58 protein-coding genes (1 of these 58 only partly in view) are annotated in these 55,497 nt (G+C 70.3%); 15 read left to right on the forward strand and 43 right to left on the reverse strand.

What is annotated here, in order from left to right; all coding sequences use genetic code 11:
• The 4 genes from G3I41_RS14755 to G3I41_RS14770 form a co-directional block, all read right to left on the reverse strand.
• Positions 1-1,365 (reverse strand): hypothetical protein (locus tag G3I41_RS14755; RefSeq protein ID WP_164400662.1); only part of this gene is annotated, 1,365 nt, incomplete at its 3' end.
• On the reverse strand, positions 1,362-1,988 hold the full coding sequence (locus G3I41_RS14760) for a WhiB family transcriptional regulator (protein WP_164400663.1): 627 nt from the start codon (positions 1,986-1,988) through the stop codon (positions 1,362-1,364). The genes G3I41_RS14755 and G3I41_RS14760, both read right to left, overlap by 4 nt.
• A 137-nt stretch (positions 1,989-2,125) precedes the next feature.
• Positions 2,126-2,812 carry a hypothetical protein gene (locus G3I41_RS14765; protein ID WP_164400664.1) on the reverse strand — a complete coding sequence of 229 codons (687 nt, stop codon included), beginning with the start codon at positions 2,810-2,812 and terminating at the stop codon, positions 2,126-2,128.
• 5 nt (positions 2,813-2,817) lie between these two features.
• Complete coding sequence (locus G3I41_RS14770; protein ID WP_164400665.1) at positions 2,818-3,741, reverse strand: helix-turn-helix domain-containing protein; 924 nt, start codon at positions 3,739-3,741, stop codon at positions 2,818-2,820.
• 1,006 nt (positions 3,742-4,747) lie between these two features.
• On the opposite strand from G3I41_RS14770, the gene G3I41_RS14775 reads away from it, so the two are divergent.
• The 4 genes from G3I41_RS14775 (at position 4,748) to G3I41_RS14790 (ending at position 8,405) form a co-directional block, all read left to right on the forward strand.
• A complete protein-coding gene (locus G3I41_RS14775; protein ID WP_239081635.1) occupies positions 4,748-5,212 on the forward strand; it encodes an XRE family transcriptional regulator in 465 nt (154 codons plus the stop codon).
• A gap of 222 nt (positions 5,213-5,434) precedes the next feature.
• The gene (locus tag G3I41_RS14780; RefSeq protein WP_040256334.1) at positions 5,435-5,761 is read left to right on the forward strand and encodes a hypothetical protein; all 327 of its coding nucleotides are present in this window, start codon (positions 5,435-5,437) and stop codon (positions 5,759-5,761) included.
• Complete coding sequence (locus tag G3I41_RS14785) at positions 5,758-6,966, forward strand: MAB_1171c family putative transporter (RefSeq protein ID WP_164400666.1); 1,209 nt, start codon at positions 5,758-5,760, stop codon at positions 6,964-6,966. The genes G3I41_RS14780 and G3I41_RS14785 overlap by 4 nt, the downstream gene beginning before the upstream one ends.
• Complete coding sequence (locus tag G3I41_RS14790; protein ID WP_164400667.1) at positions 6,963-8,405, forward strand: amidase family protein; 1,443 nt, start codon at positions 6,963-6,965, stop codon at positions 8,403-8,405. Before G3I41_RS14785 ends, G3I41_RS14790 begins: the two co-directional genes overlap by 4 nt.
• A gap of 131 nt (positions 8,406-8,536) precedes the next feature.
• On the opposite strand, the gene G3I41_RS14795 is transcribed toward G3I41_RS14790, so the two are convergent.
• The 12 genes from G3I41_RS14795 to G3I41_RS14850 all read right to left on the reverse strand — a co-directional run bounded on the left by G3I41_RS14795 (position 8,537) and on the right by G3I41_RS14850 (position 18,437).
• Positions 8,537-9,448, reverse strand: a complete 912-nt coding sequence (locus G3I41_RS14795) for an HEXXH motif-containing putative peptide modification protein (protein WP_164400668.1) — start codon at positions 9,446-9,448, stop codon at positions 8,537-8,539.
• A gap of 96 nt (positions 9,449-9,544) precedes the next feature.
• Positions 9,545-9,715 (reverse strand): hypothetical protein, encoded by a 171-nt coding sequence (locus tag G3I41_RS14800; RefSeq protein ID WP_159392991.1) that lies wholly within the window; start codon positions 9,713-9,715, stop codon positions 9,545-9,547.
• A gap of 80 nt (positions 9,716-9,795) precedes the next feature.
• A complete protein-coding gene (locus tag G3I41_RS14805) occupies positions 9,796-10,509 on the reverse strand; it encodes a 2OG-Fe(II) oxygenase (RefSeq protein WP_164400669.1) in 714 nt (237 codons plus the stop codon).
• On the reverse strand, positions 10,506-12,386 hold the full coding sequence (locus G3I41_RS14810) for a radical SAM protein (RefSeq protein WP_164400670.1): 1,881 nt from the start codon (positions 12,384-12,386) through the stop codon (positions 10,506-10,508). The genes G3I41_RS14805 and G3I41_RS14810 overlap by 4 nt, the downstream gene beginning before the upstream one ends.
• Before the next feature lie 34 nt (positions 12,387-12,420).
• On the reverse strand, positions 12,421-13,326 hold the full coding sequence (locus G3I41_RS14815; protein WP_164400671.1) for a nucleotidyltransferase domain-containing protein: 906 nt from the start codon (positions 13,324-13,326) through the stop codon (positions 12,421-12,423).
• Entirely contained in the window at positions 13,323-14,267 is a 945-nt protein-coding gene (locus tag G3I41_RS14820; RefSeq protein ID WP_203601059.1) for an NAD(P)-dependent oxidoreductase, read from the reverse strand. Before G3I41_RS14820 ends, G3I41_RS14815 begins: the two co-directional genes overlap by 4 nt.
• Positions 14,264-14,953 (reverse strand): TylF/MycF/NovP-related O-methyltransferase, encoded by a 690-nt coding sequence (locus G3I41_RS14825; protein ID WP_164400673.1) that lies wholly within the window; start codon positions 14,951-14,953, stop codon positions 14,264-14,266. Before G3I41_RS14825 ends, G3I41_RS14820 begins: the two co-directional genes overlap by 4 nt.
• 2 nt (positions 14,954-14,955) lie before the next feature.
• Positions 14,956-15,426 carry an NUDIX domain-containing protein gene (locus tag G3I41_RS14830; protein ID WP_164400674.1) on the reverse strand — a complete coding sequence of 157 codons (471 nt, stop codon included), beginning with the start codon at positions 15,424-15,426 and terminating at the stop codon, positions 14,956-14,958.
• Between the two features lie 95 nt (positions 15,427-15,521).
• The gene (locus G3I41_RS14835; RefSeq protein ID WP_343242126.1) at positions 15,522-16,397 is read right to left on the reverse strand and encodes an isocitrate lyase/phosphoenolpyruvate mutase family protein; all 876 of its coding nucleotides are present in this window, start codon (positions 16,395-16,397) and stop codon (positions 15,522-15,524) included.
• Positions 16,394-17,059 carry a dTMP kinase gene (locus G3I41_RS14840; protein WP_164400675.1) on the reverse strand — a complete coding sequence of 222 codons (666 nt, stop codon included), beginning with the start codon at positions 17,057-17,059 and terminating at the stop codon, positions 16,394-16,396. The genes G3I41_RS14835 and G3I41_RS14840 overlap by 4 nt, the downstream gene beginning before the upstream one ends.
• Before the next feature lie 2 nt (positions 17,060-17,061).
• On the reverse strand, positions 17,062-17,799 hold the full coding sequence (locus G3I41_RS36395) for a hypothetical protein (protein ID WP_203601061.1): 738 nt from the start codon (positions 17,797-17,799) through the stop codon (positions 17,062-17,064).
• A gap of 227 nt (positions 17,800-18,026) precedes the next feature.
• Positions 18,027-18,437: an ATP-binding protein gene (locus G3I41_RS14850; protein WP_164400676.1), complete on the reverse strand. Its 411-nt coding sequence runs from the start codon at positions 18,435-18,437 to the stop codon at positions 18,027-18,029.
• A gap of 218 nt (positions 18,438-18,655) precedes the next feature.
• Here G3I41_RS14850 and G3I41_RS14855 point away from each other — a divergent pair, with 218 nt between their 5' ends.
• Both G3I41_RS14855 and G3I41_RS14860 read left to right on the forward strand, forming a co-directional pair.
• Positions 18,656-19,513 carry a helix-turn-helix transcriptional regulator gene (locus G3I41_RS14855; RefSeq protein WP_164400677.1) on the forward strand — a complete coding sequence of 286 codons (858 nt, stop codon included), beginning with the start codon at positions 18,656-18,658 and terminating at the stop codon, positions 19,511-19,513.
• Complete coding sequence (locus G3I41_RS14860; protein ID WP_164400678.1) at positions 19,510-19,746, forward strand: DUF397 domain-containing protein; 237 nt, start codon at positions 19,510-19,512, stop codon at positions 19,744-19,746. The genes G3I41_RS14855 and G3I41_RS14860 overlap by 4 nt, the downstream gene beginning before the upstream one ends.
• Before the next feature lie 221 nt (positions 19,747-19,967).
• On the opposite strand, the gene G3I41_RS14865 is transcribed toward G3I41_RS14860, so the two are convergent.
• The 24 genes from G3I41_RS14865 to G3I41_RS14985 form a co-directional block, all read right to left on the reverse strand.
• Positions 19,968-21,146 (reverse strand): bifunctional class I SAM-dependent methyltransferase/NUDIX hydrolase, encoded by a 1,179-nt coding sequence (locus G3I41_RS14865; RefSeq protein ID WP_164400679.1) that lies wholly within the window; start codon positions 21,144-21,146, stop codon positions 19,968-19,970.
• Positions 21,147-21,175: 29 nt separating this feature from the next.
• Positions 21,176-22,072 carry an NUDIX domain-containing protein gene (locus G3I41_RS14870; protein WP_343242127.1) on the reverse strand — a complete coding sequence of 299 codons (897 nt, stop codon included), beginning with the start codon at positions 22,070-22,072 and terminating at the stop codon, positions 21,176-21,178.
• Positions 22,073-22,199: 127 nt separating this feature from the next.
• Positions 22,200-23,465 (reverse strand): M15 family metallopeptidase, encoded by a 1,266-nt coding sequence (locus G3I41_RS36400; protein ID WP_203601063.1) that lies wholly within the window; start codon positions 23,463-23,465, stop codon positions 22,200-22,202.
• On the reverse strand, positions 23,462-24,937 hold the full coding sequence (locus G3I41_RS14885) for an NUDIX domain-containing protein (RefSeq protein ID WP_164400680.1): 1,476 nt from the start codon (positions 24,935-24,937) through the stop codon (positions 23,462-23,464). The genes G3I41_RS36400 and G3I41_RS14885 overlap by 4 nt, the downstream gene beginning before the upstream one ends.
• Before the next feature lie 57 nt (positions 24,938-24,994).
• Entirely contained in the window at positions 24,995-26,131 is a 1,137-nt protein-coding gene (locus G3I41_RS37665; RefSeq protein WP_343242128.1) for an NUDIX hydrolase, read from the reverse strand.
• Positions 26,132-26,186: 55 nt separating this feature from the next.
• On the reverse strand, positions 26,187-27,482 hold the full coding sequence (gene fxlM, locus G3I41_RS14895; RefSeq protein WP_164400681.1) for a methyltransferase, FxLD system: 1,296 nt from the start codon (positions 27,480-27,482) through the stop codon (positions 26,187-26,189).
• Between the two features lie 106 nt (positions 27,483-27,588).
• A complete protein-coding gene (locus tag G3I41_RS14900) occupies positions 27,589-29,529 on the reverse strand; it encodes an ABC transporter ATP-binding protein (protein ID WP_164400682.1) in 1,941 nt (646 codons plus the stop codon).
• Positions 29,530-29,762: 233 nt separating this feature from the next.
• Positions 29,763-30,875, reverse strand: coding sequence for a hypothetical protein (locus tag G3I41_RS14905; protein WP_164400683.1), 1,113 nt, complete (start codon positions 30,873-30,875; stop codon positions 29,763-29,765).
• A 4-nt stretch (positions 30,876-30,879) separates the two neighbouring features.
• Positions 30,880-32,922, reverse strand: coding sequence for a methyltransferase, FxLD system (fxlM, locus tag G3I41_RS14910; RefSeq protein WP_164400684.1), 2,043 nt, complete (start codon positions 32,920-32,922; stop codon positions 30,880-30,882).
• A 28-nt stretch (positions 32,923-32,950) separates the two neighbouring features.
• Positions 32,951-34,021 carry a lanthionine synthetase C family protein gene (locus tag G3I41_RS14915; protein WP_164400685.1) on the reverse strand — a complete coding sequence of 357 codons (1,071 nt, stop codon included), beginning with the start codon at positions 34,019-34,021 and terminating at the stop codon, positions 32,951-32,953.
• Positions 34,018-36,057 carry a lantibiotic dehydratase family protein gene (locus G3I41_RS14920; protein ID WP_239081631.1) on the reverse strand — a complete coding sequence of 680 codons (2,040 nt, stop codon included), beginning with the start codon at positions 36,055-36,057 and terminating at the stop codon, positions 34,018-34,020. The genes G3I41_RS14915 and G3I41_RS14920 overlap by 4 nt, the downstream gene beginning before the upstream one ends.
• A 90-nt stretch (positions 36,058-36,147) precedes the next feature.
• A complete protein-coding gene (locus G3I41_RS14925; RefSeq protein WP_164247210.1) occupies positions 36,148-36,333 on the reverse strand; it encodes an FxLD family lanthipeptide in 186 nt (61 codons plus the stop codon).
• 151 nt (positions 36,334-36,484) lie between these two features.
• Positions 36,485-36,931 carry a DUF6082 family protein gene (locus G3I41_RS14930; RefSeq protein WP_164400686.1) on the reverse strand — a complete coding sequence of 149 codons (447 nt, stop codon included), beginning with the start codon at positions 36,929-36,931 and terminating at the stop codon, positions 36,485-36,487.
• 74 nt (positions 36,932-37,005) lie between these two features.
• Entirely contained in the window at positions 37,006-37,581 is a 576-nt protein-coding gene (locus tag G3I41_RS14935) for a DUF6624 domain-containing protein (protein WP_164400687.1), read from the reverse strand.
• Entirely contained in the window at positions 37,578-38,141 is a 564-nt protein-coding gene (locus tag G3I41_RS14940; protein WP_203601065.1) for a hypothetical protein, read from the reverse strand. Before G3I41_RS14940 ends, G3I41_RS14935 begins: the two co-directional genes overlap by 4 nt.
• A gap of 83 nt (positions 38,142-38,224) precedes the next feature.
• Positions 38,225-38,707, reverse strand: a complete 483-nt coding sequence (locus G3I41_RS14945) for a DNA-binding protein (RefSeq protein WP_343242129.1) — start codon at positions 38,705-38,707, stop codon at positions 38,225-38,227.
• 128 nt (positions 38,708-38,835) lie between these two features.
• A complete protein-coding gene (locus G3I41_RS14950) occupies positions 38,836-40,089 on the reverse strand; it encodes an acyl-CoA dehydrogenase (protein WP_164400689.1) in 1,254 nt (417 codons plus the stop codon).
• Between the two features lie 54 nt (positions 40,090-40,143).
• Complete coding sequence (locus tag G3I41_RS14955) at positions 40,144-40,776, reverse strand: GAF domain-containing protein (protein ID WP_164400690.1); 633 nt, start codon at positions 40,774-40,776, stop codon at positions 40,144-40,146.
• The gene (locus tag G3I41_RS14960) at positions 40,776-41,360 is read right to left on the reverse strand and encodes an ATP/GTP-binding protein (RefSeq protein ID WP_343242130.1); all 585 of its coding nucleotides are present in this window, start codon (positions 41,358-41,360) and stop codon (positions 40,776-40,778) included. Before G3I41_RS14960 ends, G3I41_RS14955 begins: the two co-directional genes overlap by 1 nt.
• 55 nt (positions 41,361-41,415) lie before the next feature.
• Positions 41,416-41,832: a DUF742 domain-containing protein gene (locus G3I41_RS14965; protein WP_164400691.1), complete on the reverse strand. Its 417-nt coding sequence runs from the start codon at positions 41,830-41,832 to the stop codon at positions 41,416-41,418.
• Positions 41,829-42,341 (reverse strand): roadblock/LC7 domain-containing protein, encoded by a 513-nt coding sequence (locus tag G3I41_RS14970; RefSeq protein ID WP_164400692.1) that lies wholly within the window; start codon positions 42,339-42,341, stop codon positions 41,829-41,831. The genes G3I41_RS14965 and G3I41_RS14970 overlap by 4 nt, the downstream gene beginning before the upstream one ends.
• 73 nt (positions 42,342-42,414) lie before the next feature.
• On the reverse strand, positions 42,415-43,950 hold the full coding sequence (locus G3I41_RS14975; RefSeq protein ID WP_203601067.1) for an ATP-binding protein: 1,536 nt from the start codon (positions 43,948-43,950) through the stop codon (positions 42,415-42,417).
• Between the two features lie 11 nt (positions 43,951-43,961).
• Positions 43,962-45,872: a glycoside hydrolase family 15 protein gene (locus G3I41_RS14980; protein ID WP_164400693.1), complete on the reverse strand. Its 1,911-nt coding sequence runs from the start codon at positions 45,870-45,872 to the stop codon at positions 43,962-43,964.
• A 229-nt stretch (positions 45,873-46,101) separates the two neighbouring features.
• Positions 46,102-46,497 (reverse strand): DUF6415 family natural product biosynthesis protein, encoded by a 396-nt coding sequence (locus tag G3I41_RS14985; protein WP_343242131.1) that lies wholly within the window; start codon positions 46,495-46,497, stop codon positions 46,102-46,104.
• A gap of 378 nt (positions 46,498-46,875) precedes the next feature.
• Between G3I41_RS14985 and G3I41_RS14990 the strand changes: the two genes are divergently transcribed.
• The 3 genes from G3I41_RS14990 to G3I41_RS15000 all read left to right on the forward strand — a co-directional run bounded on the left by G3I41_RS14990 (position 46,876) and on the right by G3I41_RS15000 (position 49,281).
• Positions 46,876-47,658: an aminotransferase class IV family protein gene (locus G3I41_RS14990; RefSeq protein WP_203601069.1), complete on the forward strand. Its 783-nt coding sequence runs from the start codon at positions 46,876-46,878 to the stop codon at positions 47,656-47,658.
• An 18-nt stretch (positions 47,659-47,676) separates the two neighbouring features.
• Positions 47,677-48,585 carry an SUMF1/EgtB/PvdO family nonheme iron enzyme gene (locus G3I41_RS14995; RefSeq protein WP_343242132.1) on the forward strand — a complete coding sequence of 303 codons (909 nt, stop codon included), beginning with the start codon at positions 47,677-47,679 and terminating at the stop codon, positions 48,583-48,585.
• Between the two features lie 207 nt (positions 48,586-48,792).
• Positions 48,793-49,281: an SAM-dependent methyltransferase gene (locus tag G3I41_RS15000; RefSeq protein WP_164400719.1), complete on the forward strand. Its 489-nt coding sequence runs from the start codon at positions 48,793-48,795 to the stop codon at positions 49,279-49,281.
• A 74-nt stretch (positions 49,282-49,355) separates the two neighbouring features.
• Here the strand turns inward: G3I41_RS15000 and G3I41_RS15005 are convergent, their stop codons facing one another.
• The gene (locus tag G3I41_RS15005) at positions 49,356-49,811 is read right to left on the reverse strand and encodes an ATP-binding protein (RefSeq protein WP_164400695.1); all 456 of its coding nucleotides are present in this window, start codon (positions 49,809-49,811) and stop codon (positions 49,356-49,358) included.
• A gap of 255 nt (positions 49,812-50,066) precedes the next feature.
• On the opposite strand from G3I41_RS15005, the gene G3I41_RS15010 reads away from it, so the two are divergent.
• Entirely contained in the window at positions 50,067-51,413 is a 1,347-nt protein-coding gene (locus tag G3I41_RS15010) for a hypothetical protein (RefSeq protein WP_239081633.1), read from the forward strand.
• A gap of 25 nt (positions 51,414-51,438) precedes the next feature.
• Positions 51,439-51,990, forward strand: a complete 552-nt coding sequence (locus G3I41_RS15015; protein WP_164400696.1) for a GNAT family protein — start codon at positions 51,439-51,441, stop codon at positions 51,988-51,990.
• Between the two features lie 196 nt (positions 51,991-52,186).
• Here G3I41_RS15015 and G3I41_RS15020 read toward each other — a convergent pair whose 3' ends face one another.
• Together G3I41_RS15020 and G3I41_RS15025 are read right to left on the reverse strand one after the other, a co-directional pair.
• The gene (locus G3I41_RS15020; RefSeq protein ID WP_164400697.1) at positions 52,187-52,600 is read right to left on the reverse strand and encodes an NUDIX hydrolase; all 414 of its coding nucleotides are present in this window, start codon (positions 52,598-52,600) and stop codon (positions 52,187-52,189) included.
• Positions 52,597-53,256 carry an NUDIX hydrolase gene (locus tag G3I41_RS15025; RefSeq protein WP_164247194.1) on the reverse strand — a complete coding sequence of 220 codons (660 nt, stop codon included), beginning with the start codon at positions 53,254-53,256 and terminating at the stop codon, positions 52,597-52,599. The genes G3I41_RS15020 and G3I41_RS15025 overlap by 4 nt, the downstream gene beginning before the upstream one ends.
• 406 nt (positions 53,257-53,662) lie before the next feature.
• Between G3I41_RS15025 and G3I41_RS15030 the strand changes: the two genes are divergently transcribed.
• From G3I41_RS15030 to G3I41_RS15045, 4 genes are all read left to right on the forward strand, one after another.
• On the forward strand, positions 53,663-54,172 hold the full coding sequence (locus G3I41_RS15030; RefSeq protein ID WP_164400698.1) for a nucleoside-diphosphate kinase: 510 nt from the start codon (positions 53,663-53,665) through the stop codon (positions 54,170-54,172).
• A gap of 80 nt (positions 54,173-54,252) precedes the next feature.
• Positions 54,253-54,552 carry a hypothetical protein gene (locus tag G3I41_RS15035; RefSeq protein ID WP_164247192.1) on the forward strand — a complete coding sequence of 100 codons (300 nt, stop codon included), beginning with the start codon at positions 54,253-54,255 and terminating at the stop codon, positions 54,550-54,552.
• Positions 54,553-54,704: 152 nt separating this feature from the next.
• Complete coding sequence (locus tag G3I41_RS15040; RefSeq protein ID WP_164400699.1) at positions 54,705-55,289, forward strand: CYTH domain-containing protein; 585 nt, start codon at positions 54,705-54,707, stop codon at positions 55,287-55,289.
• A gap of 39 nt (positions 55,290-55,328) precedes the next feature.
• Positions 55,329-55,497: the beginning of a hypothetical protein gene (locus G3I41_RS15045; RefSeq protein ID WP_164400700.1), read on the forward strand. 596 nt of this gene lie beyond the right edge of the window; 169 of the gene's 765 nt are visible here — the first part of the coding sequence; it begins with the start codon at positions 55,329-55,331; its stop codon lies beyond the right edge, outside the window.

The following is a 55,497-nucleotide window of genomic DNA, read 5'->3' on the forward strand; positions in this document are numbered from 1 at the left end:
GGGACGGTCCCCCTCGGTCCCCGTCCCCGTTTCCGGGTGTGCGCGGTCCCCGTTGTCGTTGGGGACGGTGTGGGGACGGTCCCCTTCGGTCCCCGTCCCCGTTTCCGGGTGTGCGCGGTCCCCGTTGTCGTCGGGGACGGCTGCCGGGGACGGTCCCATGGCGCCCTGAGCAGCAGCTTCGCGAGCGTCCGTGGCGGAGCCCTCGATGTCGACGTCGGCTGCTGCGTCCATGGCCGACACGTCGCCTCGGTCCCCTAGCGGCGTCCCCGTTCCCTCGATCGGCAGGCTCGAGACGGACTCGGTGACGCCGTCCCCGTTGTCGTCGGGGACGGTGGGGGGACGGCCCCCTTCGGCTGCCGTCCCCGTCCCCGACTCCGCACGGTCCCCGTCCCCACCGCCTCGGGGACCGTCACTGGGGATCGCACTCGCCCGTCGCCCCATTGGCTTCTCGGCAGCCGACAGCATCGACGGGGATGGGGCGAGCGGGTAGCCGTTCTGGAGACGGGCGTCATTGGGATCCGGAGCCTTCACCCACGGAGAGGGCAGATCGATGGTCGCGAGAGTGGCCGCGTGCCGACGGGCGGCCAGCTCCTCCAAGAACGCCTGGCGCTGGCGAGAATCCGTGCCGACTTCGGCCCGAGTGAGCGCGGCCTGAAGTCGACGGGTAACCCGGGTGTCCTTCTCGCGATCCGCCACCGACATGCCGGCCAGCTGGGAGGCGAGAGCGACCGCCCGCCGGGACGCACGGTCTTTGGTGATCTGTGCGGCATCGCGGTTGCGGGTGGCAATGCCGAGGCGGGAGAGAAACCGCTCTCGTGCTTCGCGTCCGAGCGTGGCCAGAAGCCCCTGCGAGGCGGCGTCCGGCTTGTGCAGCCGAAGCTCGATGCCCATGGCCAGGTGCCACAACACCGCGGCCATCACCGGTCCGACGAAGGCGCGTACGGTGCCGCCAACCGCGGCCGACTCGGCGTAGGCCGGGATGACCTGCACCCCGGTGATCACCCAGACCAGGGCGCCGGGCAGTCCGGGCGCCCCCTGGGTCTTCAGGTTCTGCCGGGCCATCAGCGCGGTCGCGAACAGCGCGGCCTCGCCCGCGCTGAACATCATGGCGCGCTCCACCGTCCCGGCCATGTCGAGGTAGTCGGCCGCGAACCGCCAGCTGGTGTCGGCGGAGTAGACGGTGCAGTTGAGGGCGGCGAGTGCTGAGACCCAGACCGCAGGGGTGCCGACGCGCCTGCCGTCCGCGCGGTTCCGGTATCGCAGGAACGACCAGCCGGCCAGCGCGAGGGCGAGCAGCCCGAGGGCCGCGACCATGTAGACGGGATCGATGCCGTAGGGCAAGGACATGGCGATGGGGTGAGTCATGCGGCCTTTCGGAGGGCGGCGATCAGGGAGTCGGTCTGCACCTGGCGGGGCACCTGTACCGACGAGGCGTCGTCGTCGTCCTCGGCGGTCTCGTCGTCGGTCGACTCGGCGTCGTCGGCTTGGTCCCAGTAGCGGTCGCGGTCGGCGACGGCGTGGGCGGCGTTGCGCATTAGGTCGCGCGCCCAGTCGAGGTCGAGGCGCAGCGTGTACGCGAGGCGCTCGGGGCTCCAGCCCCGGACGTAGGCGTGGCGGGTGACGGCGTCTCGCTCGGCGTCGCTGAGGTGGACGTCGCGCCCTTCGAAGGCGGCCTTCACCCGGCTGTAGTCCAGGCGCTTGTTGACCTTGGCGTGCCAGGGGCGACGCTCGGCCTCGGTGAGCCCGCCCCACACGCCCTGGCGGATCTCGTTGTCCAAGGCGTAGTCGAAGCACGCCTTCTTCACCGGGCACCGGCCGCAGATCGACTTGGCCTCGTCGATGGCCGAGCGGGCGCGGGCGCCGGGGAAGAACAGCTCGTCGATGTCGTTGGGCGCCAGGCCGTTGCACAGGCCGCGGGCCTGCCAGCTGTGGTCGGCGATGCCCCGCAGGATTGGAGCCGGGGTGTCGTTGGTAGTGATGTGGCGCAAGGCAGTCTCCGGAAGTCGCCTCGGTCGGCGAGGTCGCTCGGCACCTGGGTCGGCTGGGGTGCGGCGGCGCGGGCTCGGGGTACGGCGGCGTGCCATACCGCGTGGCGGAACGTTTCTGTGGAGCAGTGGCAGCCAGGTCAGGCAGGGAGGGCCTGAGCTTGAGCGGCCAGGGCGTCCTCGACGCGGACCGGATGCGGCTCGACGCGTGGTTTGGTGTTCCGGTTGCGGACACCTCCGCCGCTCCGTTCGCGGCAGGGCTCGCCCTGCGGGGCGCTGCACCGCCCGCACGGGACGCTGAAGATGTCGGGCCCGCCGGCGGCGATGGCGGCTTCGCGGGCGGCGCGGGCGGGCCGGAACGGTGCCAGTTCGGCTCGTACGGCGTCCGGGACGTAGGTGCCGACGGCCTTGAGCATCTTCTTCAGGCCGGGCTGGGGTTCCCCGGCCGTCACCCCGCGGTGCGGTGTCGGCGCGATCCGCCCGGCCACAACGGCATCGCGGGTCGCGACGAGTTCTGCCCGCCAGGCGTGCGGGTCATCGGGGTCGGCCATCGGCGTCGGATCGGTGTGCCGGCCCAGGCGGTCCCGGTAGTGGGCGTTCCACTCGCGGGCCACGTCGGCGGGCAGGATCGGATAAGGGGAGGCGACGACGCGCTTGCGCACCACGTCGCGCACATCCCAGCCTTGGCCGGTGGTCATGGGCACGTCGGCGAGCAGCTCGTGCCACATGGCGAGCTGGTCGCGGGCTTCGCCCGCGTCGGTGCGGATAGTGCGGGGGTCCAAGCGGCCGACGTATGTGAGTACGGCAGCAACTTCGCGACGTTCCATGGTAGTTACTCCGTTCCAGTCGGTTCGTCGACGGCGGCGAGCAGGGCGGCCATGTGCGCTTCGGAGCGGGTCATGCCGGCCTGCGGGGCGGGGGTGCCGCCGGGCAGGGCGTAGAGGTTCGGGCGCTGCGGTGTGGGCGTGTGCTCGCGGTCGATCCAGGACCGCCAGTCGGCAGCCCAGGCGGCGGCGGAGCGAGGGCTCCAGGCGGCGCGGTAGTGGCGCCACTTCGCGTCGGCGGCCTGCAGGCCCAGCTCACCGAGGCGTTCCAAGTGTCCCTGCTGCTGGGCCCAGGACAGGCTCGCGTCGTCGACCTGCCAGTCGATGGCCGTGGTGAGGTCGGCAGCACTGCTGCTGTACCTACGGTTCACCTTCGGTTCACTACTACAGTTCTGGGGGTCAGATTTTGACCCGGAGGGGGGTCGGTTTCTGACCTGGGGAGGGGTCAGATTCTGACGAGGGGGAGCAGATTTTGACCCGGCCAGATTCGGACGACGGGGGCCGGTCTCTGACCCTGCGGTGAACCAGATGCGGTGCTTGCGCAGCAGCTCCTTGTCCAGGTCCTTCAGGTCAGGGGCGGGGTCGGCATCCGTCAGGGGTTCGATGTCCTCGACACGTAGGTCGGGGTTGGCCTCCTGCGTAGCCGCGACCTTCGCGAGCCAGGCGGCTGGGCGCGGCATGCGGTAGACCGTGCTGTGCTGCGGGCCCTCGTACCCCTTGAGGATCTCCAGCTCGCCGGCGTCCGACAGCAGGGCCAGGGAGGTGCGCACGGCGTTGCGACTCGCGTTTGTCCGCTCCATCAGCTCGGTCACGGAGGCGTACGCGACGCACTGGGCATCGGGGATCCGGTCGGCGATCGACAGCAGGACCAGGCGTGCGGTACCGCGGCTGGTGCTGCTCTCCCACACCCACTTGCGTGCCTGCCCGCTCATCGGGACACCTCATGCATGAGGCGCGCGAGGATGGATGTCGACGAGCCGGGAGGCATGTGAGCGGGGGTGGCTGCCGCGCAGGCCAGGAGCGCCGGCCTTTTGCGCAGGGCAGGCGGCATGAAAGACTCTCCTTCGTAGTGAAAGCCGCGCCGGGGTGCCCGTAGGAAAGGTCCGGTGCGGTGAAGGTGGGTGATCTCCGCCCTTGCCGGGGCGGGGTGCCATCAAGGCGGTCGGCGTCCGGGAGTTAACGGCTCCGTGGGCGCCGCCGCTGTCTTCGGGGCTATGCGGCCCTGATCGATCGCGCGGTGTTCATGCGGCTCCTTATGGCGTCTGCCACTGGGCGGGGTGCCCGGCGGGGGACGACGAACATATGCAGGCCGTGGCGCAAGATCCAGACCTTGCTAAAGGACTCTCTACAAGTCGCGTAGGAGCACGTCGGCACCTGTGCCTGTGGCGGAGGCAGCGGACCGAGACACGGACAGCGCCATGATCGCCCCAATGGAATCGAAGATGATCTTCACGGTGACCCCTTTCGCCCCAGGCGGACATGGATCGCTGAACCAGCCGACTGCCGCGATTCAGGTGATTACAGAGGGTCACGAGGTTGGGCACCGCAGATGCGGGGCCTAGCCCAGAGCCCCCGACATTGAGGCGCACCGTTGCCGCGGTTGTCTCAAACGTCGGGAGCGTGCCAGAGTGTCTGAATTGGGGGCGGCTGTCTGGTATTGCCGCTGCGGAATCGCGACGCGGATGGGGTGTTTCCACGGTCGCCTCCGCTTTTCCCGCTCGAAGGTCAATATATGGCTTACCAGACGTGACGTATGTCGCGGAGCAAATGTGGCTTGCGCCACGTTGCCCGGCATGCCGCTGCCGGTAGAAACGGACAGGCCGACCTGAAACTGGCGGTGCGCGCCACATGGAAACGTGCTGGCGAGGAAGAACTTTCCATACGCGGGATCAAGCCGTCAACTGGTGTTTATGGCGGGGTAGGGTGGTTGAAGTGACGATGAAGCCCACCCAGAAAAGGATCATGCAAGAACCAGCCGAAGGTCATGTGGCCCCCAAAGGGCTCATGGATCGCCTCAACCGCTTGTTCGACACGGTGCACCCGCCTGACCGCGGCCCCTTCAGCAACGCTGAAGTGGCCGAACTCATGGAGAAGCGCGGGCTGGGCAAGCTGTCTGCGCAGTACCTGTGGTTGCTGCGGACGGGTCAGCGCGACAATCCGACGAAGCGTCACCTTGAAGCGCTCGCAGGGTTTTTCGGGGTGGATCCCGCGTATTGGTTCGATGACGCAGTCGCCGAAAAGACGGTGCAGGAGCTTGAGTTGCTCGTACTGCTTAGGGACGCGAAGATCAAAAACGTTCTTCTTCGCCTATCCGACGTCTCGGCGGACGGAAAGGATGCCGTCCTGGGGATCGTCGAAAGCGTAAGAAAATCAGAGGGGTTGCCGCCCTCAACTGGCGCGTAAAACGGCAGTAGTTCAGTTAATGATCAAGGAAACGCAATGTGGTCTGCACGTAGGCTGCGTCGGCCTGACCTCTTGGCCGAGCTGAAGCTCCCGCACGTCACCAACATCCGCGATCTCAGCGACGAGATCTCACGTCGCATGGGGAGGCGGGTGATCCTAGAACCGCGCGAGTTGGCTCCCTCCATATGCGGAGCCTGTGCCGTCACAGAGAGTGCGTTTCACGTGGGCTACGACCCGCGGACCAGCATCCTGCACCAGGACCACACCATCGCCCACGAGTTCTGCCATCTGCTGCTCGGCCACCACGAAAGCCGTCCAGCATCGGCGCTCTCTGAGACGATCTTCACCAACGTTGGCTCGGGCACCGTGCAGATGATGCTGGGCCGCACCAAGTACGACGAGGACGAGGAACGGGACACCGAACAGCTCGCCTCGCTTCTCCAGCGCCAGATCATCGACCGGTGGCTGCGCAGCGACGAGTCTTCCGGGGACGACGTACAGGACCGCGTTACGCACACGCTGCTGCGCCGACGGGAGGCCCGGCCGTGAAGGATCTGCTCCACCCGATCAGCCTCGTCGTCGCGACGCTCGGCTTCCTCTGCCTCCTGCGGGACGTGACCACACGACGCCGCGACCCCGCCTCGGCTGCGCTCGCCGCCGTCTTCCTGCTCTCAGGGCTGTCGTTCCTGTTCTCCATCACGCTGATATGGAACTACCTCGACCGGGCGCTGGGCACCGTCAATCTATCCGTGCCGCTTGCGCAAGGATGCGTGGTCGCACTCCTGGCCTGCCAGCAGGTGGTCCTCACCTACTGGGGTTCGCCGCCCGAGGTCGCCCGCCGCAGGAGTCGCCGATGGCTCGGCGCCGGCCTGTCGGTGATCGCTGCGCTGCTTGTGCTGTTCGCCCTGCTCACGCCCAGCGCCCCGCGTCCGATCGACTTCACGCTCTACTACGCGCACGACGGCTGGTACGCCGCGTACCTCACCCTGTACGTCACGGCCTACACCATCGGGGAGATCTTCCTCGCACGCGCCTGCTTGCGCCTGGCCCGCCGCAGCGCCCGCGGGTCGGTCAGTGTCGGCCTGCGCATCGTTGCCCTCGGCGCGACCGTCACCCTCGGATACAGCGCTGTCCGCATCGGCAATGTCATCGCCGGAGTCTTCAACACCTCCCTCGCGGATTGGGAGGGCTTCGCCTGGAGCTGCGGCGATGTCGGCGCCATGCTAACGCTGATCGGCTGGCTCATACCCACGATCAGTGACCAGGCCCAGAGCGCCCTGTACCGGATCAAGCAGTACCGCAGCTACTACGGCCTGCGCCCCCTGTGGCTCGCCTTCTACAGCCAGGCCCCGGAAATCGAGCTGCCAATCCACAGGGTCGATCCGGCCCAGCGACGTCGCTTCCGCCGCATCTCGATCCGGCTCTACCGCCGAGCCGTCGAGATCCGAGACGGCCGCTTCATGATCCGCCAGTACCTCGACGCCTCCACCCGCGAGGCCAGCGAAGCCCGGCACAGGGCCCGGGGACTCCACGGACACGAACTGGCCGCAGCCGTCACGGCGGACCAGATCCTCGCCGGGATCGCCGCCCGAGCCGCCGGCACCCGCCCGAATCCCGACCAGCTCACTGAGTTCGCCGACGCCGGACGCCAGACCATCCGGCCCATGGAAGACATCGACGCCCTCCTCGACGTTGCCCGCAACCTGCCCCGTCAGCCCGCACGAGCCCCCCACCTTGAGCGAGTCTCCGCATGACGAACGACCTCACCCACCAGCCCGCCCACGTGCAGCTCCAGGCCCTGGACCGAGGCGAAGTCTCCAGCCGCGAGCTGCTTGACCTCCACCTTGCCCAGATGGACGCCAGCCTGATCAACGCCGTCGTGACCCGCGACGACGGGGCAGCCCGTGCCGCCGCACACGCGGCCGACGAACGCCGCGCCCACAACGAGAGCACCGGCACCCTCGACGGCCTCCCCCTCACGATCAAGGACAGCTTCGAGACCGCCGGCCTGCGTACCACGAGTGGTACCGAAGACCTCGCTGGTCATGTCCCCGCACGCGACGCTCACGCGGTCGCCCGGCTCCGTCACCAAGGCGCCGTCATCATGGGCAAGACCAACCTTTCGGCGTACTGCCAGGACCTACACACCGACAACGCCCTGTTCGGAGCCACCCTCAACCCGTACAACCCCAAACGCACCACCGGCGGCTCCTCCGGAGGCCCCGCCGCCGCGGTGGCTGCCCATCTGACTCCCGCCGATCTCGGCAGTGACCTCGCTGGCTCCCTGCGGCTCCCCGCTCACTACTGCGGCGTCTACGGCCTGCGCCCCACCCACGGGCTCGTCCCGGCTCGCGGCCACATTCCCCGGCCGCCGGGATGGATGACCAGCAGCGACATGGTGACCCCCGGACCCCTCGCCCGCCATCCCCGCGACCTCGACCTCCTCCTCGCCGCACTGACGACACCGTCGCCCGACGAGAACAATCCCTGGGGCGTCACGCTCCCCGTGGAGCAACGCCCGCTCGGCCAACTCCGCGTGGCGGTGTGGGCAGGAGATCCGAGCTGTCCCGTCGATCGGGAGACAGCTGGGGCTCTCGCCGCGCTGGAAGGGACACTTGCTTCTGCGGGCACCACTGTCCACCGCACCGAGGGGCCGGTTCTCTTCGGCGACTCCCTCCGCCTCTTCGAGCAGCTCCTCCACGCCACTGCGACGGCCACCACCGACGACCACGCAGGCGCGGCCGAACTCGCCGCCGCCCGCGATCTGGCCCCGGATGACACGAGCCCACGAGCCGCCATCCTGCGCCACCGGACGCAGACCCACCGCTCCTGGCTCCGCGCCAACGAGGAGCGCCTCCGGCTGCGGCAGTCGTGGCATCGGTTCTTCACCGACGGCCCATACGACGTCCTCGTCACGCCTGCTGCTCCCACTGCGGCGATCCCGGCCGGCAGCCGTTCCCTCACTGTCGACGGCGCCGATCGGAGCTTCTTCGACCAGACCGGCTGGGCCAACCTCACCAGCCATGTCGGGCTGCCCAGCCTGGTCGTGCCGATTGGCCGCAACGTCGATGGCCTCCCGATCGGTGCTCAGCTTGTGGGACCTGCCTACGCAGACCGGACCCTGCTCGTGATGGCCGAGCACCTTGTGTCCCTGCTCGGAGCCGAGGGCGTCACCCCGTCATGGAGCGGATGACCTCCACGTCAAGATGAGCATGGCCTGCACCACGGCCGAGGCCGTTCTGCGCTCCCCAGGATTGCCCTGCTCCTGTACGCGAGCCCGCTCAGGCCGAGAGAGCTTAAAATCCTGCGCGGTCTGCGAGTGATTCAGAGTGCGCGGGCGCGCTGGAAGACGGTGTCGAGCCGTTCGCGCAGCCCAGGGTCGGGAATCAACTCCATGGCGCGGATGAAGTCGTCCTGGGCGGCGGCCAGCTGGGGCCGCTGTTGGTATTCGTGGTCGGCGAGGACGGAGGCTGCAGCCCCCGTGGCGCCGGGTCTGGCCCGTACGGCGTAGATCATCGTGAGGGAGAAGGCGAAACAGGCGTGGAGGAACCCGTACGCGGGCCGCTGGGTGCCGCGCCATGGGGAGAAGTACGTCTCGTTGTCGGGGAACGTGATGTGGAGCGCGGCGAGGGCGTCGTTGAGCCAGTTGTGGGCGGCTTCGTGGACGAGGTCGCGACCCAGCACGGCAGCGTTACCGGTGTGGTCGGTGAAGACGGTCGCCGGCAGACGGGTGATGGCGAAGCTGCGCAGGGTCTGGTCGGGACGGCGCCGGCCGGTCAGGCAGATCACGGCGGCGTGCGCTGCGACGAGAGCGTCGAGGCGGGTGGCGGTGATGTGGCCGAAGGCATCGTCGGCCAGTACGGCCAGGGACTCGGCGGCGCAGGTCGTGTCGGGTCCGAGGACGTGGTACGGGGTGTCGGAGTGCGGGCCCCAAGTCATCTCGTCCTCGTTCGGGGCGATCACGATGCGCGGGCCGAGGCGGGAGGAGTGGGCCAGACGGGATAGAGCGGGCCCGGCGGTGTCGCGGTACCAGTCGAGTGTGGTCGTGTCGCGGCGGCGTGCGGCGTTCTCGGCGCCTTCGAGCCGGTGGTGCGCCAGGGCGTAGGCCAGGGGCAGCGCCTCGTCGTCCGGCGGCGAGTCGGAACCGGGGTGGAGCAGGGCCAGGGTGGCGGCGGTGCGTTCGCGGCGGTGGGTGGTGATGGCGTCCAGGTCGAGGGCGGCGTCGATGTCGTTCATGTCGGGAGGCTCCTAGGCGGCGGGCCCCGATGCCGGGCCCTGGGGGCGCCGGCACCGGGGTCTGAGAGGAGGGGCAGGCCGGTTGGCCCAGCCCGATCAGTTGGCGCTGTCCGCCTCCGGGGTGGCCGGCGCCGATTCGGCGTCGGCGGGGGCGCTCCAGGCGTCAGCGGAGACGCTGGAGGTGTGGGCGGTCAGGCGCACGGTGCCGCCGTCGTCCCGCAGCTGGTCCACCGCGGCGAGAAACTCGCCGCACACATCGGTCGTCATCTCTTCCTCCGTAGGTTGCAGGGTCTGGTCCGGGTGCAGCCCGCCAGGGGCGGGCTGCGTATGGGCGGGTGCATAGCCGGTCAGGCTTCGCTAATCAGCCAGCTGATGAACTTGCGTTCGCGCCCCGAGTGGACCGGCTCGGTGCCGTGGGTTACCTGGGATCCGTAGAGCAGCGCAGTGCCGGGGGCGGGGTGCACGCTCCAGCGGGTGCGCGGCATGGTGCGGAACCAGTCAGCGGAGTGGTCGGCGCCGTCGTGCGTGAACGCCATGGCGGGGTGGTAGCCGTCGTCGCCGTGCTGGTCGCTCCACAGGGCGGGGTGGGAGGTGGTTTCGACGAAGAACTCCCCGCCGTCGTCGGCGTGGTCGAGGACCACGCTGATCCCGGCGAGCTGACGGACGGGGTCGGTGGGGGCGGGGGCGATGCCGTCGACGTGCGGGGTGATGTGTTGTCCGGGCGCGTACTCGACGTACATCCATTCGCGGCAGGAGGTCAAGGCGGGCAGGGCTCGGCGCAGTGCGGGCATCGACCGTTCGACGGCGTGGGCGAGGATCTTGGCCGCGGTCTCGGGGGGCGGATGGATTTCGAGGCGGCCGGCGGGCTCGTAGACGGCCATGGCCTGCTCGCTGCTGTGTCCGGGGATGGAGTGCAGGGTGGTGGTGCGCTCGGTGTCGAATCGGCGCGGGCCGTCCTCGCCGAGGGCGTCATCCACGACGGTGATCAGGGTGGTGATCTCGTCGGGGGTGAGGAAGTTCTCGATGCTGGAGACCGTGAGTGTCTCCGCTATGTGGATCATCGTGCCTCCCGGGTGGGTCGGGGCGGGCGGAGGGCGCAGGCGCATCCGGTGGCCGTCGGGGTGTGGCGGGCCACGTGCGTGAGCGTGTGCACGGCCTGGTCGAGGCCGGTGAAGTAGTCGGCCCATGTGCTGCCGGGGGCCGGGGTGAGGGTCAGGTTGAGGACCGGGTGTCGGCGACCGGTCTCGGCGCTGGTGAGGTCGCTGCGGACGGCGTCCGCGGTGACGGTGGCGGGCAGGTAGCCATCGGCAGCGGCGAGGGTGTGGCACAGGCGGGCGGCGAGCGTGGCGTACTCGGCGCGGGTACGCGGCAGCAGGCCGACGCGGAACGGGGACGGTGCCAGGCCGGTGCCGGTGTGGGCGTGCCCCTGGCAGGAGTCGTACGTGACGGCCTTCCAGCTGCGGGTGATCGTGTCGACCAGCGGCCACACCCGGTCCTCGACGCCCTCGCGCCACTGGGGGTGGCGCGGGTCGAGGTCGTCGGCCGCGTGCTCGCCGGGCAGGCCGGCCGTGTTGATGTTGCCGTGGTCGCTGGCCAGGAGCCGGGCCGGGGTACGAGGGGCTGCCGGGTCGTCCCAGCGAGCGAGGAAGGCGTCGACGTCGTCCATGACGTTCGGGTCGACGGGCCGCCAGTGGGCTCTGCGACAGTGGGCGCCGGCCGGGTGGTCGGGGGCGGCGAGCAGGTGAGCCATGCCGTCGGTGAGGCGGCCTCGGTGGTCGCAATACGCGTCATCGCTGCCGGTCGCCTTCAGCATGCGCCAGCGGGTCGCCGTGCATCCGCCGCCGCAGACCGTCCGGTACGGGCAGGAGACGCACTTGGTCATGAGCTCCCGGCCGGCGGTGAGCTGCGGGTTGGCGTGCTGGGCCTCGGTGATGTCCGCCTCGCTGCGGGCGGCGGCGAGCGGCAGCAGGTGAGCCTGGGGCCAGGGCAGTTCGTCGCAGGAGCCGAGGCGGCCGTCGGGGTAGGCGGTGAAGACGTGGGAGCACTTGTGGGCGGCGAAGTGGCAGTGGGCGGTGTCCAGGCCCTTGAGGCGGCGGATCGTGGCGACGGCCGGGTCGAGTTTGATCCGGCGGAAGTGGCCGGCGTCGATCCAGCGGGCCGTGGCGTCGAGGACGAAGGCGGCGTACTGCGCGGGAGTGATCGCCCAGGCCGGGCCGTCAGCCCCGACCGCACGGGCCTGGAGGCGGCGGCTGGGGCTGGTACGGCGGCCGGTGGCCTGGAGTCGCGTGGTGACGGTGGTGTCGAAGGCGGGCAGGAGGTGCACGGCGCGGACCGCGTCGAAGTCGGCGATGTGGTCGATGACTTCCGCAGCGCGGCCCAGGACGGCGGGGGTGACCACGGTGACGATGCCGCACGTGCGGTTGCGCTCGGCGAGCAGGTTCAGCGCGCTCACGATGTGGGGGTAGATCGCGGTGCCGTCGTAGCCGACGCGCCAGGAGTTGCCCTGCTCGTCGCCGTCCATGGAGATGCCGATGTGCAGGCCCGGGTAGTGGGCGTCGAACAGGTCGAGCCACTCGCCGTCCAGCCGCACGCCGTTGGTCTGCAGGTGAACGCGGTGGACCGTGGGCTGGGCGGCGAGTTCGTCGAGGAGCGCGGCCATGGCGTCCTTGCCGACGGTCAGGGGCTCCCCGCCGTGCAGTTCGATCGCGAGAGGCCGCTCACCGAAGATCTGGCCCAGGCGGCGTATGTGTGCGGGCGTGATCTGGGCGCCGCCGGGGGCGAGCTTGCGTTTCTCGAAGCAGTACAGACAGTCGACGTCGCAGGTCTCGCCGCGCAGTTTGAGTACGACGGAGACCGCCGCGGTGTGGTCGGTGTCCTCCAGGGGCCGCCACACGTCGGTGCCGACGGTCGTCGTGGGGGTGGTGAGCGTGCTGGGCATCGGGTCCTCCCCTTTTGCGGGTGGAGTGAGTGGGTCAGCTGTGGGCACGGCGTGCGGCGGCCTGCTGCCAGGCGCGCATCCGGCCGTCGGAGAGCGGGACGCGGTCGTCGCCGCGGCGTAGGAACCAGCCGTCGCTGTAGCGCTGCGGCAGCCAGCCGAAGCCGTTGAGCCCCGCCTCGTCGACCGGTTCGGGCGCGGCGTCGGTGGGCCAGAGCTCCAGCAGGGCGTCGGCGAGTCGAGCCTGGACGGAGGCGAAGAAGGGACTGTGCGCGGCGGCGCTCACCCAGCGAGGCTCAGGCAGCGCCGGCACCGGCGTGAACGGGGCTTCGTTGCTGCTGAGCAGGCTGGGCAGCCACTTCTCTCCGAGCAGTGCGGCGTCGGCGGCGACGGTCTCGGCCTGCGCGACAACGCGGGCGAGCTGGTCCCAGACCAGGTCGGCGTGCGGATACAGGCCCGCCTGCGCCAGACCGAGCAGGTCCTCGGCCAGGCTCGCCGCCGCCTCGCACCGGTCCGCGAGCGCCCACCGCTGGTAGGCGGCCCGCTGCTCGGGCTCCAAGACTGCGGCTCGGTCCGGTGCTTGGGCGAGCGGACGGGCCGTACGCAGCAGCGTGAGGTCGCTCAGCCGGGACCGGACCGCGCGGAACATCTGGATGTCGTCGCGGGTGACGGTGAACTCGTCAAGGAGGGTGCGCCAGTCGTGCACGGTGCTCCTGCTCACCGCCCGTACGTCGACGCGGATGCCGTGGATGAGGCGGGAGCCCGGCTCGGCGACGGGTTCCGGGGTGATCAGGAGCAGGTCCACATCGCTGCGCTGGTGGACCAGGCCCTCGGCGAGCGCGCCCACCAGCCACACGTCGGCGTCGGCGTACTCGTCGGCCAGGCATGTGGAAGCCTGTTCGGCGACCTCGAGTCGAGTCTTCAGCCACGGCGTGTCCGTCATGAGGCGCTCCTTGCTGCACCGGCCAGGACACCGGCGGCGGTGGTGGCGACCCAGCGGTCGAGGAGGTCTCGGACATCGTGCCGCTGGGCACCGATGTGCGGGGTGGCGATCAGGTTCAGCGGACCGGGCATGTTCTCCCCGGGCCACAACGGCAGATCGGCTTCCTCCACGGGGTCGAGGGCGAGGCCACCAAGGCCGCCGTCGGCGAGCGCGCGCAGGCAGGCGGGGAGGTCGAGCGTGCCGAGGCGACCGACACAGAGCAGCAGCGGATGCCGCTCTCGTGCCGCGTCGAGGAACGCGGCCCCGAACGCACCCCTGTTCTCTTCGGTGAGCGGGAGCGCCACGACGTGGACGTCTGCCCACGCGGGCAGTTCGCTGGCGGGCCGTGAGGGCAGGGTGTCCGGTAAGCCGCGGCGGGCCGCGAAGGCGATCTCGGCGACGTGTGGGGCGAGGGCCTTCGCGCCGGCCCGGCCGACCGGGCCGGCGCCCCAAATCGCCGCCCTCGTCCGGGAGAGAGGCGGAGCGAGGCAGTGCTGCTTCGCGTGCTGGCCCTGGAGCAGGGCGGCGTGCCCGTACGGGATCCGGCGGGCGAGTGCGAGGAGAGCGGCCAGGGCCCATTCGGCGACGGCGTCGGCAGCCGGCTCCGGGTTGCGGTGCACGGTGACGCCGCGTGCGGCCAGGGCGGCAACGTCGATGCCGTCCAGGCCCGACCCGGCCCGGATCACATGCCGAAGCCTCGGCCACTCGGCCAGCCGTGTGGCGTCCAGCTGGTGCCCCGACCGCAGAACCAGCACCTCGGCTCGGGAGGCGAGTTCCGGGTCCGCCGGGGCGAGTGCGGTGATCTCCCTGATCAGGCAGCCGGGCAGATGCCGCTGCAGCAGGACGGTGTCGGCCGCGCCGCGCACGCTCACGAGCAGCGGGGCCTCGCGCACCGCGCTCACTGATCCGCCCCCGCGGCAGGAGCGGTGTAGCGGCCGAAGGCCAGGTCGCCGGCACCGGTGATGACTTCCAGCGGGGCAGGAGCGCGGAAGTAGTCCTCGCAGGCTGCCTTGACGCCGGGCAGCCCGTTCCATGCCGCCGGGTTCGCCTCCAGGTCGGCGTAGTCGTCGACGATCAGCGTGCCGCCGGGGGCCATGCGCGGCACGCACGCGGTCAGGCAGGTGTGGATGGAGTCGTAGTAGTCGCCGTCCAGGTAGGCGAAGGCGATCTGGGCGGGGAGCTGGTCGGGGAGGGTATCGGCGAACCAGCCGGGGTGGATCACGGGCGGGGTGCGGCCCCAGCGGTCGTGGAGGGCGAGAACCTGGTCCGGCTCGGCGTGCAGGTAGCCGGCCTCGAACAGGTCGGGGTCCTGCGCTCCGCGTTCGGGCAGGCCCTGGAAGGAGTCGTAGACGTGGACCGGGCGCCGGCGCTGTCCGGTGGCGTCCAGCACGGCGCGCATCCACAACGCCATGGCGCCCCTGTAGCAGCCGAGTTCGATCACGGCGCCGGGCACGTCGCGGGCGCCGATCTGTTCGAGTTCGGTGCGGATGGCGGGCAGGCGGTCGGCATCCACGGTGTCGTCGTGGTGTTCGAGGAGCCAGTCGTGCAGTTCGGCGAGGCTCAGCAGGGCGGGAGGACGGGGGCCCATGGTCACCACCGGTCCACGAGGACGTCGCGGTCGGCCGGGGCCCCGGCGAGCGCGTCGAGCACTTGCTGGTTGACCCGCGGCAACAGGTACTTGTCGCTCAGCTCCTCCAACGGCACCCACTCGAAGCCGACCTGGATCGGGTCGGGCGGGTCGGACTTGCGCGGGGTGGTGTCCTCGTCGAGGAGCTCGGCGAGGAAGTTGTGCTGGGTCTTGTGGACGGTGCCGAACTCGTCGTTGTACTGCTCGGGGACGTACTCGACGACGAACAGCAGCCGCGAGGCGCGGACCCGCAGACCGGTCTCCTCCTTGACCTTGCGTACAACCGCGTCGCGCAGCGGCTCGCCTTCTATCGCCTTGCCGCCGGGCAGGTTGTAGTGGAATCCGGAGTGGTCGTCGTACGACATGAGCAGAATGCGGCCCTGGTGGACGATCGCAGCCTTGACCGACACGCTGATGCGGGGCAGAGATGTCATGGCTCGGAGTGTTCCTTCCCTCGTCGAGCCCGCCGCGGCCGACTGCCCGGCGGATGCTGGTGGAGCGGGGTTGGAGCAGCGGAGTCGAGCGTGTTCTACAGGCAGGCGCGGGCGGTCGGGTCGGCGATCTGGAGGAGGTCGGCTACGTCGGACAGTGGCGTCCCGCCGGCGGTGAAGGAGCCGGTGGTCTGGAAGGAGGCTGCGACGCTGCGCATCGCGGCGAGCGCGGCGCGCGAGAGCTGGTTGGCGTAGATGGCCAGGGCGAATCCGGCGGTGCCGAGTTCGCCCGGAGACAGGTGCGCGAACGCGGTGGGTACGGTCACCAGCGGCACCGCGCCCGGCCAGGCGGCGGCCGTGGCCAGGGCCTGCTGCCCGGTGGGGTCCTTGGAGTGGATGAGCACCGCGTCCGCGCCACACGCCGCGTACGCTTCGGCCCGCCGCACTGCCTCGGTCACGCTTGCTCCGCAGATCAGGGCCTCGGTCCGCGCGATCAGGGCGACCCCGGTTCCGACGGCGTCGCGCATCGCGGCGATCTGTTCGGTGACCGTCTCGATGTCAGCGAGCGCCTGGCTGCGGTGCAGAGCAAAGGAGTTGACCTTGGGGTAGGCGCTGTCCTCCAGGCAGAGGGCCGCGGCCCCGGCGCTGGTGAGGTCGCCGGCGAACCGGCGGGCCGCGGCCGGGGTGCCGCCGGCGTTGTCGATGTCGACGATCACCGGCAGCGCCGCTGTCCGAGTGAGGGCGAGGACGGTGTCGGCCAGGTCGCGCGGCCCCAGCACGTTCTCGTCCGGCAGCCCAAGGGCCGTGGAGACCTCCAGGCCGGACACCCACAGGGCGTCGAAGCCGGTCTCCACGGCGACCTTGGCGGCCACCGCGTTCGCGGCGCCGATCGCCCGCAGCGGGCGGCGGGCGCCCACTGCGGTAGCCAGCCGCGTCACGAGCGAGGCTATGCCGGCCTCGGTGGAAGTGGTCACGACGCGGCTCCTTCACGGTCGGGCAGCAGGCCGTACTGGGCCAGGGCCTGCCAGGCGGTGTGCAGAACGGTGGCGCGGTCCTGCGCGGCGTCGATCCGGACGACCTTTCCCAGAGCGGGAAACGCAGCCGGCACACCGGCCACGGACTGGTAGACCTCCCGGACCCTGGACTGGATATCCATGACATCCCAGTCGGGCCGAGTGGCGTCCCCGGATCGGTGGGCAGCACGTTCCATCGCGGTCTCAGGCGTGATGTCCAGGACGAACGTGAGATCGGGGACCAGGTGGAGCCGCTCGGTGAGTTGCGCGTACGTCTCCTTCGGGGCGCGGTCGTGCTTGACCATGAAGAAGGCCAGCTCGGACAGCAGCCACCGGTCGGCGATGACCGGGCGGGCCGGCAGGCTGGGGGCGATCAGCCGGTCGGCGGTGGCTTGCTTGTCCGCGGCGAGCGCGGCCAGGTAGCAGTCCCGATTCTCCCCAGTGGGCTGGTACTTGCCCTCCACCAGGTCCAGCGCGACGTCCGGGTCGAGGAAGTTGGTGGTCAGCACGGCGAGCGGAGTGACGCGGAACAGGCCCTCGAAGAGGCGGAACAGGCCCTTGCGCAGCGTTGTCTTGCCCGTGCCGTCCAGGCCCTCGACGACGATGAACGGATAGCGGTCCACGCCTACTCCACCTGCCCGGCGCCGGTGCCCCCGGCGTACTTCGTGAACCGGCCACGCCACGGGATCGACGTCGACACGAGGTCGACCAGCCGCAGCTCGCCCAGCTCCTCCAGCAGCTCGGGAAGCCGGCTCTCGATGACGATGCTCTCGGTGATCGCACGGCAATAGGCCATGCGCACGGCTTCGTCGGCCGCCGCGGTGCGCAGCTGCTCGGCGAGAATCCGCTGGGCAGTGCCGAGCGCCACGATGCTCGTCGCGCTCTGCAGCGTCTCCAGGGCGATCTCGGAATCGACGGGCTGGAGGGTGGTGTGGTGGACGCCGAGGTGGCGGATGACAGCGAACGCGCCCACCCACCAGGCCGACGCAGCGCACACAGCGGCCACCGCAGCACGGACTGCCGGATCGGTGACGCCCTCGAGCAGGGTGTCCGCGATTTCGTCAGCGCTCGCGGCCAAGGGGTTCGTTCCGGCGTTGGCCGTGCCGTGTGCGGCCGGCAGGCGCAGCCAGTGCTGAAGGCCGGCCTGGTCGACCACGGCCTCGGCCGCCGGTTCGGCGAGCGCGGCGGGACGCGCGGTCAGCACGCTCGGCTGGGTCTGCGCGAACAAGGTGACGTCAGGGGGCGGGGTGAGAAGCTGTTCGCGCAGCTGCGGCAGGTGCAGGGCCAGGCGCTGGACCTGTAGTCCGTCGGCGAGGGCTTCCCAGGACCCGTACAGGTTCGGGCTGGGTGGGGAGAGGGGCACACGGGCTCCTTCGTCGGGCGGGGGCGGAAGGTCACCGAGAGATGGTGCGGGCGGCATGCTGACTGCCCGTGATCACGGCGCACGGACGCGTGCAGCCCGGGCGGCTGGCCGTCGAAACCGAACAAACGCCCCTGGGGTGAGTTCTCGCAGGAGACCGCCTCCGAGGCACGAAGGCGCTCGAACTGCTGTGTTGAACAGCGGAGATGGGCTGGTCGCGTCGGCGGTCGTCATCGCACCTCCTCCCGGTCGGCAGCATGGCTGGTCCGGAACCAGACCTGCTTCCCGTGCAGCAGGGGTTGAGTCTGCAGCTCGTCGGCTAGGCAGGACAGGAGGAACAGGCCCCGGCCGCCCTCGGCATCCGCGTCGGATTCCTTCACCGTCGGCAGTGCGTCCTCGAAGTCGGTGACGCTGACCAGGATGCCGTCCGGCGTCTCGCGAACCACCAGCTCGCAGTCGCCCGGAGTGTGCTTCAAGACGTTCGTCAGCAGCTCGGTGACGCCGAGCTGGGTGACGAACTCCAGGTCACTCTTGCGCCACATCCGCAGGAGGGTCCGCACGATCTCCCGGACACACTCCATGCTCTCGGGGCCGATCGCGGGCAGCACCATGTGGTGCTGTCGTACGGGGCTGACCGCCATCACAGGCACTAACCCTCCAGGTGGCACGCGAGCGTCCACGGCAGGGGTGACGTACCGCAACCGGGGCGCCACCGTCCGCTGGGTGAGCTTCGATAATGACGGCCAACTACCCTTTCGACAAGCAGTCCTTGAGGAAAGTCATTCCTCTCGGGGACTTGGCATATTCACGAACTGGCCCAGGCGCTACTCTGGCGTCGATATTGACGAGGAGGTGGGGTATGCCGGTCGAGCCGACGCCGCGGCGCCGGCGCCTGGGCGCTGAGCTCCGGCGCATCCGTGAAGCCCTGGGCTGGACGCAGGAGGAGGCGGCTGCCCGTCTCGGTTACCGGTCCTTCTCCACGGTAAGCAAGATCGAGAAGGGGGTGCAGGGCCTCAAGATTCAGCAACTCCCGCACTTTTTCGAGGTATACGAGATCACCGACCCCGCACTGCGCGAGGAACTACGCGACCTGGCCCGCCGGGCCGGCGAAGCCGACTGGACTCAGCGCTACCAGGGAGTTGTCGACGACCCGCTCGCCGACTACCTCTCCTTGGTGGAGACGGCCAGCAGCCTGTTCGTCTTCAACCCCGCCGCCATCCACGGACTCCTTCAGACCCCGGAGTACGCCAGAGCCGTGACCGAGGGCAGCCGGGCTTGGAAGACTCCGGAGGACATCGATGGCTTCGTGTCCATGCGCCAGGAGCACCAGGACAACATGCTGGAGCGCGACCCGCCGCTGAAGATCTGGGCAGTCCTTCCCGAAGGGCTCCTGCGTCAGGAGGTCGGTGGCCGACCGGTCATGCGCGCACAGATAGAGCATCTGATTAACCTCGCCCGCACGGACCCCAACATCACCATCCAGGTCCTGCCGCACAAGGTCGGGGCGCACGCCGGGATGGACGGACCGTTCATGCTCATGTCCTTCCCCACCGGGCGGGACTCGGTGTGCATCGAGTCCATGCGGGCCTCGCTCCACCTCAACCAGCCGGAGACGGTGGACGTGTACCGGACCACCAGCGACCTACTCAAATCTGACGCTCTCTCCCAGAAGGCGTCGCTGCCACTTCTCACCACCATCGCCAAGGACCTTGCATGAACAAGACCGAACTCAACCCGGCCTGGGTCGAGTCCCAGCTGCGTGACGCCGAGTGGCAGACCAGCAGCGCCAGCAGCGGCGGTACCAACTGCGTCCAGATCGCCTTCCTCGACCAAGGCATCGTGGCCCTGCGCGATTCCAAGGACATCAACAAGGCCCCGCACCTGTTCACCGACTCTGAGTACGACGCCTTCGTCAGCGGGATCCAGAACGGCGAACTCCGCCGCCGCTGACCCCGGGCGTACCAGCGGAAGCCGCCTCCGGTCCCTCAGCCGTTGCGGGGGCACGGCTCGTAGCCGTGCTCCCGATGGACTCGTCTCCGCCGTCATGCGCGCCGCAGCATGCCCCAGCAGCCACCGGAGGAGCGTGTCGCTCTCCCAGTCGACCATCTTGTCTCGGAGAGCCACGTAGCCGTATCGGGAGGGCATCGGTAGAGCTGACATGCCGGCGACACTTACTGGGCCGGGGCGAAGGCGGTGAAGTGCGTCGGCGGATGGTCGATGGGCAGATCGGGGTCCCAGGCCGTGAGGATCTGGGCGCTGCACACGAACAGGCCGTCGGGGAGCTGATCGAGCGGGTACCACGCCCAGTCGCCGACGCTCTCCTCCGGCTGTGTGGCCGGCTGCCCTTGCCAGGCGTGGACGAGCGCCCCGACGGTGACTCGGAGAACGCCTTCGACATGGTCGACGAGCGTCCCGAGCAGTTCCACGTCGCCCGTCTGAGCGAGCAGGCCGGTCTCCTCAGCGAGTTCACGGACGACCGCGTCCTCGAAGGATTCCCCGGTGGCTTCCACGCTGCCGCCGGGCAGTTCGAGGGTGCCGCGGCGGTGGCGGCCCAGCAGGATGCCCTGCTCGCTGAGCAGGATCGCACCGACGCCGACGGCTGCGTGGGCGGCCGGGGCTCGGGTGCTGCGAGCGCGGCTGGAGACGCGAGCAGGCCGGTCGGGAAGGCGTCGGGCGCGGATGAGCTGCTGAACGACCGAGGCGTCGTCGTCCGGGTGCGGGAAGAGGTCGAGGGCTTCGACGCGGAATCCGTACTCGGTGAGTAGGTCCTCCCACAGCTGCGGTGCCAGGACCCACATCTGTGTCGGTAGCGGTGGGTCGTCGCGCAGCAGGATCATCTGCTCGCGCGGTGCCACTGCCGTCGACGGTCCGCGGCCGTGCAGGTCGGTGTGCAGGAGCGAGAGGATCAGCGGAGCGCCGGGACGCAGGCCGGCGCGCAGCGCAGGCAGCGAGCGGTGTGGGTCGATGAAGGCGAGCGTCCCGATCGCGTACGCAGCGTCGAACGGCTCAGTTGTAGTGAGGTACTCGGCCACGTCAGCCTGTACGAACTCCACACCGTCCACGCCTGCATGGGTGCTGAAGGCGCGTTCATGCTGGGTCGGGGACAGCTCAAGGCCGGTGACGCGCGCCCCGTGTGCCTGAGCGAGGTGGACGGCGTGGTGGCCGGCTCCGGAGCCGATGTCCAGGACGCGGCGGCCCGAGACGTCCCCGAGGACCTCTGCTCCGGGTCCGATTCCTTCCCAGGGCGTCCAGTTCAGCCGCTCGGGGACGGGCGGGGTGTAAGCACGGGCGAGTTGGCGCTGGCCGTAGATCTGCCAGGCCCGGGTGTTGGTGGACTCCTCAGTGGGCACGTTTGCCTCCTGGTGGGGGTGTTCCGGGTTCAGGTGTGGGTGACCAGGTAGGCGGGGCCCTCGCCGCGCCGTGCTCGCTCGATGGCGTCGAGGCGGGCGAAGGCGCGTGGCGCCATCAGTTCCTGCCAGGTCGCGAGGTCATGGACGGCCCACAGGTCGTGTTCGGCCGGATCGAGCCGGATCCGGCCGAGTTGCTCGGAGGTCAGCTGTCCGCCGTCGAAGATGAGCCCGACCTTGTTGAGCGGCATCCGGGGTCCGGCGTGCAGGAAGTGCGTCAGCAGGAGGGGCGGCGTGTCGGGAGCGAGTTCGAGTCCGGTCTCCTCGACCGCCTCACGCCGGGCGGTCTGCAGGGGGTCCTCACCCGAGGCGTCCAGGTTGCCGCCGGGGAACTGCCAGAGTCTTGAGCCGTAGACCGAGCGGAGCTGTACCGGCCGGTCGTGCTTGTCGCGGATGTAGAGGCAGCCGTACACCGTGTGGTGGGGGACGGTCTGCGCGTACTGCTCGGCCGTCATCGGCATGGGGCGGCCGGGCCGGGCAGGGCGGTGATCGAAGGCGATGGCGAGTACACCGAGGGCTTCCTTGCTCGGTGGGTAGATCGAGCGGAGGTTGGTGATCAGCTCGCTGGTCGGCCCGTCCGGGTCGATGCGCGCGGTGTCCTCCGAGCGGAGGAGGTCCTCGAAGGAGGCGTACGGGGTGATCCGCTGCACGATGACGTCGAGTTCCCGCCCGGTGTCCCGGTCGTGGAAGACGACCGTGTCGCCGACGGCGATGTCGCGCTTGCTCGGGGATGCCACCCTTACTTCGATCGTCTTACGCCCCGCTTCCACTTGGCGGTAGTACCGCCCGAGCAGGTGCATGTGGTGCTCCGGTGCTGCGTCCCGGGCCGCCGGGACGGCTGGGATCGCCTGCTGGGTGTCGTCAGGCACAGGTGCCTCCGTTCGATGCATTTCGTCCGTCCGGTCGTAGTCCGCGGCCGGACAGGGGCGTTGGCCGCGCTACTGCGAGTGCGGATCGGGCGTGATGGGAGAGGAAGTGGACGAGTCCGCCGGCGGGTCAGGGCAGTTCGATCGGTCCGTAGCGCGCGTGCGGCTCCTGCCGCATCAGCGCGTCGTACCGGTCTCCCGCCGAGAAGTGCCAGAACTCGGTTCCGTAGTTCGTAAAGCCCCCTCCTTCCATGGCGTTGAGCAGCACCGTGCGGTGGTGGCGTGCCTGGTCGCTGAGGTTCGGGGCGTGGGTGAAGCAGGCCCCGTCGCTCTCCTCCGGGGAGGCGTTGACGCGGGTGCCGAGGTCGAGTTCGTGGCCGTCCTGGTCGACGAGGGTCACGTCCACGGCGGCGCCGGCGGAGTGCGGCGCGATGTCCGGCGGCGAGACGTACCGGCTGGTGGCCTCGTGCAGCTGCTCGGGTGTCCAGTTGTGGTGGCCGGCAGCCAGTTGGTCGCGGTATTCGGTGAAGTAGCGCTGCTGGAGCGACAGCGGCCGGTAGCCCTCGACGAACAGCAGGTCGGTGCCGGCGGGTAGGAGGGAGCGGGCGTGCTTCAGCCGGGCGAGGACGCCTTCTCGGACGTGGGCGAACGCGCCCTGCGGGTCCTGCTTGCGGGGGTCGACGCGGAAGTCGTGGTCGCGTACGTCGACGAGTGGTTCTCGGCAGTCGCGCACCGGGATCGCCGCGACGTGCGGATCGGACATCAGCACCAGGTGCATGGAGTCTCCCTGCGATGGCTTGGGCTGCGGCGGCGGGGCGGGGGTGGCGGCGGTCAGATCGGCTTCGCGCACGATTCTGGCAACGGTGTCCTGCAGGGCGCTGTCGGCCGGGATCACGGTCTCCAGGCCGCCGGGCAGAAGGTCCAACTTGCGGTACCAGGCGGTGAGGTGGGTGTCGGTGACCTGTTCCAGGTACGCGGCGTCGGCCTTCGAGGCGTGCCGGGCCAGCGTCGCCTCCAGGGGCACGTCCAGGTAGTAGCAGGCCGAGATGCCGCGGTGGTTGCGCACCAGGGACGTGATCATGTGGCTGTAGCGGTCGGCGTACAGGATCCCTTCGAGTACGACGTGGAAGCCGGCGTCCAGGGCATGACGGGCGATCCTGCCGAGCAGGGTGATGTTGGCGCCGCCGGTGGTGTCGTGCTCGCGCAGGACGTTCCGGCGGATCACGTCCTGGCCGACGATGGCGACGCCGCGGCCGTAGTGATCGCGTAGGCTCTGCGCGACGCTCGACTTGCCCGAGGCCGAGTTCCCGCGGATCACTACGAGGCGGGTGTCGGAACGTCCGGCCGCCGCCGCGGCGGGCACGTGACGGGGCGCGCTGGTCGGGTTGCCGGTCATGCGGGCCAGCCGGTCTCGCTGTACAGCTCGCTGTTCTGGATGCCTTCGATCGCCGTCCGGGTGTAGGGGACGAGGTCGTCGGGAAGGGCGGTGGGGTCCCAGAACTTCCACTGGGTGCATTTGTCCGGCTCGCGCAGCTCCGGCTCGCCACGCCAGGTGCGGGCGCGGAAGAACAGGCCCATGCGGGGCCGGTCCCCGGCATGGTCAATGTGGTGGACGACGTGGACGAGTTCGACGTCTTGGCGCTCGATGTGCAGGCCGGCTTCCTCCCGTGCCTCCCTGATCAGGCAGGAGATTGCGTTCTCCTGCTCGCAGTGTCCGGCCAGGGCATGCCATGTGGACGGTGCGAAGGCGCTGCTGGGGTGGCGCAGCCCGAGCAGCACGGTCCCGTCGGGCCGCTCCAGGTAGAGGTGGACGCCGATGATGTTGGGGACCGTGCCGTGCGGCGAGGCCCGGCGTACCTCCTCGGATGCGGGTTCGCTGCGCGCCGTCGGGAGGCCGGCGGCGTGGCGGCGTACGAGGTCGCTGGTGGTGTCCGCGATGCGCAGGCGGTGGAGGTCGGCGGGTGCGAACCAGGCGAGCATCACGCCCTCGGTCAGGTGGAGTTCGCGGGGGTCGCCGTTCCAGCGGCCGGCGTAGATGGCGATGGGTACGGTCGCGCCGGCGTCGTCGGTGGCGTATTCGGTGGCGAACGGGGTCAGGTCGGCCAGGTCGAGGCCGGCTTCCTCGGCCAGTTCGCGCCGGACGGTGTGTTGCAGGGTGGTGTCCTGGGGCTCTCGGCCGCCGCCCAGTAGGGACCACATGCCCGGCTCCCAGATCTGGCCGGGGAAGTAGTCGCGCAGGTGGAGCAGGTACTCGCCGCGGTCGTTGTAGATCAGGGCCGAGGCATTGGCTGTCTCCGGTTCGATGTGGAGCGGGAGCTTGAGCAGTTTCTCGCGCAGGGGCGGTTGGGTTACTCGGTCCAGGGGACGCCACTCGATGCCGCCGACCTCTTCCTCCTGCAGAACGAGTGGCACATCGGTTGTGGCGTGCAGGCGGAAGAGGAACCGGAGGTCGAAGTGCTGGTGGCCGGGTTCGCCTTTGCCCGGGTGGGCGTCGATGTCGTGGATGTCGATGTCGAGCGGCACAGTCTCGTAGCCGGGCCACGGCGCGACGGCGTGCGGTGGGATCCCGGTCTCCTCGTGCAGCTCCCGCAGCGCCGTGGCTGCCAAGGACTCGTCGGCGGGCTCGGCGTGGCCGCCGGGGACGAGGTACTTCCCGCTTGCCAGGTGCAGCACGTGCAGGACGCGGCCGAGGTCGTCGACGACGATCGCGCCGCAGGTGACGTGTCCGGTGAAGGTGGAGCGGCTGGCGATCTCGTCGCCGGTCCGGTCGAGGGCGGCCAGGAAAGCGCCGAGCTGCTCGCGCTCGTGAGGGTGGCGCGCGAGGTACGAATTGACGGTGGTGCGGATGTGATCGTGCGACAACGGCATGGGGCTACCTCAGAAGGAAGGACCGTGGGAGGAGTCGAGGCGGTGCGGGTCGTCGGATCAGCTCAGCTGCATCCCCTCCGCTGGGATCTCCTCGACGGCGGCAGCGTGTGCGATAGGCAGCCCCCATCGCTCGCGTGCCGTGTCCACCGCGAGCTGGGCTTGCCGTGCACCGGGCGGGCCCCAGCCCAGGAGGGCGGCTGCCTGGGCGGGGCTGGCGAGGAGGCGGGCGAAGGGGCGTCCGGTGGCGGGGTCGACGGCTGCCGGCCCGATGGCGGTGACGCGAGCGGCCAGGCGAAGGCGGGCGTTGGGTCCCACGCCGCCGTAGACCTCGCCGGTTTCGTCCAGCACCCAGCCCAGTCGCACCGGATCGGCCAGGGTGAGCTGCCCTTCTTCGGCGGCTTCGCGGTGCAGGGTGTTCTCGGCCGTCGCGTCGGTGGCCTCCACGGTGCCGCCGGGCAGCATCGGGAGTGCGCCTTGTGGGCCGGGATCGGCCACGACGACCACTCGGCCGTCGGGGACGAAGCACCACGCCCAGGCTTGCTGCACGGGCAGGTGCTCGGGAACGGGTTCGTGATGGAGCGGGCTGTCCCATAAGGGGCGGTAGCGGACGTGGACGTCGTGCCGGTCCAGCGCCGGGGCACCAATGATGTGCCGGCCATCGGCCAGGTGCGCGGTGGCGGTGTTCCCGAGCCGGGCGCGGTAGGCGGCGAGCATGATCTGCCCGTCCACCGGGCGCAGCCGCCGTACCGCGTCCCGGGTCTCCAGGAAGGCGTACTCGGACAACTCTTCGCGCGGCAGACGGATCGTCTCGACCTGGTCGGGGGCGAGGGTTCCCCCGTCGAAGACGAACCGAACCTCGCCGGGGCAGTGTGTGCCGGACTGAAGGTCGGGGTGGTGCGGGGAGAGGGAGTGAACGGCGAGCACGGCCGACAGCTGTAGATCCAGGCCCAGTTCTTCGGTGATCTCGCGTCGGCAGGTGACGTGCGGGTGCTCGCCGGGTTCGACGACGCCTCCGGGTAGCAGCCACGAGCTGTCCGTGCGGTAGGTGGGGTGTACCAGGAGGACCCGGCCGACCTCGTCGGTGATGATCGCGGCGGCGCCGAGCCACGCCGCGTGCCGGGATGCTGCGGACTGAGCTTCGGACGGGCCGATACGCGGCGTGGCGTGACCCGGCGGGGGGATGCGGGAGGGCACGTTGCTCTGCCTTTCTCGACGGTGGGCGGGCGGGTGTGCAAGCGCACGGCATTGATCAGGAGGGAACGCAGCTTTTAGGGCCGGTGGGCAGAACGGCGCTTGCGGGCACGCTCGGCCAGCTCACGGTGATGCGGGTGTGCTTCTTGGTGAATACGTGCGGTTCGTGGTCCGTGTCCGCCGGGGCACACTCGGCTGCTTTGCGGGCGGTGATCAGGGGGAATCGGGCACGGCGGTGGTTGCGCTGCCATTGCTCGACCTGCGCGGCCATCTCGCGTGCAGGGAGGTGCCCTTGGGCGCCGTAGCCGTGGACGACGAACTCGTACAGGCCCGTGCCGTCGTCCCCGTCGCCGACGCGCTCGTGGGCAAGCCGGGCGAGGGAGGTCCCGCGGACGATAGCGGCGGCGGGCCAGTGCGGGGGCGGTGGGTTGAGGATCTGGTGGCCGCTGTCGGGGTCAACTTCCAGGCGGCAGAAGCCGGGCAGGGCGCCGGCGAGGTAGAGCTGGAGGAGGTCGAAGGGTTCCTGGCCCCCGACGGTGACGCCGGTGCGGGTGACGGTCGGCTCGCGGGTAAGGGCGGGGGTGAGTTGGTCCACGGGCAGCGGCGTGCCGTCTTCCCAGGAAAGGTGGACTCCGGTGCCGGGCACGGTGCGGCTGTTGCGGTTCCAGGCGCCGTCCCCCTGCATGGCGACGAAGCCGCAGACGACGAGCGGCTCGTCACTGTGCAGGGCCCCTTTTGCCTTGGTGAAGCCGATGGCCCAGTGGTAGCCGTGCAGGCGCAGCGGCGCGATGAGACGGCCGCCTTCTGCCAGCGCGCCGATCCAGGGCAGGTCCCAGGCGTCGACGGTGACCACGATGGCGTCGAATCCGCCCTCGGGCACCACACCGGTCGGCAGGTGCTCGGCGTCCGCGGTAACCACGCTGACCCGGTCGTATCCGGCCTCGGGCAGGAAGCTGGTGGCTCTCTCGGTGACGGCCGGGTCGATGTCGAGGGTGGTGACGTGACCGGTGGGACCGACGAGTTCGGCGAGGAGGGCGGCGTTGTAGCCGCCGGATCCGATCTCCAGTACGCGGTGGCCCGGCTGGATGCGGGCGGCTTCGAGCATGTCGGCCTGCAGCCAGGGCGCGGAAATGGAGCTGGTGACGGCGCCGTCGCCATTGTGGCGGGTGGCGACGATGTCGTTGGCGTACGCCGCTTGCACGGAGACGCCGGGAGCGAAGGTGTGCCGGGGCACGGTGCGGAAGGCGTGCTCGACAGCGGCGGAGCGGATGTGGTTGCCGTCGAGGAGCTGCTCGACGAGCTGGTGGCGCAGCTCGCTCGCGTCGCTGATCTCGGTGGCCGGCGAAGTGGTCACGGAATTCCTTCCGGTGCTGGTGGGGCGGAGTCGGACGTGCAGAGAGGTGTCGAGGGCGGCCTTGCGTCTCTGCCTGGCGGACCGGGGCCTCGCGTGCTCGGGGTGATCAGGAGGTGTCGCCGCTCATCCGGCGCTGCAGTACCCACAGGGTTCGGAACAGGCCGGGCTGCTGAGTGAGCTGGGCATAGGTGCCTTCCTGGACGATCCGCCCTTCGTCCAGGACCACGATCCGGTCGGCTACGGCGACGTTGGTGAGACGGTGGGTGATCAGCAGGATGGCGCGGTCCTTGGCCAGCTCCCGCAGGCCGGCGAAGATCCGGTGCTCGGCTCGGGCGTCGAGGGCGGCCGTGGGTTCGTCCATCACCAGCAGTGCCGCCTGCCGGTGGAACGCGCGGGTGAGGACCAGGCGTTGCCACTGTCCGCCGGAGAGCTGCTGGCCGCCGAACCACTCGCTGGTCAGTAGGGTGTTCAGCCCGGAGCGCAGGCCCGGCAGCATCTCTGCGGCGCCGGATGCCTCGCAGGCGGCGAGCAGGGCCGCGTCGCTGGTGTCACCCTGTCCGAAGGTGATGTTGTCGCGCATGGTCAGCGGCAGGTACGTGAACTTCTGCGGCACCAGAGCGACGTGTTCCCACGATGCCCACGGGTCGAGTTCCGCGGTGGAGGCGTGGTCCCAGGCCACGGCGCCTTCGGTGGGAAGCAGCAGTCCGCACAACAAGCGCGAGAGGGTCGTCTTCCCGGAGCCGTTCTCCCCGACCAGCGCCACGATCTCCCCGCGCCTTACGTGCAGGGAGACGTTGCTCAGGCTGTCCTTGGGTGCGCCGTCGTAGCGGTAGGAGACGTCGCGGACCTCGAAGCGCTCCGGTGCGGTGAGGACGGGCGCGGTGCCACGGGAGTCAGACATGGCCTGGCCGTGGGCGTTGTCGAGGAAGTTCTGCCAGTCCTGGACGTACCAGCCAGTGCGCACCAGGCGGGCACCGCCGTTGATGATGCCGCGTACCGAGCCGGTTGCGGTCTGGAGAGCGAAGACGGCGCCGCCTCCGGCGGCGAGGCTCATCCTTCCGGAGGCCAGGAGCCACAGCAGCGCCGCCCACACTGCAGTGGAGGCGATCCCGCCGGCCACTGAACCGGCCAGTCCCATCCAGGCGCCGGTGTTCGCGGCCGTGCGTTCGGCGGCGTTGACCGAGGCGGCCAGCCGCCTGTAGCGGGCGATCAGGAAGGGGCCGGCCAGGCAGGCGCGCATCTCCTCGCTGGACTCCTGGTATGCCATGTGCCAGCGCAGTTTGCCCAGCATCCGGCGTCGGCCGGAGGTCTCAAGCCCGGCGAGGTAGATCACGCGGGCCGAGCGGACATAGGCGGCGGCCTGCGGCAGGCAGGCGAGGAAGAGAAGGGGCAGAAGCAGGGGGTCCAGGACGGTCAGGACGGTGGCGCCGGCGGCGAGCGTGGCGGTCGCCGCAAGGACGTCCTGGGCCTCCTCGACGAGGTCGGGGGTGACCTGGGCACCGCGGTCGGCGATGTCGTAGGCGTCGTTGTAGCCAGGCTTGTTGTTCGCGGCCAGCTCGGCTCCGAGCGCGGCCTCGATCATCGTCAACTCGGCGGCCCGTCCGAGGACCGGGCGCAGCCGGCCGGTCAGCCAGACCACGGTGATGCCCAGGAGCGCACGCAGACCGGCGGCTCCGGCGATCACGGCCAGCTGCGGGGCGGCGTCCCACAGCCGCTCGGTGATGTCGCCGGACGAGATCAGCGCGTTGATGGTGCCCGTGACGGCCAGGAGGCCGAGGGCTGCGAGGACCCCCGTGGCGGTCTGGCACACCAGCAGCCCGATGGTCGCCCCGCGATCCACGTGCCAGGCCATCTGAACCGAGCGCCGCACGAGCGAGGGCAGACGTCGAGCCATGGTGCGGGAGGTCAGCAGGGAGCCGGCCTGGAGCCGGGATGCGTCGCGGTAGAGGTACTCCTCCTCTCGAACACCGGCCCCTGGGGCTTCGTCGTCCGGCGCGGTTCCCTTTTCCGGTCGCGGCGGCTGGTCCTGCGTGATGGCCGAGGTCATCGTTCCCCCTAGGACGTTCGCGTCGGCAGAGTCGTGAGGTCTAACGACGCGGCTGCGATATCGAACACACGTCATTCGGTCGTGCTGCGGAGCCCGCTATCTCCTGCATCCGGCGACCCCGTGGACGCGAGATCCCTGGTCTGGCTTGGAGCGGCTGCGGGCAGGAAATGGCCGAAACGCCGATGCCCACCGCATTACCGGTGTCGGTCGGTGAGCCGGCCGGGTCCACGCCCCTATCCGGGTGCCGGTTCGGCCTGCAGCAGCTGTTCCAGCTGGTTCTCGGCGTGATCGACTGCGCACGTCAGAGCCTCGTGGTGGTCGGCGGACAGGGCGCCGGATCCCAGTCCGGCTGCGGCGGTCACCGCGTTCAGTACGTCTTTCGCTTTGTCGTCCAAAGCGGTGGCGGCGACGGGGTGGCGCAGGACCTCTCGGGCGGAGTAGGCGTCGAGGCGTGCCGCGGCGGCAAGAGCGCAGGCGAGTGAGCCGGCATGCGGCCCGCTGCCGTCGACATCGAGAGCGGCCAGGCCCGCCCGGGTCTGGAATGCCGCGTACGAGGGTTCGGGGTCGGCGAGGAGCGCGGCGGCTGAACGCTGAACTTGGTCGGGGTCGGCGGGCGGAAGGTGTGCCGGGTCGGGGCGGCAGTGGGCGCGCAGGAGGTCGGCGACGTGGTTCTCCCACGGCTCGGTGGGCTGGGTGGTGTCGATCAGGTCGCGGGCCTGCTGGTCCAGGTCTTGCTCCATGAGGGCCATGATCTTGATCTGGCGGCCGTCGAGGAGGCGGTTGCCGATGCCGCGATGCTGGGCCATGGCGTCGGCGGCCTCGGTCCAGCGCCCGATCTGGGCGAGGGCGCGGGCGCCGTCGACGAGGACGCTGATGTACAGCTCGTGGCACACCGTGCGGTGGTCCTCTTCCGTGGCGGTGAGGGCCGAGAGGTCGACGATGTGGCCGTCGATGTCGGTCTTGTTTCGGTGTCGGGCCGCGTCGTTGAGGCAGTGCAGCAAGCTGTAGGCGAGTTCGCCGTGGCCGGCGCGGGTCTCCAGCCGGGAGAGGTTGACCAGTGGCATCAGCGACATGATGGCGATCCGGCCGCTGAGGCGTCCGGCGTCGGCGAAGACCTGGTGCTGGCGCCAGCACAGCTCCTGGGCCAGATCGGGCAGGTCGACGTCGGAGGCGATCAGTGCGGCGTAGTTGAGGACCCCGCAGGCGCGGGCCACCAGGTCGTAGTGGCTCGCACCTGCGGGCGCGACGGTCAGCCCGGTGAGGTGGTGGATGCGCTCCTCCAGGGGGAGCGCGGGCGCCTTGGTGCGGCGGACCAGGGGGATGCGGCTGGCTATCGCGGGGATCATCGGCTCAGCCCTTGCGCGCCCAGTCGACGACGAGTCGGCTGTAGGGCTTGTCGATGACGAAGCGCGGGTCGTTGGCCGTCAGCCGGTCGCGTGACTCGGCGGTGGCCATCCGGAATCCCGGTGCGGGGGCGTCGTTGCCGCCGCTGGCGTCCCAGGCGCGGATCTCGTCCACGACGCGCTCGGCGAGGCCGCGGCCCGCTTCGCCGTGGCCGATCACGCCGACCTCCCAGTACCTGCCGTTCTCGTCTTCGCCCTCGCGGATGGTCAGGTACGCGAGTGATGCGCCGTCGAGGGCGGCCATGGAGCCCCAGCCGAAGTGCGGGGTGAACCCGAGGCGCTGGCCCGGCAGGCGGGACAGGCCGTTGGGCAGCACGCAGGCCAGGTACAGGTACAGCCACTCCCACGCGGATCCCTGCCGGAACTTCACCCCGGTGTACAGCTTGGTCTGCTGCTCGTCGAGGACGGTCCGCAGGGCGTCGCGGTCGACGTCCTGCTCGCTGAACGTCTCCAGGCGCACGTTGCCCTCACCGGCCATCGGGACGAGGGTGTACACGTCGTCGCAGACGCCCTTGCGCAGCGGGACGAAGGTGGCCATCTCGCAGGAGACGGTCTTCCATGTGTCCCCGTCGCGTTCGAAGGCGAAGGAGCGGGAGATGCTGCCGCGGATCCGCATCGGCAGGACCAGGCGCCCGCCGGGGGCGAGTTGTTCGAGGATCTTGGCCGGGACGTCGCCCGCGCCGACCGTGAACTGGATGCGGTCGTAGGGGGCGTGTTCGGGCAGCCCGGCCGCGCCGTCCGCCATCACCGCGGTGGCGTTGTCGATGCCGGCCTCGGCGAGGTGCTTGCTCGCGCCGGCGACGAGGTCCTTGTCGACGTCCAGGGTCCACACCTGCCCGCCGGGGGAGACGATCTTGCCGAGGAGGGCGGCGTTGTAGCCGGTGGCCGCTCCGGCTTCCAGGACCTTGTGGCCGGGCAGGGCCCCGAGCTGTTCGAGCTGGGTGGCGACGACGGACGGCGCGGAGATGCAGGAGATCATCTCTCCGTGCTCGTCGTGCTTGATCGGTACCGCGTCCTCCTTGTACGCGCGCTCCAGGTCGACGCCGGGCAGGAAGGCATGCCGGTCGGTGGTGCGGAATGCGTCGATGGCCTCCTGGCTGCGCAGGTGGCCGCTGTCGACGAGCCGTTGGGCGAGGGCTTCGCGCAGCTGGGCGGGGTCGGTTACTGGTGTCACGGTGGTCTCCATTCGAGGGAGGTTAGGGTCCGCCGGGGCGGACTTGCGGTGGGACACGTCGCCTTCTGAGGTGGAGAAGGCGACGTGACGGCCGAGCCACGCGGTCGCGGCCTGCGCTTCGACAGGCACGCCCGCGCGGTTGAACGCGAAGATCGCGTGGTGGGCGAGGACGCCCCGGATCCCGCGTATCAGCCGGCCGTCGGCGGCGAGTCGGCGCAGCTGGGAGCCGGCGTCCTCGAACGCGGCGACGCGCTCGGCCCAGCCCGCTTCCGGATCGGGGCGCAGAGTGGCGTCCGCGTTCATGAGCCGACGCATCGCGGAGACGGCCTTGTCCAGGGCGGGCCCTCGGGGAGGGGTGACGGGGTGGCGCAGGGCGGCCCACTGGTCGTAGACGTCTCCGGCTTCGAACGGGTCCAGCCCCGCCGCGCGGATCATGGTGGACAGCAGCATCACCGCGCGCTCGCGGGCGCCAGGGGCACCGGTCTCGGCGAGCGCGGCCGGGCTGTCGGCGCAGAACACGCCGTGCGCGACCTTCATGCCCTCGGGGCCGCCGAACGCATGGGTCTCCGGCTCGTAGATCCCGCCCGTCCAGCCAGTGAGCACACCGTCGGAAACGAGTTGGTTCAGCAGGTTGGTGGCGGGCTGCTCGGTGCGCAGGCGCACACCGGCGTCCTTGCGCAGGAAGTGGAAACGGCGGCCGGACAGTGCGGTGGCCAAGACCCGCGCGGCGTCCTTGTGTGGCTGGGGGAAGGCCACGGAGGCGTGCCACCAACCGGTGTCCGGGGAAAGGGGCAGGTGCTCGTCGTCGAAGGCCATGGTCGGGGAACTCCTTGAAGGGGCGGGGTCAGGTGAGCAGCAGGGCGCGGGCCCAGCCGGAGGTGGCGGCGTGATGCAGGGCGAGTTGGGCACCGGCCCGGCCTTCCAGGAAGCCTGGTTTGTGCAGGTGCTCCCAGTCGGTGGCCAGCCGCCGGCGCAAGTCGCGGACGATGGGGGCGAAGCGTGCGGGGTCGGGGCTGTCTGCGGCGACCGCGCGGGTCAGGGTCAGCAGGCCGGCCCAGCCGTGGCAGAGCGTCGAGTCGGTGATCCGGGCGAGCTGTTGCGGGTCGGTCAGGATGGTCGTGACCGTGTCCTCGGCTGCTCGGCGGCGTTCGGTGTCTTCGAGGGCGAGCGCGGCGAGCTGCTGCGCGCGGGCGATGCCGGGCTGGCCGTAGCACCAGGACTGGCGGGCCGGCCCCGCCTGCGGCGGCTGGTCGTCGCCCAGGTGGGCCGCGGCGGACCAGTAGTGGGTGCCGTGTCGGTCGAGCCAGGTCGCGAACGTGCTGATGGCTTCCTCCTGGCCGGGGACGCTGACGCCTTCGCGTAGGGCGAGGGAGAGTACGGACAGGGGCCCGGCGATGCCGTGGGCCATGCCGTTGTTGCCGTGCCCGCCGGCCATCTCCTTGCCGTCAGGGCCGAGCGCCGACCACCACCCCGGAATCATCCGGCTACCGCCGCGCGCGGGGCGGGCGAGACTGACGAGGCAGCAGAGCACATCGGGGAGCCGGGGTGCGACGGGGCGGCGGGACAGCAGCAGCGCCGCGAGCCCGGTCAGACCTCGGATGAGATCCCATTCGGCGAGATGAGGTAGCGCGCCGGTTGCGTGGCGGTGGTGGGCGGCGGCGAGCCGGGCGTCCACGACGTGGTCGACGGCCGCTCGGACGTCGTCGCCGGCACCGTGGGTGCGAGCCAGGACGAACTCCAAGGCGGGGGCGCCGTGGAAGAGGCTGGCGTTGCTGCCGGTGCTCACGCCCTGGGCGGTGGCCCGGGTGAGGTGGCGACGCGCCGTGGACAGGTCTCGGCGCTCGATGTGGAGCAGGGCCATGCCGAGGGCGCCCTCGGACAGGTCCTGTGTGCGGGGGACGGTCGTGGTGGTCATGAGCGCCTGGCCAGGGGGATCACGATGCTGTGGGCTCGGCCGCCGATCCACCCGTCGGCATCGGGCGGCGGCGCGTCGTGCAGGGTGGCGATACCGATGGGGCTGGCGTCCAGGTGCGCCCGGAGCAGGTCCAGGTCGACGTCGCGGGTGAGATCGAGCGGAAGCTGCTGGTCGTCCTCTGCCAGCAGAACCTGTTGCGGCACCCGGAATCGTGCCCGCCAGGCGTGGAGTTGCTCTGTCCACTGGTGCAGTGGCGCGGTGCGGGCAGGCAGTGCGCGACTGCGGATCTTCCACCGGGCGGTGGTGAGGATGGTTCGCCGGTAGGTGAGGGCCGGCGTGAAGGGCAGGGCCCAGGCTGCGCCCCAGTCGAACCAGGTCACCTGCGGCGATGCCGCGCGGCTGATCTCGCCGAGGAAGCGCGCCATCGGCGGGGTGTAGTTGTTCCACAGGAAGTTGACGGCGGTGGGCGCCAGCAGCTCCAGCGGCTTGCCTGTGGCGGTCTCCACCAGCTGGGGTCGGCCGTCGGCGGCGGTGACCGACAGGTCGCGGGGGAAGAGAACGGTCGGGGCGGGGTGCCGGAATTCGCCGACGCTGACGACGCGGGGCAGGGCCTGCGGCGCGCGGGTGAGCAGGTCGGCCGGTACCCGCCCGGCGTGGAAGGAGAGCTGCGCGAGTTCCGCCGTCGGATCGACGGTGGGCAGGGTCGCGTACGCCGTCTCGGTGCCGGGGAACAGGTGCCAGAACCGGCCGGTCATCGATCCGGCCGAGCGGGAGACGGTCAGCACTCGCAGCCGGAAGTCCCCGCGGTCCAGGGCAGGTACGGAGGAGGCATGGAGCTCGGCGGCAAGTTCGAGGTGGGGCGCCAAGCCGTGGGGCTTGTCGCCGGCCGCTGCTTCCAGTTCCTCGATCATCGTCCCGGTCAGTGCGACGGTGCGGCTGCCTTCGACGGCGGCGGTGCCGGCCAGCTCCAGCAGCCGCCGGTCGCGCCGGGACATCGGCCGGGGCGGCTCACTCGCCGTGAGGAACCCGTCTGGGAAGCCCACACCCCGGTCCGGATCCGTGGCCACGTCCACCGGCACCATGTGGTGCTCGCCGTAGCGCTCGCTGAAGCGCTCGATCCATCGCTGCCACGTCGGGGTGCCGGTCGGGTGGTTGGCCAGGCGCGCGAGGACGGTCGCCGCGGTCTCCACTTCCGTGAGCACGGGCGCGGGCAGCCGCACGTCGGCATCGAGCCGCAGGTCGCGCGCGGTCGGCAACCTGGCCGCCCGAACACGCGCCGCAGGCGGCAAGACCTCGGTGGGGTCGGCGACGGTGGCCGGTGCGCGAAGCGACGAGCGCAGCAGCCGTACCCGGAGCAGTTCACCGAGCAGCCGGTCGCGTGCGGTGGCGCTTACGTCGGGGAATTCCGCGGCTAGCTTGTCGGACAACTGGCGGTACCCGATCGGTGATCGGGCCAGGTCGAGGACGAGACGCAGTGCGGGGTTCATAGTGAGGCGGAACGAGGCGTCGCCCTCGGAGGGCACGTGGATGTGCTGGTCGCGCTGTCGGATCAGGTTGTTGACGCAGACCTCCACGTCGGCCATGCGCGCGGCGTCGCTCTCCCAGGCGGTGAGCATTTCCTCGAGCCCGGTCGGCTCGGGGCGGCCCACAGCCTTGTGCTCGTCACCGATGTGGACGGACGTGGTCTGGGCGAAGCCGAGCGGGGCGACGCCGGCGAAGAGACCGTAGGGGGTGGAGCGGCGGGCGTAACGGATCGCGTAGCGGGCGGTGGACAGCGCCGCCCGGCGCATCCGGCGTGCCTTCGGCGTGCGGCCGTCGATGATGGCCTGCACCTGGTCCGCCAGGTGAGGGCTTGCCTGCGACACGGCGCGCTGGAAGGCGGTGTCGGACCACACCGTGCGCAGCCACGCGCGCCACTCGCCAGTGGGCGCCGCGGTGTTCGGCCAGGGCGGCATGGCGGGCGCGGCCGTGTGGACCGCAGCGCGCAGCATGGCTTGTCCTGCGGCCTCGTACAGGCTGGGCCGGTGCCGTGTCATCAGTGCTTTCCTCACCTTCTGGGTGTGACGGGCGGGGGCGGGCCGGACGGGGAGAGCCCCGTCCGGCCCGCGCTGCCGGGGTGTCCCCGCTTACGAGGTGGTGCAGGCGCTGGGGCAGGAGCTGCCGCAGTTGTCGCCCGTGCCGCACATCAGGGCCGTCTCGGTCGCCGGCGTGCCCTCGATGAAGGTGATGTCGAGCCCGAACGGGTCGTCGTCGTTCTTCACGAGGTCGGCCTGCGCGGGAGCGGTCGGCCTCTCGGTCTGGATGGCGGTCATGTCTGCCTCCTAGGGAGTGGTGGATGGTGCGGGATACCGGGGCCCGGTCAGGCCCCGGGGTCTGTTGCCGGACGGCGGCTGGCGGCGGAGCCGCTCGGCGCTCACGCGTCCGGAGTCGGTGGTGTTGCCGTCAGGCCGGGGCGGGCTGGGCCTACGGGTGTCTCTTGGCGGCCTCGTCCATTGCCCGGGTGAAGTGCTGAGCCTGCTCATCGCCCTCGGCCTCCTGGGCGCGGAGGTCTCCGAAGCGCTGCCAGTAGCGCCGGCAGACTTCGAAGTCCATGACCATGGCGGCGTAGAACGGCAGCTGTCCGTCCCGGATGCGGCCGAGGCAGTGGCGCAGGCTGAGGGCGCAGATGAGTCGGTTGGCCGACATGAGCTCCATGTACTCCTCGGCCTTCATGTCCTCGGGCTTCCACAGCTCGGCGAGGTCAGCGTCGGTGGACACCCGGCTCAGCCAGTCGAGCTGGTTGCGCGCGAGGAGCGCCTCGTTCCGCTCGGCCTGGTGTCGCGCGTCCTGCCTGAGCCGAGCGGCTCCGACCAGGGCGGTGGTGAGGGAGAGGGCAGCACCGGCAGCGACGACGGCGGCGGTGAGCTTCATCGGTCAACAGTCCTTTCTCAAAGCCAAGCCGCGGCCAGCAGGCCGCCTGGTGGAGAGCCCGGGGGTCCGGGTGTTCACGCGACCCCCGCGAGGACGACGGTCGGGGTTTCGTCGGCGCAACTGTCTGCCGCGTAGCGGCGGCGCACCGCCTTGAGAGCGAGAGCGATGGGAGGCAGGCCCACGGTGGCCCTGCGTGCGTCGACCGACGCCGGCGCGGTCAGCGGGCACAGCTCGATCCCGTCGGCGCTCAGCAGGAGCTGGGTCCCGTACTCCTGGTCGCGTCCGCTGGTGACGAGCGCGCGGTCGTGCAGGTGGGCCCAGTGCACAACCAGGGCGTCGCCGGCTCGGACCGCGCGACCGAGCAGGGTGGTGGCGGCGCGCTGGAAGGCGGGATCGTCGTCGCTGTGCAGGGCGATGCTCCAGGCGGCGCGGGCTCCGTCGGGGCCGACGAGACGATGGCCGGGCCAGTCGTGATCGGCCAGGATGCGGCCAAGGATCTTGGCGTTGGCGTGGTCGGTATGACGGCCCTGGCCCACCTGGACGGCGTCGAGCTGGTTGCGTACTCGTTTCGCCCGGTGGGCGGCCGACTGGGCTGCGCGGGCGATCAGTTCGCGGGTGAGGTCGGGGCGCTGGGGGACGGAGGTCGTCATGCGCTGCCCCGATCGTCCGGGGCCGTCTCCGGTGCGTGGACGCGGCAGGCGATGAGGGTGCTCAGTCCGGGCCGGTGCTCGGCGGCCAGTTCGAGGCGGGCGACTCGCTCACCCTCGCGTCCTGTCCCGGAACCCCGGATGACCCAGCCCATGTCGGTGAGCCGACGCAGAAGGGCGGCGATGGGGTCGGCATCCAGTGAGTGCCGAGCCAGGGCCTCGGCACGTACGGCGGGCAGGCCCTGCGAGGCGGCGAAGTCGGAGGCCCACAGGGTGACCAACCGCATGATGTCGTCGGGATGGTCAGGCAGGGTGTGGACGCAGCCGAGGAAGAGGCAAGGACCCTCGCCCCAGCCGAGGCCGGGGTCGCGCTCGGGGATCAGGCAGGCCAGCAGCTTCCCGTCCTCGAACAGCCCGGCCGGCTTCGCCTGCGGGTAACGGAAGAGGGCCGGGACGTCGGCTTGCGCGGGCACGGAAAGCCTGCGCATGGCGAGCCAGCGCTGGCGGTCCTGAACGAGGGCGGCGGCCTCCTCGCGCTCGGCGTCCGTGCGTAACGTGCGCATCTCGTACACAGCGGCCAAGGGCGGCGTGGTGAAGGGTGGCGCGGTTGGCCGGCCCTGGTGGGTCGTGGAGGCCGGGTGCCCGTTCACTGGCTCGCTCCGACGCGCGCCGGTTCGGCCGTCAGCAGGTTCCATCCGTGCGCCAGGATGACCAGCTGGGTGGTGTCCTTGGCGCCCGCATCGGCGAGCAGCTGGTCGAGCGCGGCGCGCAGGTCGGCGGGGGCGAGCTTGGCGGCGAGGGCGACGTCGCGGGGGTCGCTGTGCTCGGCGACGGCTCGCACAAGCAGCAGATCCTCGGGGCTGAACTGCGGCGCCGGCCGGTCGGCCGTGGGAACGGCCGCCTGCTGGGTGGCGAACAGGCGGTGCACGATCACCGGGGGCTTGCAGCGCGGCGGGCAGTGAAGGCTCTCGCGGATGTCGCGCATGTACTGGCGGACGGTTTCGGCCGACAGCCCGGTCTGTGCGCCGATCTCCTTCGGCGCGAGGCCGCGTGTCAGGTGCTGGGCGACGCGCAGCAGGGTCGGCGTCAGCGGGGTGATGGGTGCGCTGGTTGTTTTGGACGGGGTCACGATGGCTCTTTCTCGGCTTGGTTGCGCGGTCACCGGGGGAGGTGCCGCCGGTCCCCGCGGGGGACGGGGGCCGGCGGCACGGGCCCGTGCGCGGCGGTGCGGATTCACGGGGTGCCGCGCACGGGGGTCTAGGCGGCGGTCGGATCGGGGCGGGCCCAAGCGGCCTCGGCTGCCAGGCGTTCGGACCACTGGACGTGGTCCTCGTCGAAGGCGGCGTCCGCCAGGCGTATTCGCTGTACTTCGCCGGTGCCAGCCGGTGGGTAGGTGTGCTGGATGTCGCGCCAGAAGCGCTGGAGGACGTACGCGCCGTCGAGGGCGTGGGCGCCGTGCAGTTCCATGGCGTCCTGGGCGGACTGCGCGGCCCACTGGTGGCCGAGGTACTTGGAGTTGATCAGGTCGGCGTCGCAGGGCAGGCCCTGGTCGAGAAGGTGCACCGCCTGGTAGGCGAGTATCCGGCCGGCACGCAGGCGGGCCTCCATGGCGCCGATGCGGTCCCGCAGAACGGGCAGGTCGGACAGGGTGCCCCGGTAGCGGGGGCGGGTCTTGAGCCGCGTGGTGGTGGTGTCCACGACGGCCTCGTGGATGCCGAGGCTGACGGCGGCCAGGTTGGATCGGCCGTACAGGATGCTGCTGCTCTGGGCCACGGCCAGGCCCTGGCCGACTTCGCCGACCATGGCGTCCTCGGGAACGCGAACGTGGTCGAGGTCGAGGCGGCCGGCGGAGAAGCCGTGCAGGCCGAGAGCGGCCTGGTGGCCGGGGACGGACAGGCCGGGGCGGTCGGCTTCGACCATGAACGCGGTCAGCGCCTGGGAGGTGCTCATGCCGGGCCCGGCGGTGCGGGCGACGACGAGGTGGGCGCCGGCGAGGTGGCTGTTGCCGATGTGGATCTTGCTGCCGGTGATCACCCACTCGTGGCCGGCGCGTTCGGCGGTGGTCGCCATGCCGCCGATGTGTCCGCCGGCGAGCGGTTCCGTCACGGCGATCGACAGCAGCAGGGAACCGTCCGCGAGCCGGGGCAGCCAGCGGCCCTTCTGCTCGTAGGTGGCGAAGTGGAGGAGGGCGCCGACGGGGATCAGGGTCGCCTGCAGGATGGCCGCGGCAGCCGCTGAGACCCGCGCGATGCGGTGGATCAGGATGGTCCTGGCCACGTGGCCGGCGTCCAGCCCGCCGAAGGCGGCCGGGACGGTGACGGCGAACCAGCCCCGCGCGGCCATCAGGTCGGCGGCCTTGCGCTCCACTTTGCCCGGGGCGGCCTCCATCCGTGCAGCGCGCGGCGCGATGTGTTCGGCCGCGAAGGCGTCCGCTTCCTGCCACAGCAGGTCGTGGCGGGCGGTGAGGTAGGGACGCAGCGAAGGCGGCGGTGCGGTGGGTGTGGCGGACATGGTCTCCCTCTCCCTGGGTGAAGGTCGCAACGCGGAGCGGGTGGGGGGAACGGGTCAGCGGGCGGGGGCGCGGGCGATGTGGTCCATCACCTGCGCACTGGCGTTGATGACGATGTCCCGCAGCCGGCGGGCTTCGGCCAGGGGCCGCTTCTCGGGGTCGATGACGCACACCGTGCCCAGCACGGTGCCGCTGGCGTGGATGAGCGGGGCGCCGAAGTAGGAGCGGATCCCGACGGCGTCGACCACCGCGTTGCCGCTGAAGCGCGGGGACGCGTGCACGTCGTGCAGCGGCAGTGCCTTCCGGCGCGCCATGACCTCCGGGCACCAGCCGTGATCGCGGCTCATGGTGCGGCCGACGATGACGAACCCGCTGTCCGCGGGCGGCTGGTGCAGCCCGACGAAGGTCTGCTCCTCCAGGAACAGGTTGACGAACCCGTACAGGAACCCGGCCTGTGTGGCCATGTTCTGGGCCAGGTCGTCGAAGTCCTCGTCGGCCGTGGTGGGAACGCCCAGGCGGTGCAGCAGTTCGTAGCGCTGCGCCAGCTCTGGCGCCTGCTGGGCTGACTGGCTGGGGAGGGCGGTGTCCGGCGGGGTGAAGGGGCCGCGTGCGGCCTCCCGCATGTCGCGTCGCGGAAGAGACTGCGCGGGCGGTGCGGCCTGCGGCGTGCGGTAGGGGTGCTGGGACATCAGGCTTCCTGGAGGGTGGTGGGTGCGGGGTAACCGCGCCCGGCGGAGGTGCGGGTCTCGGCGTGGCCGACGAGGGTGAGAAGGACGCCGGCGACGTGGTTGTGGTCGCGGGCGTCGCAGGCGACCACCGGTACCGATGCGGGGAGTTCGAGGGCGGTGCGCACCTGTTCGGAGTGGTAGCGGTGGGCGCCGTCGAAGTGGTTGACGGCGACGACGAAGGGCAGACCGATGTCCTCGAAGAAGCTGACGGGGGTGAAGCTGCTCTCCAGACGGCGGGTGTCGACCAGGACGACCGCTCCGACGGCGCCGCGGGCCAGTTCGTACCAGAGGTCGACGAACCGGTCCTGGCCCGGCGTGCCGAACAAGAACAGCTCTAGGGGCATGGGCGCGTCGGGCAGGCTCAGGCGGCCGAAGTCGAAGGCGACCGTGGTGGTCCGCTTGGTTTCCAGGCCGGCCAGGCTGTCCACGTCTGCGCTGGCCTCGGTCAGGTACTCCTCGGTGCTCAGCGGCGTGATCTCGCTGACGGCGCCCACGGCGGTGGTCTTGCCCGCGCCGAAGCCCCCGGCGATCAGGATTTTCAGCACGATCGGCGCGGTGCCGGCGGGCGGGGGCGGTGAAGGACGCAGGAGCACGCGGGAGTCATCCGGCCTGGGGGTAGCGGGTGGCATGGGGGAACTTCCTCTTCAGGCCGGCGGAAACGGCCGCCAGCAGCTGGGTGGAGGGGCGACCCGTATCCGAGTCCGAGTCGGATGCGGCATAGGGGGCGGTGACGGGGACGACCAGGGCTTCGGCGTCCAGCAGGTCGGAGACGAGGACCTTGACGGCGGTGACCGGTCGGCCGAGGCGGCCCGCCAGTTCGGTCACCGACCGTCGGTGTGCCCGGCACAGTGCGAGGATCTCCGCGCACTCCTCGGCCTGTGCCGGGCCGGGCCGGCCCGACCCCGCTTCCAGCACCGTGTCCAGACCGAGCAGATGCCTGGGCTTGGTGCGCCCGCGCGTCAGGGTGTAGGTCCGCACGAACGTCGATTCCTCGGCCGCGCGGTCGTCCCAGGTCACCGGACGTCGCCGCTCGTGCCGACCCGGACGGGAATCGCCATGTACGGGGCGAACTTCGACACGAGGCGACCCATCTCGAAGCCCACGGAGCCCACGTCGGCGTCCGTGGTGGCGACGACGGCGAGGATCGTCTCCACCTCACCGCGCTCGGCGCCGGGGGTCTTGTCGAAGGCGGCGCTGCGTCCAGCGCTCTGGACGAAGTAGAGGCAGTCGTCCCGCTCGATGATGACCTGCCGGGCCGGCCGCTTCTGGTGGCTGGGGCCGGTGATGTTCGAGGCGAGAGAGGCGACGCCGCTGATGGCGGCCGACAGCTCGTCCGCCCAGTCCTTGTCCACGTCGCTGTCCAGCAGACGCAGCCCGTCCCGCGACAGCAGGACGGCGTGCGTGACGCCCGGGGTGTCGTCGGCGAACTGACGCAGCAACCAGGCCATGTTGTCCCGCTGGCCGCTCGGGCTGCTCTCGGACGCGGACACGCCGGTCACGGTGCCGGTCTCGTGGTGGGTGCTCATAGGGATCGCTCCAGAAGGGGGGAAGGGCCCGACGCGTGGGAGTGGGCCTGCAGGAAGGGGGGCCGTGCATGGTTCAGGGGTTGGGGTGCTCGTCCGGAGCAGGGCGAGAGGGGGTGGTGCCGCCGGCCTGGATGCCGGAACGGAAGGCGGCGGCCAGCCCCGGCGTTGGCGCGGCCACGGGCGCTTGCTCGCGGGGTGGTCGGAACGCGCCGGCCTGACGGGTGCGGGTTGGCAGGGCGGGCGCGCTCCCCGGATGACCTGCCGCCGCGAGGTTTGGTGTGCCGGGGGGACCGGGGCGGGCGGCCTGGCCTGGAGAAGGGGCTGCGGTGGTCTGCCGCACCGGCGGAAGGGCGGACCGAGGCTGCTCCGCGGGCATGCCGGCGTCCTCGACGGGGGGAATCGCGACGAGGAGTCGCCCGGGGATGACGACGAGGGCGGTGGTGCCTCCGGTTGCGTTCTCCTGCAGCACGACGGAGAAACCGTGCGATTCGGCGATCTTCGCCGCGACCAGCAGCCCGAGCTGCCCGGCCCGCACCTGGCCGCTCACGTCGACCTCGCTCGGCGCCTTCAGGAGGTGGTTCATCTGTGCCCGCGTCTGCGGTTGCATGGGCATGGCCCGGTCCTCGACCTCGACCGCCAGTCCGTTCGCCACCCGCTGCGCACGCACCATCACCTTCGTCGCCGGGTCAGAGCTCTCACAGGCGTTCTCGATCAGCTCTGCCAGCAGGTGAGTGAGGTCCGGACCCACATGGCCGGGAAGGCCGAGCTCGGCGCCTACCGACCCGGCGGCGACGGCCACGCGCGGATACTGCACGACCTCGGAGACCGCACCGCGCAGCGTGGTGGTGACGGGCACGGGCTGACGTGTGCTGCGCAGGGACTGCCCGCCCAGCACCGCCGTGCTCTCCACCTGACGCCGCATCCGCGTCACGAGGTGATCGATCTCGAAGATCTTGGCCAGCAGCTCCGGGTCGTCGGTCAGCATCTCCAGCCGACTCAGCGCCTGGAGTGCCTTGCCGACCAGGGCGTGCTCGCGCATGGCCAGGCGGCGCAGCACTTCCAGCAGGACGACGGACTGAGACTCGTCGTGAACGCGTATCAGGGAGGCGATGGCCTGCACCTGCAGTGCACCCAGCGCGTTGTTGATGCCGTCGTTCGCGCCGGCCGGTGGCGGCGTCTGGGGGGCCTGCAGCGTGGGGCGCCCGCCGCGGCACAGCTCGTCCGCCGACCACTGCACCGACTTCTCGACGGCCGCCGCCGCCTCCGCCACCCTCGCCAGCGCCGCTGCCCGAGCCCCCTCCACGGCCGTCTGCGCTGCTGCCTGGGCTTCCTCTGCTGCCGTCTGCACAGCTTGGGCGAAGGCGCGTGCCTGGCGAGCCGCGATGGCGGCGACCCCACCCAGCCCGCAGACCAGACCGGTCAGGAGCCAGCCGGGGCCCACCGCGGAGAGCGACCGGAGGGCGAAGGCTGCTACCAGCAACGTGCCGAGGAGTACCAGGGGCACGGCCACGGCGCGGCGGGCACGGTGCAGCGTGATCGCGTCGACCGGAGGCCGCCGTCTGCGGTGGTCGGTGGCGGCCGGCCGTGCCGGGAAGGCGCTGTCAGGCATGAGGATCCTCGTCAGGCGTGGGTGGCGTGCTGCGGCATCAGGTCGGGGCTGGTCGTGCGCGTGCTGGATGCGGCCGAGCGCGGCGCTGGCACCGAGACCGAGCCGTGGCGGTGGGAGGGTCCCGCCGTCAGGACCTGAAGGAGCCGGGCGCTCTCGATCAGTCCCATGTGGCTGAACGCCTGCGGGAAGTTCCCGAGCTGGCGCCGCTGGACGGGGTCGTACTCCTCCGCCAGGAGCCCGAGGTCGTTGCGCAGTTCCAAGAGGCCCTCGAACAGGGCACGGGCCTCGTCGATGCGGCCGGTCAGGGCCAGGCCGTCGACGAGCCAGAAGGAGCACAGCAGGAAGGCGCCCTCATCACCCTTCAACCCGTCCACCCCGGTGCGCTCGCCGCGAGTCGGGTATCGGCGCACGAGACCGTCAGGGGTGGAGAGTTCGCGGCATACGGCGTCCACGGTGCCGACGACGCGCGGGTCGTCGGGCGGCAGAAAGCCGACGCGGGGGATCAGCAGCGTGGCGGCGTCCAGTTCCTGGGAGCCGTAGGACTGCGTGAAGGTGTTGCGTACCGGGTCGAAGCCCTCGGTGCAGACCTCGTGGTGGATCGCTGCTCGCAGTTCGACCAAGGGAGCCGGGTCCATGTCGAGGGCGCCGGCTTCAGCCAGACGGATGGTGCGGTCGACGGCCACCCAGGCCATCACCTTGGAGTGCACGAAGTGCCGACGCGCTCCTCGGATCTCCCAGATCCCCTCGTCCGGCTCCCTCCAGCGCCGGGACAGGTGCTCCACGAGCCGCCGGTGCAGCACGGCGGTGTCGGCGCAGTGGGCCACACCGCTCTGGTGCGCGAGGTAAAGGGTCTCGATCACCTCGCCGTACACATCCAGCTGGAGCTGGTCGGCCGCGCCGTTGCCGATCCGCACGGGAGTCGAGCCCTCGTACCCGGGCAGCCAGGGCAGTTCCCGCTCGCGCAGGTCACGCTCTCCCGTGAGCCCGTACATGATCTGCAGGTTCTCCGGGTCGCCGGCCACCGCACGCAGCAGCCAGCGCCGCCACGCCTGTGCCTCCTGCCGGTATCCGGTGCCCAGCAGTGCGGCCAGCGTCGTGGAGGCGTCGCGCAGCCAGGTGAAGCGGTAGTCCCAGTTCCGGTCGCCGCCGATCAGCTCGGGCAGGGAGGTGGTCGGCGCCGCGACGATGCCGCCGCTCGGCCCGTACGTCATCGCCTTGAGCGCGATCAAGGACCGGACCACGGCCTCGCGGTAGGGACCCTCGTAGGTGCATTCCGTCGTCCAGTCCTGCCAGAAGGCGAGCGTCTGCGTGAGCGCGGCCTCCGGGTCGGGGACGTCCGGGGCGGCGGCGTGGGACGGGCACCAGCTGAGCACGAAGGCCACGCTCTGCCCGGCGGCGACGGCGAAGGCGCTGACGACGACGCCATCCTTCTCCACCTGCGGGACGCAGGTGTCGAGCCACAGTGCGTCCGCGCCGGCCTCGGCGACCATGCGCCCGCCGACCTCGTGGATCCACGGGCTGACGCTGCCGTACCCCGGCTTGGGACGCATGGCCGAGACCATCTCCACTACGCCGGACACGCCTTCGACGATGCGGATCACCTGCGGGGTACCGTCGCGCGGCGGCATGAAGTCCAGGACGCGGACCGACCCTGTCGGGGTGCGCCACAGCGATTCGAGGACGAGGGAGTCACCGCGGTACCGGCGCTCATCCACCGTCCCGGAACCGTCCCGGCTTACGGACGAGGCCGGTGCGATCTGCCAGGTGCCGTGCTTCTGCGTGCCGAGCAGGCCGGCGAAGACGGCCGGCGAGTCGAAGCGGGGCAGGCACAGCCAGTCGATCGAACCGTCGTCACGGACGTGGGCGCTGGTCTGCGTGTCGCCGATCAGGCCGTACTGCTCGATCCGTGGAAGCTGTTTCATCGTGTGGATCTCCGTGAGCCCTGCGGGTGCAGGGTGATATCGGGGGCCGCGGCAGCGGCCGGGGACGGTAGGCAGGAGGCTGGCCGGTCCTCACCGTGGTGAGGGGGAGCGCTGCCGGGCGGGGGCAGGTTCTCGACGGCCCGAGCCCGTCTGGCGGCCCGATCGCCGCGCAGCACCAGCCAGGCCATCGCCCCGAGGACCAGAGCAATGACGACGGCACCGGTCACCGTCATGTCCGCGGCACCGAAGCAGCCAGGGCGAGGCAGGCCAGGGCGAGGGCGAAGACGGCCCCACGCAGTACGTTGACCGGGGGCTTTCGCCAGTGCCACCGACCCTTCACCCTGCCTGCGCCGGCAGCGCCGCTCGCTACGTGGGCCGTCAGCTCGCGCGTGGCCTCGGCGAGTCTGACCAGGTACACCCTGCTCGGCATGTAGCCCTCGGGGATGCTCTCGGAGCAAAGCTGCTGCGCCCGCAGCAACGCGGAAGTCCCCTGAACGGTGCGTGCGCCCAGCTGGGCCACGTGGCCACGCAGCAGGCGTACGAGGTCCTCCACATCGGCAGGGCTTTCGGGCAGTGGCGAGTCCTCGCCCAGCACCAGCGTCACCGTCTCTGTCGCGGCCACCACGTGATCACGCTCCGCCGCCGGCGCTTCAGCAGCAGGCGCCTGTCGCCCGGCCCCGCCCGTGAACTGGCCGCTGGCTCGGCGAGGGGCCAACGAAAGGCGCATGGCGCTACTCCTCTTCACATCAGGCCAACCAGGGCTGGCCGCGACTCGTGCAGGGCTCATCGGGGTCCTCGGAGGTGGGCTGTGCAGCTGTGGGCGGCACACGGCGCTGTTGTGGCACGCGGCACCGACCTCGCCGTCGATCACTCGAAGTGACTGCGCGGTGACTAGCGAACACCTCGCCGTGAAGGCTTGGGAATGACTCCCAGATGACGTTGACCCGTCAGTAACCTGAATCGGGGTGCCGTTCGACCGGGCGGTCCTGCCATGCTGGGCGCCATGGCGACTCTCGATGGCAAGCCCGTATCCGCAGACGACCTGCTCTCCCTGGCGCTGACCAACGTCGGGCACTTCACGTCCATGCGCGTCGACACCGACGGGAGCATCCGTGGCCTGACGCTGCACATGGAACGCCTCGTACGGGATTGCGAGATCGTGTGGAACGCAGCCCTGAATACCGACCGTGTGCGCGACTACGTCCGCCAGGCGCTGGAGGGGCAGACCCTGCCGTGCGTCGTGCGCGTTTCGATCTATGACCCCAAGGTCGAGATGGGGCACCCGGCCGACGCCAACGAGCCGCACGTTCTCGTGTCCGTACGCGGTGCCGGCGCACTGCCTCCTGCGCCGCTGCGCGCGCAGAGCCTGGTGTACGAGCGCGATCTCCCCCAGGTGAAGCACGTCGGCCTGTTCGGAGCTCTTCACACTCGAGGCGCAGCCCAGCGCGCAGGCTTCGACGACGCCCTCTTCGTCGGCCGCGACGGCTTTGTCTCCGAGGGCGGAACCTGGAACGTGGCCTTCGTCGACCAGGAGGGCACCGTGGTGTGGCCCGATGCTCCTGTGCTGCCCGGCGTCACCATGGCCCTGCTCCAGCAGCAGGCCGAACACCGCGCGGCCACGGTCACCTTGGACCAGGCGAAGGGCATGGTCGCTGCCTTCGCCACGAACACCTCGATCGGTGTTCGGCCGCTCGCCGCGATCGACGACACCGAGTTCCCTGTGGACCATCCCGTCCTGCGGCAGTTGCAGGAGGCGTATATGTCGATCCCCGGCGAGACCCTGTAAGGCGACATCGTGGCGGGGGTGACCAGGTGGACCGGCCGAGAGGCCGAGTTGCTGCGCATGGCCATGCGCAAGAAGCAGAAGGACTTCGCCGACCTGGTTGGTGTGAACCCGCGCCAGGTCCCACGGTGGAAGCGACGCGGGGAGACCATCGAACTCGGACTCGACAACCAGGCAGCTCTTGACACGCTCCTGGCCCAAGCCCCACCTGACGTCCAGCAGCGGTTCGCTGCGCTGCTGACCGAACGTGCCGCTGCCGAGCACGACGAACGAGCCGAGGAACTGCTGCGCAGGGAGCCGAGTACCCGTCGGCACCCGGTCGACGGAAAGGTCATGGCCCTCGTTGAAGAGGGCATTTACCTCTCGGGGCCCGACAACCGCTCGGTGTGGCTGGAGCCGTTCCTCATCGACGTCTACCCGACGACCAACGAGGACTACGGAAGGTTCGTGCTTGCCACGAATCACCGACCACCACTGCACTGGCCAGATGGCCACTGTCCCGTCACTCTGGCCACCCATCCGGTGGTATGGGTCACCTGGCACGACGCCACCGCGTACGCCCGTTGGGCCGGCAAGTCGCTGCCCACTGCGCGGCAATGGGAGAAGGCGGCTCGCGGACCACGGGGGCGCATCTACCCCTGGGGCAACGAGCCGACCGCCGCGAAGGCGAACACGGCCGAGGCCGGCATCGACGCGACGACCCCCGTCTCCCGCTACCAGTCCGGCGTTAGCCCGTTCGGCATCTTCGACCTCTGCGGCAACGTCTGGGAGTGGTGCTCCACCGAGGAGGAGCCTGACAACGGCCGCTACCACCTGAAGGGTTCGGCCTTCACCTCTCCGTTCGAACGCGCGGCTCCGTCCCTGCAGAACACGGCCGCCGCGTCGATGAAGGACAACGACACCGGATTCCGCTGTGCCACGCTCGCTTAGCTCGGAGGCGTCGACGCTGATGCCTAACGTTCCGTGCAGCTCAGTTGCCGTCTGGACTAGCGGAATCCGCATCGTTGGTAGCCCAAGAAGGGCCCCGGGAGAGGGGTATGCGCCTTGCCTGTAGCCGTAGGTTGAGCGCGTCGCGGTCGTTCGATGCCCTACGGCCGCCTGCGGACCGACACCGCCCGAGGAGAGGATGTTGAACCGGTGATGACGTACGAGGTCGGAGCAGTCGCAACAGTCGTCGGCGGCCACACCCGCATTCAGGACGACTACCAGGGCGGGGTTGAGTCGGTGATCCGACTTAATGAGGCGTATCCCCTCGAAACGCTCCAGGGTATCGAGGAGTTCTCCCATCTGACGGTGACCTGGCATTTTCACCAGGCGCGGCCCGAGGACGTCCAGTTGCACGCGCGCAGCCCCCGAGGAAATGCGAGCTGGCCGGCCACAGGGACCTTCGTCCACCGCAACCACCGACGACCCAATCAACTGGCGGTCAGCTACCCGCGGCTGCTCAGAGTCGATGGCCGAGACCTGATCGTCACGGACCTCGACGCTGTCGACGGGACTCCCGTCCTCGACGTCGCGCCGTACTTCGAGCAGATGGGCCCGCGAGGCCCCATCCGTCAGCCAGCCTGGCCGGGAGAAATGCTCGCGTCCTACTGGGAAGACGCGATCGGATGTCCTCGGTCCTAAGCCGATGTCAACACGTGCAAGGAGAAGGCTAGCTGTGGTGGCACGGACCATGTCTGGCTGCCCGTCCTGGATGCTCATCGCGGCGTCTCAACGGGAGTTCCGCATGCCGCCCATGTGGTGAGTCCGTCGTCGCTCACGCCCCATTGCATGGCGAGCTGGTCGACCATGTGCAGGCCACGCCCGCGGGTGTCCTCGTCGTGTACGGGCCGCATCCGAGCAGGGGCGGAGTTCTGGTCGCTGACCTCACCCAGCAGGCGGTCCACGCTGCACTGCACCCGCAACTTGATGTCGCCGCAGCCGTGCTGGATCGCGTTGGTGACCAGTTCGGAGACGATTACGACGACATCAGCGGTCAACGATTCGGGTACCCGCCACAAGCGCAGCTGGGATGTGGTCATTCTGCGGGCGCTGGCGACACGGCAGCGTTCGGGGGCGAAGGCGGCGTCGAATCCCAACGCCGATGGCCGGGTGCGCCGGCTCTCGGAGTCCTGCCCGACAAGTGGGGCAGGGGTGCTCGTCGTCGAGTTCATCTCTGGCCTCCAGGTCATGCGCAGACTCCGTGATCACTTCGGCACTCTGCGCGATCACTGCAATGAGCGTGGCCAAGGTCGCGTACCGAAACCACCCACGAACTTCCCTCGGCTTGGCCTGGGCTTTGCCGAGGTAGCTGCGATATCCCATCGGGCTTCCCTCGACCTTGCTGAAAGGGCCTCCGGCCGGGCAGCTTGGGGTGGAAGTCGGTCTAGCGTCAGCCGAGTTGACGTGCTGGCGCACGAGGAGGGCAAATGCCGGTGCAACCCACCTTGTTCCGCGTCGAGATCGACCGGCGCGCGTGGAAGGACCACGTCGTCTTCCTGCGGCACTTCAGGAAGTCCGCTGTGGAGGTTGCCAAGCTCGATGGGATGCCGCACCTGGCAACGCTGGAGCCGGCGGCAGCCACCTTCGAGGCTTGGTACTACACCGCTCGGAAGCCGCAGAAGGACTTCCAGCGGGTCCTGACCCACATGCTCGGTCACAGCATCGACCAGCTCTGGGGGCCGGCCGCACAAGCGACTCCCGGCGCGGCGCCCGGCACGCCACACATTGACGTCCCTGCCTACCTCGGCACGGACCTGCGCGAGATGAGAAAGGTGGGCGCGATGGCTGCGCGACGCGCGATGCAGTTCACTCTGGGGGCCGAGAACAACCAGGTGGGAGAGGAGACACTGGGCTTCCTCCGCGATGAGGTGACCCGCATCGCCCAGGAGTACCCGCGGGTCCCCCTCCCCGAGCTGTGGGAGGATTTGGCCCAGGCGCAGGACGACGCCTTCCGACTCATCGAGGGTGGGCGGGCCCGGCCCACACAGGCCCGTGAGCTGCTGCGGATGGCCGCCATCCTCTCCTTCATGATGGCCAAGGGCAGCCACGACATGGGGGACCCGGCGACCGCCCGGATGCAGGCCCGCACCGCCGGCTTCTGTGCCCGCGAGGCCGAGGAACCGGCACTCGTGGCCTTGGTCGACGGGCTGAAGAGCCTCATCGCCTACTGGGCGGGGCAGCCCGAGGACGCCCTCCACTTTGCCCGTCAGGGCGCAGCCGCCGGGCATCAAGGCGGGAGCGTGTCCGTGTGGCTGCCCGGCCTCGAAGCCCGCGCCGCCGCGGTGCTCGGCGACGCCGAGGCCGTCCAGGAAGCCACCGTCCGCGCCGAACGCCTCCGCGAGGCGATCAGCCCCGATGCGCTGGACGAGCTGGGCGGTCTGCTGACCTACTCCCTGCCCAAGCAGCGGTACTACCACGTGGAGGCGGCTGTCCTCTTGGGCCAAGGCGACGACCGGCTGGGAAGGCTCGCCGAGGAGGCGGTGAAGGGCCTGAGCGACAAGGACGACCCGAACTGGGCTTTCGGCGACCTCGCCGGCTCCCAGTGCAACTTGGCCCTGGTCCGGCTCAACGGCGGTGACCTCGAAGGCGCGGCGGACGCCGTTCGCCCCGTGCTGGACCTGCCCCCCAGCTACCGCAACGCCGGCATCGTCACCTCCGTCCACCGCGTGCGCAACGCCTTGTCCACCGGCCCCTTGCGGGAGGCGGCCACCGGCCGGGAGCTGCACGAGGAGATCGGGCTCTACAAGCCCAACCGCCCCGCCCTGCCCCGGTAGGCGGCACGCCGGTACAGTCGCCGGCATGCACCCTGTCGCCCGTTCCAGCGCCCGCCTCGCCCTGCGGGAGACCGAATTCGGCGATGTGGACGGCGTGCACGCGGTCTACGGCAACGCGGAGGCCACGCGGCACCTCTCGTTCGAGCCGCGCACCCGCACCGAGGTGAGCCAGATCGTGGCCCGCTCGGTCGCCTTCGCCGCGGCGGAGCCCCGCACGGAGTACGGCCTGGCCGTCTTGGAGCGGGACACGCAGGACTTGGTGGGAGTCGGTCGCCTGGCGGTCGACCCCCACCAACAGCGTGCGGCTACGATGGGCTTCGCGCTGCGCCCGGACGTCTGGGGCGTCGGGTACGGTCTGGAGACCGTTCACCTGCTCCTCACCGTAGCTTTCCTTGACCTGGGCCTGCACCGTGTCTGGGGCGCCCGATCGCCGCTTAACAACGCATCTGCCCGCACCATGGCCGCTGCCGGGATGGTCGAAGAGGGCGTCATCCGTGGCCACATTCTGCGCAGCGGTCAGTGGAGGGACTCCGTCGTCCACGGCATCTTGGCGGAGGAGTGGAAGCCCTCTGCCTGACCCGCCCGATACTGCCCGTTGCGGTGTCGATAGCCCCTGCGTGCCCGGTCCAATACAGGGCCGCACACGCAGGGGCTATCGCTTAGAAGACCGCACGGGCCACACAGTGAGGCGTGCACCGTCGAGCGGCTGATAGCCATGTCGGGCCGGAGCCGTTGAGCCCTCTGGTAGCGGCTCCGGCGGGAGCCGGAGCCGCTTACGCGGACAAGGTCCCGTCGAGGTAGTCCTGTACCGGCTCGAACAGCCCGTACGGCACATACTCCGGGATGTCGCTGTGGGCGACCCAGGCGAGCTCGGCCAGCTCCTCGGTATCGGCGACGTGAGCTGTGCCGCCCACAATCTGGCAGGCGGTGTACGACATGAGGCGGCCCGTCTTGGGGTGGACGCGCTCGCCGAGCAGCTTGACCGCCTCCACGATCAGCCCTGTCTCCTCCTGGGTCTCTCGTACGGCGGCGGCCTCGCGCTCCTCGCCGGGCTCGACCTCGCCTGCGGGGAACTGCCAGGAGAGTTGACCCTCGCTCACCCGGCGGCGGACCATGAGCACACGGCCTTCCTGAACGACGATGGCGGCGGCGATGCCCGGCCGCTCGTCCGTGGTCTGCTGCGTCACGTCTGCTCCTCCAAGGCGGCCAGGATGGGTGGGAAGATCGTATCGACGGAGATGAAGCGGGGCACCGCGTTTCTGGGCACCCACATCACGTCGATGTTCTCCGCGGTGTCGCTGTTGGTGGCTTCGCCTGCCAGGTACTCGCAGAGGAAGTACTCGCACAGGACGCCGGTCGCTGGGTGCAGCCGGTTCCCGAGATGCTTGCGTACCGCGCAGTGGACCCCTGTCTCATCCAACGTCTCGCGAACCGTGGTGGTCTCTGCCTTACCGCCGGGCTTGATGACACCAGCCGGGAACTGCCAGGTGATCCCGGCGGCGTCGCTGTCCCGACGGCAGACCAGGAGGACATCGCTGTCGCGGACGACCACCGCGATGGCCACACGCAGTGCCTGCGCACCGGGTGGAACCGAGTCTGACGGTGCCTGCTCCTTCGCCAGCAGAAGCGCGAAGCGCTGACGCGCGGCGGGCGGGGCCTGCTCATGCGCCGTGTCGAGCAGCTGCTGCATCTCCCGGCGAGGCATGACAGACGCATCGGCATGCCAGGCCGCTACCGTCCTGACGGCGATGCCCAGGTGAGCGGCGAACTGTTCGTTCCCGAGCCGCAGAGCGGACTGCAGCAGGCACGCGTACCGGCCGCTCCAGCGCTCGACCACGTCCACGAGGATTGCCCCCTCTTCGCTGTCTTAGTGCAGGAACCCCGTCCGCCCAGACTGCACTCCCACTGCACCGGCACTGCATGGCCTCGCGCGAAGAGCTTCGGAAGAATCGAAGTCACCGGAAGCCGAGGAGCCACTGCCGGCAACTCAGCTCCTGAGAGACGTAACAAGAGGCGCGAGAGCATCGGACGACCACAGGGAGATTCTAGGTGCGCACGCTCAGCGGATAGCAGGTAATGGCAAGTTGGCCAGATCGGGACGCTGGCGAACCGGTCGTCGCTTCCTCACGGATGATCGCCCTCCCGGGGCCTTGCCCACACGTCTGAACCACCCGGTCAGCGCCGGTAACCTCAACGGACGACGGCTGATAGCACGTCACGTTCGTTTCAGGCACGGCGAAAGGAAGTTAATGGCCGAGGTTCAGGCACACACTGTCGAGCGCACGCTCGTCCTGCTCAAGCCCGATGCGCTGGCGCGTGGCCTGGCGGGCAGGATCATCTCGCGGTTCGAGGACGCCGCACTGAAGATCGTCGGCACGAAAATGAAGTGGATGGACGAGGAGTTCACCCGCAAGCACTACTTCGACCTGGAGGAGCGGCTGGGGGCCGAGGTCTACAACGTCACCTCGACGTTCATGCAGCAGGGGCCGGTCATCGCCCTAGTGCTGGAAGGCTTCGACGCGATTGCAACGGTCCGCAAGATCGTCGGTAGCACGTACCCGAACCAGGCTCCGGCCGGCACGGTGCGGGGAGACCTCTCCCACTACAGCTCGGCGGCCAGCATCGCCTCGGGCAAGGCGGTCGCGAACCTCGTACACGCCTCCGGAAACGCGGAGGAGGCCCAGCAGGAGGTGGAGCTGTGGTTCGACAAGGGCGAACTGCAGGACTACAAGACGCTGGCCGAGATCTACACCTACTAGCAGCGGGTCACGGCGTCACCGCAGGGATACCTGGGCGTTGATCACCACTGGGGCACGACCGTTTGAACCGAGAGGGCACCATGACCAACCAGACCCGCCTTGCCTCCACCGACGAGCTGGAGTCGATCTTCCAGCGCGAGCTGGCGACCGACCGCTGGGCAGCCACCGAGACCGCCTACGCCCTGGCCGTACGCCATCGCGACCTGGGTGACTGGCCCGCGTCGCGTGAGTGGGTCGAGCAGTGCCTGCGTCTGCTGGAGGGCTTCCCCGGCGAGACGGAGGAGCAGGTCGCCACCGCCCGTACGTCGGTGGGAGGCGTCTCCCTGCCGACTTACCTGCACGCGGGTGTCGTCGAGGCGCGCTTCGGCGACCTCGGCTGAGACCTACCGATTCACCTGGGGGATGCGGCCGGCCCCCGTATCGGCCGCATCCCCCAGATTGACCACCAACCTCATAGCGGCGCCCGACCGGACAGCCCCCGCACGACAGGGCCCGGCTGGCCTCGCCATGCCCGAAACGAGGAGATAGGCCCGTGGCCGTCGAGATCGAGATGCGTGCCCGCTTCACCAAGGAGATCCACGACCAGCTCGTCACCCGCCTGAAGGCGGACGGGGAGGACCTGGGCCCCGACGACAAACACATCTACTTCTACGTGCTCCCCGACCAGCTGCTGAAGGTCACCGACAACACCGCCGGCGGCACCGCCAAGATCACCCTGAAGGGCAGCAAGATCGGTCAGGGGGCGGCCTTCGCCGAGACCGAGTTCGCCATCGCCCCCGCCGACGTCCCCGCCGCAGTGAAGGTGTTCAACGCCCTCGGTTTCGAGACGACGATGCACGAGGCGTTCAATTTCCGTCACAATTTCCGCTTCGACGACGTCGAGATCGCGGTCAAGTGGAGTGAGGCGTGGGGCTACCACGCCGAGTTCGAGGTTCTGCTGGAAGACGGCGCCTCGGACGCCGCCCGAGCCGAGGCCGAGGCCAGGATCACGGACGTCGCTACGGCGCTCGGCGTGACCCTGATGACGGAGCAGGAGCTGGCTGACTTCACCGCCGCCTTCGAGGCGGCTGAGAAGGAACGCAAGGAGCGCGAACAGCAGGCCGCGCCGATCCGGTAGGGAGCATCACCGCGGAGACCACCAAGGGGGTGGGCACGAGTGAGCACGACCCCGTTGACCGCAAGTCTGATCAACCTGGCTGCCCGAGGGCAGCTCCCGCTCCACCAGCACATGGACCACGCGACCATCACGTGGATCAGCGACCACAGGCCCGACCTTCCGCCGACGCCGACACCGGCCCTGCGCCCACAGTCGAAGGAACTGCTCG

It is taken from the genome of Streptomyces sp. SID9727 (assembly GCF_010550605.1).
GTDB lineage: Bacteria > Actinomycetota > Actinomycetes > Streptomycetales > Streptomycetaceae > Streptomyces.

Bases quoted from the DNA above. Each gene is read 5' to 3' on its own strand.
- G3I41_RS14805 (WP_164400669.1), bottom strand. From the start codon at position 10,509: ATGATCCACATAGCGGAGACACTCACGGTCTCCAGCATCGAGAACTTC.
- G3I41_RS14765 (WP_164400664.1), bottom strand. From the start codon at position 2,812: ATGGAACGTCGCGAAGTTGCTGCCGTACTCACATACGTCGGCCGCTTG.
- G3I41_RS36400 (WP_203601063.1), bottom strand. From the start codon at position 23,465: ATGACCGGCAACCCGACCAGCGCGCCCCGTCACGTGCCCGCCGCGGCG.
- fxlM (WP_164400684.1), bottom strand. From the start codon at position 32,922: ATGGCCTTCGACGACGAGCACCTGCCCCTTTCCCCGGACACCGGTTGG.
- G3I41_RS14800 (WP_159392991.1), bottom strand. From the start codon at position 9,715: ATGACGACCGATGTGTGCGGCGAGTTTCTCGCCGCGGTGGACCAGCTG.
- G3I41_RS14905 (WP_164400683.1), bottom strand. From the start codon at position 30,875: ATGATCCCCGCGATAGCCAGCCGCATCCCCCTGGTCCGCCGCACCAAG.
- G3I41_RS15015 (WP_164400696.1), top strand. From the start codon at position 51,439: ATGCACCCTGTCGCCCGTTCCAGCGCCCGCCTCGCCCTGCGGGAGACC.
- G3I41_RS14825 (WP_164400673.1), bottom strand. From the start codon at position 14,953: ATGGGCCCCCGTCCTCCCGCCCTGCTGAGCCTCGCCGAACTGCACGAC.
- G3I41_RS14935 (WP_164400687.1), bottom strand. From the start codon at position 37,581: ATGACGACCTCCGTCCCCCAGCGCCCCGACCTCACCCGCGAACTGATC.
- G3I41_RS14940 (WP_203601065.1), bottom strand. From the start codon at position 38,141: ATGCGCACGTTACGCACGGACGCCGAGCGCGAGGAGGCCGCCGCCCTC.
- G3I41_RS14970 (WP_164400692.1), bottom strand. From the start codon at position 42,341: ATGAGCACCCACCACGAGACCGGCACCGTGACCGGCGTGTCCGCGTCC.
- G3I41_RS14920 (WP_239081631.1), bottom strand. From the start codon at position 36,057: ATGACACGGCACCGGCCCAGCCTGTACGAGGCCGCAGGACAAGCCATG.
- G3I41_RS15010 (WP_239081633.1), top strand. From the start codon at position 50,067: ATGCCGGTGCAACCCACCTTGTTCCGCGTCGAGATCGACCGGCGCGCG.
- G3I41_RS15035 (WP_164247192.1), top strand. From the start codon at position 54,253: ATGACCAACCAGACCCGCCTTGCCTCCACCGACGAGCTGGAGTCGATC.
- G3I41_RS14850 (WP_164400676.1), bottom strand. From the start codon at position 18,437: ATGGCGGTCAGCCCCGTACGACAGCACCACATGGTGCTGCCCGCGATC.
- G3I41_RS14815 (WP_164400671.1), bottom strand. From the start codon at position 13,326: ATGACGGACACGCCGTGGCTGAAGACTCGACTCGAGGTCGCCGAACAG.
- G3I41_RS14810 (WP_164400670.1), bottom strand. From the start codon at position 12,386: ATGCCCAGCACGCTCACCACCCCCACGACGACCGTCGGCACCGACGTG.
- G3I41_RS14860 (WP_164400678.1), top strand. From the start codon at position 19,510: ATGAACAAGACCGAACTCAACCCGGCCTGGGTCGAGTCCCAGCTGCGT.
- G3I41_RS15030 (WP_164400698.1), top strand. From the start codon at position 53,663: ATGGCCGAGGTTCAGGCACACACTGTCGAGCGCACGCTCGTCCTGCTC.
- G3I41_RS14900 (WP_164400682.1), bottom strand. From the start codon at position 29,529: ATGACCTCGGCCATCACGCAGGACCAGCCGCCGCGACCGGAAAAGGGA.
- G3I41_RS15005 (WP_164400695.1), bottom strand. From the start codon at position 49,811: ATGAACTCGACGACGAGCACCCCTGCCCCACTTGTCGGGCAGGACTCC.
- G3I41_RS14925 (WP_164247210.1), bottom strand. From the start codon at position 36,333: ATGACCGCCATCCAGACCGAGAGGCCGACCGCTCCCGCGCAGGCCGAC.
- G3I41_RS14885 (WP_164400680.1), bottom strand. From the start codon at position 24,937: ATGCCGTTGTCGCACGATCACATCCGCACCACCGTCAATTCGTACCTC.
- G3I41_RS14955 (WP_164400690.1), bottom strand. From the start codon at position 40,776: ATGTCCCAGCACCCCTACCGCACGCCGCAGGCCGCACCGCCCGCGCAG.
- G3I41_RS14915 (WP_164400685.1), bottom strand. From the start codon at position 34,021: ATGACCACCACGACCGTCCCCCGCACACAGGACCTGTCCGAGGGCGCC.
- G3I41_RS14830 (WP_164400674.1), bottom strand. From the start codon at position 15,426: ATGACATCTCTGCCCCGCATCAGCGTGTCGGTCAAGGCTGCGATCGTC.
- G3I41_RS14930 (WP_164400686.1), bottom strand. From the start codon at position 36,931: ATGAAGCTCACCGCCGCCGTCGTCGCTGCCGGTGCTGCCCTCTCCCTC.
- G3I41_RS14950 (WP_164400689.1), bottom strand. From the start codon at position 40,089: ATGTCCGCCACACCCACCGCACCGCCGCCTTCGCTGCGTCCCTACCTC.
- G3I41_RS14795 (WP_164400668.1), bottom strand. From the start codon at position 9,448: ATGAACGACATCGACGCCGCCCTCGACCTGGACGCCATCACCACCCAC.
- G3I41_RS14775 (WP_239081635.1), top strand. From the start codon at position 4,748: ATGAAGCCCACCCAGAAAAGGATCATGCAAGAACCAGCCGAAGGTCAT.
- G3I41_RS14855 (WP_164400677.1), top strand. From the start codon at position 18,656: ATGCCGGTCGAGCCGACGCCGCGGCGCCGGCGCCTGGGCGCTGAGCTC.
- G3I41_RS14975 (WP_203601067.1), bottom strand. From the start codon at position 43,950: ATGCCTGACAGCGCCTTCCCGGCACGGCCGGCCGCCACCGACCACCGC.
- G3I41_RS14790 (WP_164400667.1), top strand. From the start codon at position 6,963: ATGACGAACGACCTCACCCACCAGCCCGCCCACGTGCAGCTCCAGGCC.
- G3I41_RS14980 (WP_164400693.1), bottom strand. From the start codon at position 45,872: ATGAAACAGCTTCCACGGATCGAGCAGTACGGCCTGATCGGCGACACG.
- G3I41_RS14990 (WP_203601069.1), top strand. From the start codon at position 46,876: ATGGCGACTCTCGATGGCAAGCCCGTATCCGCAGACGACCTGCTCTCC.
- G3I41_RS14770 (WP_164400665.1), bottom strand. From the start codon at position 3,741: ATGAGCGGGCAGGCACGCAAGTGGGTGTGGGAGAGCAGCACCAGCCGC.